Below are 51979 nucleotides of genomic sequence, written 5' to 3' on the forward strand. Positions count from 1 at the left end.
CCCTACCTCTCTTTCATCCTTACGGCTCCTCGTCCGTGCCAGTGTGAATCAGGATTGCAAAAATCAAGTAACTATTCTATCGAAGTGTTTAATTAAACTTCGAATATTCGTAAAGAATTTAAAAAATAAAAATGGATTTGATTGTAGTAATAACAAAAGAGGTTAATGCTCTAAAAGTGGTTTGAAAGAATTGAATGTCTTTGAAATGATTAATTCTCTATAATTATGTTCCCAAAAAATTCAAAACCTTTTTTGGGATCTAATACATTATTTGTAATGAATCTTAACAAAAGCTTTTTATTTGACTTTCTGTGATACCTTCAATTAATCCCAGTTCACTAATCAAAAATTCGTGTGCGTTATCTAACATTTTCTTTTCGCTTGCATTAAGTGCTTTTTCTTTCTGCATACGTAATAAATCACGTACAACTTCAGCACCTTCTTGTATTTTACCCGTCTTTATTTTATCAGTGTTCAATTTATACCTTTGTTTCCACGTAAGTAATCTATCAGATTCTCCATGTTGAAAAATATCCAATATGTGTGCTATTGCCGTTATATCCGTGACTGGTCGTATATTTGAGCTCAATATTCTCCCTGCCGGAATCATTACTTCCATATTACTACCCGACATTTTTATAACATAATATTGTTGTTTTTCTCCTGTGATTTCCTTCTCTTCTATGGCTTTAATTATACCTGCTCCCTGCATTGGATAAACAATGTTATCGCCAATTTGAAACAAATAATCCACCTCCATATATGGTAACCTTCTCAATCTTAACACACAATCAATTTTTTAGCAAAATTTTTATTTTATCATAAAATTATTTTTAATGTCAATCCTTTCGAACTAAGAAAATAATTTCGTAAAATATCATTAAAAACCCGCAATCTTATTAACTTTTCCTCACATATATACATTCTAATTTCACCTTCTCTTTTTACATAAAAACACATTACTACATATAAATAGTAATGTGTTTTTTATACGGAATCGTTAAACATTCCCTATTAATTTCACGCCTATACACTTACCTGCTTACGTACTGTCTCTCTCGCTAAAAGAAAACTCATAATCACTTGTGCAGCTACTCGACTCGTCATATCTCTGAAATCAAGGGTTGGATCAATTTCTACTATATCCATCCCTTGAACGAGCGGTTCTTTACCAAGAAATTCAATCGCATCAAGTAAAGTCGTACTATCCATACCGCCAGGACCAATTGCTGGACAACCTGGTGCAAATGCTTGATCTAGTACATCCATATCAAGAGAAATGTAAATAGAAGTCACGCCTTGCTTTCTTAATACTTCAATACTTTCTGTGATAATATCTTTGATTTGTCGCTCTCGTACATCTTTCATTGTATACACTGTCACGCCATGTTCTTTTGCATATTCATGGTACGCTCGTGCATTTGAAAAATTACGAATTCCGATTTGAACGAGTTGTTTTCCTGTAATGACATCATTTTCTAGTAAACTACGGAACGGTGTCCCATTTGATGGGCCACCATCATCTAAATTACGTAAATCATGATGGGCATCAAATTGAATAACGCCGACCTTCCCTTTACTATTTGCAAACCCTGTTATACTCGGAAAACTAATCGAATGGTCACCACCAAGAACGATTGGTATCATGTTCGGATTTACTTTCGTTACATGACCAACTGTTTTCGCAATTCGCTTATGACTTTCTTTTATATCCGTCACATGCATCGTAATATCGCCGCAATCATATAAGACACTTTCTTTCATATCATGTTCTTCTGTAATCGCGTACGTGCTATATGCATCTAACATTGAACGAATTGTTTTTGGTGCAAAACTTGCTCCTGAATGACTAATAGATGGTTTAGAAAGGGGTGCTCCAATTAAGGCAGCACCGAATATTTCCAAGCCTTCCTCCCAATCTTTAATCATCTCACTCCATTTCGTCACTTCACGATCGATAAACTTTGCATTTTTCTTTAAATAGTGGCCGTGCTCCACGATTGTTCACCTCTTGTATATGCGATATTACCATTTTTCCATACTGTATTTACATGACTTACGCCGTAATGATACGGTACGTAAGCATAATTGTAAGCATCCCATAGAACTAAATCTGCCTTGCGACCAACTCTAATTTTCCCAGCTACATCGCCACGATTAATTGCGTAAGAAGAGTTAACTGTTACTGCATTCCAAACTTCTTCTGGTGTCATTTTCAGCTTGAGCATTGCAATGCTCATAATAAGCTGAATGTTCTCAGTTGGACAACTACCTGGGTTAAAGTCTGTAGCCAAAGCAACCGCAACACCTTCATCAATCATTTTACGTCCACGAGCAAAGCTTTCTTTATTTAAATAGAAAGTTGTTCCTGGTAATAAAGTCGCTACTGTATTAGAGTTTGCAAGCATTTCAATTCCTTTATCAGAAGCGCCAACTAAATGGTCCGCTGATGCTGCACCAATTTCAGCCGCTGCTTCCGCGCCACCAAGAGGGTCAATTTCATCTGCATGAATTTTCACATCAAACCCAAGCTCTTTCGCTTTTAATAAAAACTCTTTTGACTCTTCAACAGAGAACACACCTGTTTCACAGAAAATATCAACGAATTCAGCTAATTGCTTCTCTTTCATTTCTGGTAGTAGGTCTAACATCCATTGTAAAAATTCTTTTGATCTACCTTTATACTCTTTCGGAACTGCATGAGCACCTAAAAATGTGGAAACTAAATCAATCGAGTGCTCTTTTTGTAATTGTGCAGTTGCCTCTAATTGTTTCCATTCCGTCTCATCATCTAATCCGTAACCACTCTTCGCTTCTACAGTTGTAACTCCGAAAGATAACATACGGTCTAAATGGAATTTCGCTTTTTGAACAAGTTCTTCTCTCGACGCCTGTTTCGTTGCATTTACAGTTGAAAGAATACCTCCGCCTTGTTCTAAAATTTCTAAGTACGGAACTCCTTGTAATTTTAGTGCGATTTCATTTTCACGAGATCCACCAAATACAAGGTGAGTATGCGGATCAACAAGACCAGGAGAAACCATTTTCCCGCCGCAATCAATAACTTCTTTCGCTTGTAATCCTTTAGCTTCTTCCGCTGTTCCAACGAAAGTAATTACGCCATTTTCAATTCCAACCGCACCGTTTTCGATAACAGGAAGCGTGTTCATCGCTTCCCGTCTTAACAAGCCATCTTCTTGATCCATTGTTAGTAATTGACCGATATTTATTAGTAAAGTGTCCAGCATGTTTTCTCCTCCTTATTTCATCATTGGAATGTTAACGCCTTTTTCTTTCGCAGTTTCCACAGCTAAGTCATATCCTGCATCAACGTGACGAACAACACCCATACCAGGATCAGAAGTTAATACGCGCTCAATACGTTTTGCTGCCGCTTCTGTTCCATCTGCAACGATAACCATTCCAGCGTGAAGTGAATAACCCATACCAACGCCACCACCGTGGTGAACAGACACCCAGCTCGCACCGTTTACACTATTAATTAATGCATTTAAAATTGGCCAATCGGCTACTGCGTCACTACCGTCTTTCATCGCTTCTGTTTCACGGTTTGGAGATGCTACTGATCCGCAATCTAAATGGTCACGGCCGATAACGATCGGTGCTGATAATTCACCATTTGCCACCATTTCATTAATGATGCGACCAAATTTCGCGCGCTCACCGTAACCTAACCAACAAATACGAGATGGAAGACCTTGGAACTCAACTTGCTGACGAGCCATACGAATCCAGTTACATAAATGCTCATTATCCGCAAACTCACGTAATATTACTTCGTCTGTTTTATAAATATCTTCTGGATCACCAGAAAGTGCTACCCAGCGGAATGGTCCTTTTCCTTCGCAGAATAATGGACGGATAAATGCTGGAACGAATCCTGGGAAATCGAATGCATTTTTCAAACCTTCATCGAAAGCAACTTGGCGAATGTTATTTCCATAATCAAATGTAATTGCGCCTTTTTCTTGCATAGCAAGCATTGCTTCTACATGTTTTGTCATGCTTTCTTTTGATAATTGTACGTAACGTTCTGGATCTTCTTCACGAAGTTTCGCTGCTTCTTCTAATGTGAAACCTACTGGAATATAACCGTTTAATGGATCATGAGCAGATGTTTGATCCGTAACTAAATCTGGCGTAATATTGCGCTTCACTAGTTCTGGTAAAATCTCTGCCGCATTTCCTAATAAACCAATTGAAATTGGTTCTTTCTTCTCTTTATACTCGTTCGCAACCGTTAATGCTTCTTCTAATGATTCTGTATACATATCACAGTATCTCTTTTCAATACGACGATCGATGCTGCGCTTATCAACATCAATAGCAATGACAACACCGCCGTTCATCGTTACAGCAAGAGGTTGTGCACCACCCATACCACCTAAGCCGGCAGTAAGTGTTAATGTACCTTTTAATGAACCATCGAAATGTTGACGTGCCGCTTCGCCAAACGTTTCATATGTTCCTTGTAAAATACCTTGTGTTCCAATGTAAATCCAGCTACCTGCTGTCATTTGTCCGTACATCATAAGACCTTTCTTCTCTAGTTCACGGAAGTGATCCCAGTTCGCCCATTTTGGTACTAAGTTTGAATTCGCTAAAAGAACGCGAGGTGCATCTTCATGCGATTTAAAGATTGCAACTGGTTTTCCTGATTGAACAAGTAATGTTTCATCGCTTTCTAACGTTTTTAATGAATCTACAATCGCATGGTAGCTTTCCCAGTTACGAGCTGCACGGCCAATTCCGCCATATACAACTAATTCTTCTGGTTTTTCAGCAACTTCAGGATCTAAATTGTTCATTAACATACGAAGTGCAGCTTCTTGAACCCACCCTTTCGTTTGTAATTCAGTACCTCTTGGCGCGCGAATTGTTTGTTTAACTTTTTCCATTTCAATCTCTCCCTTTTCTCATTTTATAGTGCCGCGTTTACATCTAATCTTTCTTTTATCGAATAATTCGTTTTTAACCAGTGCGTAATATTTTCAATATCCGTTGAGAATATGCGATCATTTGTAATAGAAGGTACTTGTTGACGGCCTTGATGGTAGAAGCTCTTCGTCACTGTACTCATGTTTTCAATACCGCGATATTCCGCTGCTTGCATCGCACAAATCATCTCAATTGAAAGAACACGTCTTACATTTTGAATAATTTGATGTGCATGGCGTGAAGCGATTGTTCCCATACTTACGTGATCTTCTTGGTTAGCTGATGACGGGATTGAATCAACACTCGCTGGATGTGCTAACGTTTTATTTTCAGAAACAAGTGACGCTGCAGCGTATTGCATAATCATTGCACCAGACTGAAGTCCTGGTTCTGGACTTAAAAATGGAGGTAAATCATTTAATTGCGGATTTACTAAACGCTCAATACGACGCTCTGAAATATTTGCAAGTTCCGCCATTCCTACTTTTAAGAAGTCCATCGCAAACGCAATCGGTTGACCATGGAAATTCCCACCCGAAATTACTTTTTCTCCGCCATCAAAGATTAGCGGATTATCTGTTGCTGCATTCATTTCAATTTCTAATTTTTCTTTCACATAATTTAAAACTTGCCAAGAAGCACCGTGTACTTGCGGGATACAGCGAAGTGAATATGCATCCTGTACTCGTAGTTCTCCTTGTTTTGTTGTTAATTTACTATCATGAAGGATGTTACGAATTCTGCTCGCTACTTCCACTTGCTCTTTATAACCACGCGCTTTATGAACATTTTCATCAAATGCATCAATAATGCCTTGTAATCCTTCAATTGTCATCGAAGCAATGAATTCAGCTTGATACGCCATTGCTTCTGCTTCTATATAAGAAAGAACTCCTTGCGCTGTCATCGCCTGCGTACCATTAATTAATGCAAGCCCTTCTTTCGCTTCAAGTTCAATCGGTTCAAGACCTTCTTCTGTAAGAGCAACCATCGCATGAACGCGTTTCCCCTTATAGAACACTTCACCTTCGCCTAATAATACAAGCGCAAGATGAGATAAAGGTGCTAAATCGCCACTCGCACCAAGTGACCCTTGTTGCGGAACGACTGGGTGAATTTTACGATTTACAAACTCAAGAAGCATATTTACAACAAGTGGTCTAACACCAGATACTCCTTTTAGCATCGTGTTCGCTCGTAAAATTAACATACCGCGTGATACTTCTTCAGGGAATGGATCACCTATACCACATGCATGTGACTGAATTAAATTGTGTTGAAGTGCCTTTACATCATCTTTTTGAATAAGCACATCACTGAACTTTCCAAATCCAGTTGTAATACCGTAAACGACTTTTCCGTCCTCTACAATTTTCTCAACAACTTCGCGGCACTCCGCCACCTTTTGCATACTATTTGGACAAGCTGTTACACCTTCCCCTTCAAGTAACAACCTCTTCATTTCTTCAATTGTCAATGTGTGTCCTGTTAACGTAATCATTCTTTTTCCTCCTTAAAAAGGCAAAAGGGGACCTTATCTTTTTAAGACAGACTTCTGTCCTAAAAAAGTAAGGCCCCCTTCTAACTAATAGACTATGGGCAAATCATATGTGATTAATTCCTAAACCAATCGCCTCATGCTCAGATCCTTTTACAGGTGCACCAATCGTTCCATATAATGCAACAGCAACCCATTCGCCTTCTTTTTTTCCGTCGTATGGTCTACCGCGCACAATCGCAAAGCGAAGTCCTACTGTACGAAGAACGTCTGCTAACTGAATTTGACCTCTCGTCACTCCGTACAAAGCTTCCATAATTGCATGATAAAGTGCATGTGTTTCTCTGTAAACATCTGTTTCAATAACTTGGGTGCTCTTAGCCGCTGTTTCCATTGCTGCTACAACTTTTTGCGAATTCATCGAACCCACTTTCCCCGTACAATACTTCCAACCTTTTGGAATAGATAATACAGGGCTTTCATTCTCATCCGCAAGTGCCAACAACATGGCCATACGACCAATTCGATGTGTTCCTTGAAGAAGCATGTGACTCTCTCATTTCTTTTAATTATTTGAATATTTCTTAATTTAAGAATATATGAAAACGGTTAAATCGTCAATAGTTTAAACTCACATTCGAACAATTTTTTCATCCCCTCCATTTGTGTACACAAATTATTTACACGAATTTTTCAGGCGTGCTATAGTCTCACTAACAGATGCAAAGGGGCGAGATTTCAATGAAGAAGCGAAAAGATATTCATTTTCGAATTGAAGAAAAATTACTTGAAAGGTTTGAAGCTGCACTCCATTACGAAGGTTTAAGGAAAACCGACGTATTAACACACGCGATTCAGCAATTTTGCACGAAGGTGGAATGTGAAAAAATGAATGATGTAAAACGCCAATATAACGTAAGCAACCATTTACAGACACGTATCGATACGCATAAACATTACGAAGAAAAACAAATGAATTTAGATGAACTCGTCATGGAACATTTACAACTTCAAGGAGAAGAAAAAATATTAGAGGTTGGGTGTGCTAATGGAAATTTTCTTTCCCTTTTACAAACTAACGGTCATAAAGGCCAACTAACCGGTTTTGATCAATCGAAAACGATGCTTTCTGAAGCTGCAATAAAGAATAGCATAATTGAATGGAGACTAGGTGATGCTGGTAAACTTCCTTTTGAAGCTAATTGCTATGACTGGGTCATCGCAAGACATATGTTATATCACATGAAAGATGTCGAAAAAACAGTTCAAGGATTCCATAAAGTAATTCGTCCCGGAGGCTCACTTTTAGCTACAACAAATTCTGACGTTACATTACCTCGTATAGTTGAAATGTGTAACCGCATGTTAGACGCATTTGATTTACCAAAAACAACATCATCAGTCACTCCATTTTGTTTAGAAAATGGTAAAGAGATATTACAGTCTGTTTTTCCAACTGTTGAAGAAACAGTTATTCATAATGCTCTCGTTTTTCATCATGCTACTCCGATTGTAAACTATATTTCTAGCATGTTTCCATCGCTAAATATACCTGATAATACATATCTTCACGCCGAAATGAAGGAATGGCTAAAAGAAGAAGTAGAAAATGAATTGTCACTTCATAACGGTATATGGCGCGACCCGAAAACGTTAGCCATTTATCGATGTAAAAAAGAAAAAAGCTAGCAAATGCTAGCTTTTATACATTCTCATGTAAAAGTTTCTCCAGCATCATATTGCCCTTACCACCGTAAAAATTTATATTATGTTCGTTCGCTACTCCAAAATAAGAAGCAACCGCTATTCCGAATGGTACAAATGCATGCCCCTGTGCTGTAATAATATTTGAGTGTCGCACAACTTCTTCATACACAAAATTTTCTACTGGAAAACAATCTAATTTTTTATAATCCATAGTCACTGTATACGAGATGTCTTTGAATAAGCCTGCTTTTGCTATCGCATACGGTCCAGCACAAATCGCAGCTACTAATTTTACTTTTTCAGAAAATTGGCGAATGACTGAAAAGAGAATATCTGCGTCTTTCATATGTACTGCGTCTCCCCCTGGAATCATAATCCCCTCATATTCATCTACACGCACTTCACTTAATTCTATATGCGGTTGTACTTGCAATCCTGTTTCACTTATAATCAACTCTTTTGTTAAGCCCGCAGTAATGATTTCATATTTCTTTTTCAACAATGCTGTTGCTACTGTAATTTCAAACTCCGCAAATGTTGGGTATACGAATAATAATATTTTTTTCATAGTCCTTTCTCCTTTAACCAGCCCATAAAATATGCTTCTAACTCATCCACTGTTAATGTATTCGTGTCCACATAAGTTACAGGAAATTGTTTATACCATTCTTTTTCAGTTTCTACTAATTTAAATAGTTCTTCAAATGTACTGCGGTTTCTTGTCCTATCATTATTTTTTCTATCATATACATTCTTTTTCGTAACATCTAAATAAAAAATTGCATCCGAACAGCATTCTCTTAATTTATACAATTCATCTTTTAATTCTGTTTCTATATCCCACTCTTTCCCTATCATTTTCGGATAAAAGAGTGTATAAAATTCAATATCTTCTGGTCCGCGATCAAAAATCACGACTGAATCTTTCACATTTTGAAACTCCTTTATTTTTGCTTCCATGAACATTTTTTGATTTATAATAAACCCTTCTTTTGAATTCATATCCAAATTTAATTGTTTTCTCTTTTCTACAATTGGATATGGATTTTCATATATAATTGAAAATCCACATCGCTCTAACCTTATAGCCAATGTTGTTTTCCCACTTGCCATCGGTCCTTGGAGTGAAATTACATATGCCATTCCTCTCATTCCCTTGCACTTTAGTACACCTATAATATACAGAATTTTGAAAACTATAAACAGAATATATATCATCTTGTTTCTTAATCTTATCTAACTTATAATAAAAATAGAGATTATGACGGACGCATCAATAATGTAAGCTTGGAAATCCAAGCTTACATTATTTTTTGCTTTCCCTTTTCTAATAAAAAGAGTATACTAATTTAGAACGTATGTTCTTAATGATTACATACAGTAAGGAGATAGAACAATGGTATACGATACAAAAGCAATTTCTTGGAATGAGTCTTTAAAACAACTTCAACGCCGCTATACAAACAAACAAGTTGATCGAAAAGAATTTGAAGATATTGAACTGATGGAATTCTTCCGCGATAACGACTACATTTCTTTACCTACACATATAAGCGGCCTATCAACAGCACGTTTTACTTCTTACTCTATTTTCACAACTGAAGATAAAGATCGTAAAGTTGGCACATTAATCATTGAATATGTAGAAGATGATAATAATAATTTATGTGTTGAACAACTATACTTTGTTTAAATGATAACGCTTGGTCAAATTGACCAGGCGTTCTTGCTTTCTATGAATATCACTGTTTATAATATGAATAAAAGAAAACCGCAATCATTAAGGGGGGATAAGCTTGCTCGAAGGATGGTTCAGTTGGTTCATAGTGCTATGGACTGTTATTTTATTAGGACTTATGTCTATCGGTGGATACTTTATGTTCAGAAAATTCCTAAAACGATTACCTAAAGAAGATGGTATGTCCATTTTAGATTGGGAAGAGCACTATATTAATAAAACTAGACATTTATGGGATGAAGAACAAAAACAATTGTTAGAAGAGCTCGTAAGTCCTGTTCCAGAACTATTTCGCGATGTTGCTAAATCAAAAATTGCTGGCAAAATCGGAGAACTGGCATTACAAGAAAAAGCCTCTCAAATTACACAAGATTTAATTATCAAAGGATATATTATTGCTACACCGAAGCGTGATCATAAATTTTTAGTAAAAAAACTACAAGAAAAAGAGATTGATTATTCAAACTATAAGTCTTTACTCGCAAAATAACTTCACATTATTTTCAATAAAAAAGACAGCGCCTTTGACGCTGTCTTTTTATTTTATACATATACAGTTTTTAAGTTAATTTCATATCTTTTTCATTATAAAAACCATCTTCTTTTTCCATTTCCTTCTGTAATTTCGTAAAGGAACGGTACATAGCAATTCTCCATGACACAATCATCGCGAACGCCAGTAAGAAGAACATGCCACTAAGTTGTCCTAAATCAAGAGATTGACTTAAGTATGTTTTAAATACAATCCGCACGACAAGTAATCCAATTAATATAAAAACAAATGCTTTTGAACGCTTCAAATAAATCTCTTGTCCTCTAATTTCAAATTTAGATGTTTTAATAAGAAAAATAGAGAAAAACAAACCGACGCCAATTGCTTCTAACATTTCTGCTGGAGTTAATCGAAATTCAGGAAAAACAAACATCAACGCTCCCGTGCTCATAAAAAATGGTGGGAGTATAATTTTTTTCAATGTTGCCGGTTTCTTAGCTGCTTTTAAACGAATAAACATCGCACCAACAGCCATACAAACAGCAACGATACTGGATAAAACAACTATGTTCATATTTTCTCATCCTTTTTTGTGGCTATATGCAAAATATACTTTCATTATATGCTTTTCCGTTAGTATTTCCAACATTTTCACAGAATAATACTAAAAACCGGTAAAACCACCAAATAAACTTGAGAAATATACGATAATTTTCGTCATCCAGTTGAAATATAGGAAGATACCCATGACAATCATAACATATCCTCCAATCTTCATGAATTTCATACTATTTCTTTTAATCCAAGACATTTTCGTAATAAAGAATGATAGTACGAAAAATGGGATAGCAAACCCAAGTATGTATGCTATCATATAAATCATTGCTGATTCTGGATTTGTTGCAGCTAATCCAATTACAGACACTAAAATAGGTCCAGTACATGGTGTCCATCCTGCAGCAAAGGCCAACCCAATTAGAACGGATCCCAAATAGCCACTCGGACGATTTTTAAACGTAAATTTACGGTCTTGCATTAAAAACTTTGGCTTAAACACACCGACAATAATAAGACCGAACACGATGATAAATATACCACCTAACTGTCTAATTAAATCTTTATAATTTGTAAAGATGCCTCCAATAAAACTTGTACCAAATCCAATTGCAATAAATATAATTGAAAATCCAAGTAAGAAAAACGCTGTATGTATCATACTTCTTTTGCGAAGCATTGCATTTTCTTCTTTCAACTCAGAAACCGACATACCTGTTATGTACGATAAAAATGCCGGATAAAGCGGTAAGCAACATGGGGAAATAAATGATAAAAATCCAGCGCCAAACGCTAAAAAAATACTAATATCTTGCATGATTCCACTCCTCTCCTTACATATTGTAGCAAAAACACATAAAAATACTATGAACAATTCGTGAACTCACTTTAACAACGTGATAATAAGAAAAACTACCCTTACAAACAGTTTCTAATAAAACGTTTTCATTTCCTTCTATTATATAGAACAATCTTAATTGGACTAAGAAACTTCTCTAATTGTTATTAACATAACAAAGGTAACATAGTTTCTCAAATGATTAGCACACTATAATGGACTACCCTTCTATATCCCTAAAAAATATTTTTTTCAAATGCTGTCTTTATACAATACGAAGCTGATTTTACAATACTTTTATTATTACTAATTTCAAGATTATGCATAAATATCATACTTTTATTATTATTCTATAAAATGTCACACTTTTCTTTTATTTGACCCTTTATTTTTAATTTTGTATACTTCCCTCTAGTTATATATGTCCGTTAGGAACAATTTCATATAGATGGGAGGAATTTTTCATGCTTCGTTATTCTCTTTTAGTTTTATTAGGAGCGTGTAGTTATGGGATTTTAGCTATTTTCGTTAAACTTGCCTATGCAGAAGGATTTTCACTTGGAGAGGTAATTGGCAGCCAATATTTGTTCGGTTGGATTATTTTGCTTGCTATTACTCTTCTATTTTCTAGACATCGTGTTCCATTAAAACAAGCGTTAATTTTATTCGTTGCAGGTACATCTGCAAGTTTTACTGGAATTTTTTATTATGCTTCATTAAAAACTGTACCAGCATCTATTGCAATTATACTTTTATTCCAATTCGTTTGGGTCGGAATTATTATTGAAGCAGTCGCAACAAAAACATTACCTTCAAGAGAAAAGGTTATTTCCGTTATTTTCTTACTTGCAGGTACATTTTTATCAAGTGGTTTACTAGAAAAATCAGCAGGTGATTTCGATATGACTGGAATCATACTAGGTTTATTATCTGCTGTTACATTCGCAACATACATTTTCGTGAGCGGAAAAGTTGCTGTTGAAGTACCTTCATTACCGCGCGGTGTTCTCTTAATGACTGGCGCTTTAACTTTAGTAATGATCGTATTCCCGCCAACATTTATTTTTAGCGGTGCAATTTCTGAAGGACTTTGGAAATACGGTTTAGGATTAGGAACATTTAGTATCGTCATTCCTTCTATCGCCTTTACAATCGGTATTCCAAAGATCGGTTCTGGCTTAGCGACTATTCTTGGTGCAGCAGAACTACCAGTTACAACAATTATGTCTGTATTCGTTTTAAAAGAAGCGGTGCTATCTTCACAATGGATCGGTGTATCACTTATTTTAATCGGTATTGCAATCCCGCAAATTGCCTATGCAATGCGTGGGCGTTATCATAAACATCATACACACAAAAAATTGGCAGCATAAAACGAGAGAGGATTTTCATTTGAGAATCCTCTCTTTTCTTATTGTATAATTAATGTAAATACATTAATTAAGAAAGAAGGCATTATACGTGGCAGCAAATCTAGAGCAATTAACTGAGATGCTAATTTCTATTCGTCGAAATTTACATGAGCATCCAGAATTATCATACGAAGAATTTGAAACGACGAAGACTATAAAAAATTGGTTAGAAGAGAAAAACATTACGATTATAAATTCTAGTTTAGAAACAGGCGTTATTGCTGAAATTTCAGGGAATAATAGCGGACCAATTATAGCAATCCGTGCTGATATTGATGCCCTTCCTATTCAAGAAGAAACACATTTACCGTACGCTTCAAAAATTCCCGGTAAAATGCATGCTTGTGGGCATGATTTTCATACAGCTGCTATTATAGGTGCCGCTTATTTATTAAAAGAAAAAGAATCTTCTCTTAGCGGAACTGTACGCTTTATATTCCAACCAGCTGAAGAAAGTAGCAATGGTGCTCGCAAAATAATTGAAGCCGGGCATTTACATGGCGTGCAAGCTATTTTCGGTATGCATAATAAACCTGATTTACCAGTAGGTACAATCGGTATTAAAGATGGTCCACTGATGGCCGGGGTCGATCGATTTGAAATTAAAATTCACGGAGTTGGTACACATGCAGCTGTACCTGATGCTGGGGTAGACCCTATTGTCGCGTCCTCTCAAATCGTGATGGCACTCCAAACAATTGTAAGCCGAAATATAAGCTCTTCACATAATGCCGTCGTCAGTGTCACAAACATCCATTCAGGAAATACGTGGAACGTAATTCCTGAAAAAGCAACGCTGGAAGGAACTGTACGTACATTCCAAACTGAAACACGTGAAAAGATTCCTGCACTAATGAAACGTATTATTCAAGGAGTTTCTGATGCATTAGGTGTAAAAACAGAATTTCGTTTTTATGCAGGTCCTCCTGCTGTTCATAACGATACATCTTTAACAAACTTATCCTCTCAAGTTGCTGAAAAAATGAATTTAAATATCATCTCTCCTACCCCGTCAATGGCCGGAGAAGATTTTTCTTTTTATCAACAAGAAATACCTGGTTCATTCGTTTTTATGGGAACGAGTGGTACACATGAATGGCATCATCCAGCTTTTACAGTAGATGAGCAAGCATTACCTATAAGTGCAGAATACTTCGCTTTGTTAGCTGAAAAAGCACTTAAACAATTTGCATAAAAAAGGAGCCGTTAAGAAATACTTAACGGCTCCTTTTTTAAGTTAAATCGCGTTTTAAAAATACTGTATAGGAAATGCTTAAAAATACAAATAAATATAGTAATAACATACATGAAGCAAACGGGAATGTTACTCCATCAATAAAACTTCCATTCTTTGAAATACTGTATAAATCTGTGTTTGCTGGCAATAAATATTTCGCCCAATCATATCTAGTCGCTGCTAATAATGCAATATTTCCTGATAAAGCAAGAAATAGTGAAATACCAATCGCGCCTCCACTAGATCTTGTTAATACAGAAATCATAAATGCAAACGCTGCGTACACAATCGTCGGCAACCACGATAAGATATAATACTTACTAGCTTCCACAAAAATATTTTGTTTTATAATATTTCCATCTTGGAAAATAAGCTCGCTCCATGCAGGCTGTTGGAATTTATAAATAACAAGTCCACATAAAGTGGAGAAAATCATATTAAATATAAACAATAACGCTGCAAATATCACAATTGCTAAAAATTTAGCTGTCAAAATTTTAAATCGACTCGCTGGTCGTATCGTTAAAAATTTATATGTTCCCCAGCTATATTCATTCGCAAAAATTGTACTTGCATACACGAGGATAAATGGGAGCAATATTGGAAATACGATAAAACCTGTATCTCTCATGAAAGAAAGCGGAGAACTGCTTGCCGGTGCTGTATCTGTATCTAAATGCTTCATCTTAAGCTGATATTCCTTTACAAGCTCGTCCCCAGATCGTTCTGCTAATATAGCTTCTTTTTTCATACCTAGCTTTTTCTCTATTTCTACAGTTCGTTCTGTATAATCGGCTTTCCATCCTTTTGTTTCCGGTTCTAAATACTTTACCGTAACCCACCCTAATCCAATTATTAATACTGCAATAACTGCAAAGGGAATAATCGTTCGCTTTCGCTTAAATATTTTATACAGTTCGTTATACACTAAATTAAACAATATCTTTTCCCCCTGTTAATTCTAAAAATTGCTCTTCTAACGTTTTTCTTTCTTCATATACACGATACACTTGAATATTTTTCTCAAGCAATATACGAATAACATTTGGGATTTCTTCATCTTTTACATGAATAAGTAGATCATTACCTTTTATTAAAACATCTTGGTCTAACATTTCTGCTGCTTTATTCGCATCATCTACACGTATACGGATTGTCTCCATCTCTTCTCTTTGATTATGCTGAATATTTTGCGTCGCCACATATTCTCCATGCTGAATAATGATAACTCTATCACACATTAATTCAACTTCTGAAAGTAAGTGACTAGATACAAGTACCGCTTTCCCTTGTTCATGTGCAATTTTCTTTATGTACATTCTCATTTCATGTATTCCACTAGGATCTAATCCATTCGTTGGTTCATCTAATATTAATACATCTGGATCGTGAATAAGCGCTTGAGCAATTCCTAAACGTTGTCTCATGCCGAGTGAATATGCTTTTACTTTTCGGTCAATTACTTGTCCCATCCCTAACAATTTCACTACTTCATCGATACGTTCTTCCGTCACGTTACCATTCATTCGTCCGAAATATGTTAAATTTTCATAGCCGCTCAAAAAAGGATAAAATTCCGGTGTCTCAATTACTGCTCCAATTTTCGCAGCAGTACTTTCAAATTGCTGTTTTACAGATTGACCGTCAATCCAAACTTCACCCTCTGTCATACGAATCATGCCGACCATCATTCTCATTAAAGTCGTTTTTCCAGCACCATTTGGTCCGAGCAAGCCAACTACTTCACCCTTTTTAACTTCGAAACTAATATTTTCTACAAGTGTCTTTGAACCGATTCGCTTCGTTAACCGCTCAACCTTTACAATTGATTGTTCATTTGTCATACTATACAACCTTTCCTTCCCATTCTTTGTCAGGTCTTTACACTGTAACATGATTATTTTTATGTGTAAAATAAGAAAAGGCATGATTTCTCATGCCTTTTCCTTAAATTAAAACGAATTTTAATCTTGTAAACTTTGAACAAATCGAAAACATTGCATCATCGATAATAGGACGACCACAATCATAATTATACTAACAACTACTATTGCATATATTGTAATCGGTGCACTATTTATCCCTTGTATTCCTGCTATTTTCATAAAGATAATCGTAAATAATTTCAAAAATAACATCCCATTCACTAATCCAAAAACAAACGCTGCTCCATAAATAAATAATTGCTCCTGACATAATAAACATAGTACGTCATTTCTCTTCCTACTCTCTGCTACATAAGATTTAATTTCCTCTTTCCTCACTTGCAGAAGAGAAAACGTTATTTTATATGTAGTAAAAATACAAATAAAAATGAATACAATAAACAGCATGTAAAAGCTCATTTGAAATAAAAGTGTAGTCTCTAATTTCCCAATAGCTCCTTCATTAAATTGGAGCGATATCATAAAAAATAAAATCATAGTACTCATAGCAACCCACATGAATTGCTTCATCCTTTTGGCAGCAAATGTTCTTATATTTTTTCTCACTAACTGACATAAAGACATATGTTCTTCCCCTACCTTACTTCATACCATACTCATTCTATACTACTAGTGTATAAAAATATGACATTTTAAACATCGCACTACAATCTGAATTTTTTCTAAGTCTTTAGTCCTAGAAAATAAAATGGAAAATAAATCATATTCAGAATATAATTGTAAAAAGGAGGGGGTTGCATGCGCATAAAATTACTATCAATCTTATTTTTATTATTTCTCACAAGTTGTAGCTCACTTAAAAACAATGAGATCGCCATTGTTGAGCCATACAAATTAACAGAAGAGCAATCTTCTATTTTACAAATGACTCCTTTTCAAGAAGGAGACAGCATGTTTTATAACGTTACCCTAAAAAATGAAAAAGATGAAATACATGCTACAATTGATTATTATCAAAATGGTAAAAAAACAAACGTAATTGCGAATATAGCTACCTCCCATTTTCAAAAAAAGAAAGTAAAGCTTTCTTTTTTACCACCTCAATCCCAACTCGATAAAGATGTACAAGTGCAAAAACATTGGTATGTTAATATTGAAGGTAGTTCCATGCTCGCTCCTGAAGAAGCACCTCCAATCATAAATAGCTCTACCTCTACTACTCTTCAATCTGCTATAAACTTAACATACAATCAAAAGACGACTTTAGCGGCTATAATAAAAACGAATAAAGAAACCGTAAGAATTCCAATGCTTGAGGAAAAAACTGCTATTGACCAACTATTACAAAAAAACGAACATGTTTATCTCTTTAGTATAGAACTAAAAAAAGAACACTAAAGCGGAAATGCAATTATATTGCATTTCCGCTTTAGTGTTTAACGAGGTGTACTTTTTAACAAATTAATTAATCTCATCCTCAACTTCTATTCTTTTCTTCTCTCTTGCAATTTTCAAAAACTCTAAAAGTTCTGGATTAGTATTCATTTTTTTGTACGCTACTGACATTTCTGCAACAAAATTAGAATCACATAACTCTTTATATACGACTTCGGTTTTATACAATTTATTCGCCGATACAGGTATTACCGTAATTCCGATTCCTGCCGCTACAAGTCCCATAACTGTTTGATATTCCGTTGCTTCTTGTACAATGTGTGGACTAAATCCTACGTCGCGGCAAAGTGATAAAATTGTATCGTATAACGCTGGCCATACCGGTCTCGTAATAAATACGAACGGTTCGTCTCTTAAATCTTCAATATGTATTTCATCCTTTTCAGCAAGTGGATGTGCCTTCGGTAAACATAACGTACAAGAAAGCTTTTGAATTGGTTCTAACTCTAGTAATTGCGTTGGAATTGGCGGACGCAAAAAGCCAATATCAATACGGTTATCGTGAAGTGCATGCACCTGATCCGGTGTTGACAGTTCATGTAATGCAACAGACACTCTCGGAAATTTCTTTCTATACTCCCTTACGATAGATGGTAAAATATCATATATCGCCGCACCTACAAAACCAATTGAAAGTGATCCCACTTCTCCCCTTTGGGCACTTTGTGCAACTTCTACTGCTTTATCAATTTGTTCGAACGCTTTTTTTACTTCTTTTAAAAACATTTCTCCAGCTTCTGTTAATTCAACTTTTCTCTTCGTTCTTGAAAATAACATAACTCCCATTTCTTTTTCTAATTGCTGAATTTGTTGACTAAGCGGTGGTTGTGTCATTTGTAAACGAGCAGCTGCTCGTCCAAAGTGTAACTCCTCTGCCACTACAACAAAATATTGCAAATGCCGTAATTCCATTTTGGACACCCTTTTCACTTTCAATTAATACATCTAATATATTAATAACATATAATTTATATATTAGACAAATTTTTCGAATGAACGTATAGTAGAAATTGTTAATTCTTTTTTACAATTTTTATGTAAAAAAAGAAAGAGGTGGGTACTGTATGAAATGGTGGAAATTAAGCGGACAAATTTTATTATTATTTTGTTTCGCTTGGACAGGTGAATGGATTGCAAAACAGGCACACCTCCCAGTTCCAGGAAGTATACTCGGTATTTTTTTATTGTTAATTTCATTAAAATTTAACCTAGTGAAAAAAGAGTGGGTACAGGACGGAGCAGACTTTTTATTAAAAGAACTTATTTTATTTTTCATTCCTTCTGCAGTCGCTGTCATACGCTACAAAGATACACTATCACAATATGGAATCGATCTCATTTTAATTATTATGATTAGTACACTTTGTGTCACTCTCGCTACAGGACTCCTAACAGAATTGCTACTAAAGCGGAAAGGATCAACACAATGATCGGCTTTCTTTGTTTACTATTAACACTATTCACATATTGGATATCGAAGAAAATGTATCAACGCTGGAATTGGAGCTTACTTTCTCCTCTTCTCGTCTGCCCTATTATTTTAATTGCTTTATTACTCGGACTAGACACAACTTATGAAACATATGAAACAGGTGGTCAATGGTTAACAGAATTATTAAAGCCTGCAACAGTTGCTTTCGCATGGCCAATCTATAAATACTTTGATTTACTCAAGAAACATGGAATAGCTATTTTACTTAATGTCATTGTCGGCTCATTTTTATCAGTTATTACTTCAGCACTACTAGCTAATTATTTTCAAATTGATTCATCGTTAGAACATAGTTTAGCGCCTCATATTGTAACGACACCAATTGCAATGGCCATTTCAGAAATGATCGGTGGTATGTCACAATTAACAGCTGTATTTGTTGTTTTAACTGCGTTAACAGGAGCATTGCTCGGACCTGCTCTCATACGTATATGCCGTATTAAAACAGCGCTCGCAAAAGGCATTATGTTAGGCACTAGCGCAAATGGAACCGGTACATCAAAAGCATTCGAAATCGGCCCTGTAGAAGGAACCATTGCAAGTTTATCTATGCTTTTAACAGCAGGAGCTAGTTTAGTTATCGTTCCGCTTTTCTTGTCGTGGATACATTGAAAAAGCAAGTGTTTAAACACTCGCTTTTTTATTTATATATTTATTTAAAACCTCATAATCCTCCGGGAAAGATAGCGTTAATTCCTTCATTTCATCTATCCTCTTCCAAGCAATTTCATGTATTAACTCATCAGGATCTTGGATTTTCATACTACCGCCTATTTTTTTAACGACATAATAATGAATGTATACAGGAACCCCGTATGTAATACCTTCTTTTTCGTATATTTTCTTTACAACTTCCACATTGTAACCTGTTTCTTCCCAAACTTCTCGAATACAACATTCTTCTAGTGTCTCTCCCTTTTCAAGCCCTCCACTTGGAACAGACCACCTTTTTTCTTCACCCTTTTGCCCTTGCAACACCATTAAAACTTCATTTTTTTCATTTATACATACTGCTGCACAACCTATCCATCTTTCCATATACATCCCTCCCCTACAAAAATTCACCTTTTTTATCATTTTCTCCTTGAAAAAAGAGGAAAAAAGTAAACTAATGACGAAAAATCACATTAACTTCATAGACAATCCCTTCTTAGAAATTAAAAACGGAAGGATGAAAATATGATTTCTAAATATGTTGTGGAATGTGTCTTTTGTGAAGAAAATCGAAAACCACGCCAAGCTATCGTAACAGTTCCCGCCACTACTCAGCTACTAGCCATTGAAAAAGTGCGTGCGGAATGTAAACGTCGTTTCGGAAAAGCTTTATTATTGCAAACAGAAATTAAAGAAGAAATAACTTTTGAACAAAAAGAAAGCCGACCATAAATTGGTCAGCTTTCTTATCCGATCATATTTTCACATGAAGATTAGGGGCATCCTCTTTAAGGATCGGGATTTTCCCATTATGTACGTTCCATAATGGTCATCGAACAATATATTTCTATGCAATTAATTATTGAATAGAATAGGGCAAAACTTGTTCGCATTTTTAGAAAAGGGATAGGGATATAATTCAAGTAGTACTTCGAATACTCGAACTTTACACTCATTATATTAAAGTAAATCCTTTTATATGGGAAATATGAATTACTTACATAATTCATTCGTAAAACATATTAGTTTGCTATATTATTTTTATTCCATCAATAACATACATCCAGCTACAACTGGTGTCATAATCATTGAAAGCTTCAAAAGCATACGTGGTGCATAATTTGTAAACTTCGCCCCGATATACGCTCCTAACATCGTGCCCATTAATACTTGCAATAACAGTATATAATCTAGGTAGCCTTCTGAACTATATCCTAGCCCACCTCCAATCGCAATCGGCAATATGACAAGCATTGTTGTTCCTACAGATTGCTGGATTGTTAATCCTAATAGAGCCATTAATCCAAGTTGAATAAATGGTGCAGAACCAATCCCAAATGAACCAGCCATCATTCCAGTGACTAATCCGAGACATATACATTTCATTATATTGTCTTTCGAAAAATCTTTAATTTCTGCTAAAAGTAGTTCTTCCCTATTTTGAAACTTAATTAATTTAACAAACATAAAAATTGCAGATAAAAATAACATCCCAGCTGTAAACCAATGAAGAAGATGCGGTGGTATAAGTGAACCAAGCTTTGCACCAATATAAGAACCAAGTGCTCCACATCCACCAACAATCCCTCCTATAGTAACTACAACATTTCCTTCACGATAATGACTTATAACCCCAGATAATGTCGTAAATGCCATTGCAGTTAAAGACGTTGCAAGCGCAACATGAATAGGAATGTGGAATACTAAAGTGAGTATTGCGATAATAAAACCAGCTCCCCCTGCTCCAACAAATCCTAATAAAACTCCCATTACTAACATCGTTATAATAATTGCCACAGACTTTCCCTCCAGTAAAGCAATTATCCATCATATTCTTCCTTGTATACAAATAAAAAGCATCCTAGATGGATGCTTTTTATTTCAATAATATGTACTTAATCTTGATTAATCAAAATAACTGCCGGACCAGCGACTACTACTCCAGCTACTTCTATCTTTTCAAATTCCTTTACTGTAATAGATATAACTCCTTCTCTTTCCATTAATTCTTTACTCAGGACATCAGTCGGGATTGCTTTCACCGTCTTACCTCCTTTTCATTTATACAATATGATAAAGTGAAACTTTGAAGTGGGAGTCTTATTGCCCGCAAATAGCGAGATAAAAACAACCCAATGCATCCATATATATGCATCACCTCCGCTTTCATTCCTTATTCCACTCAAAATCCTTCTCTCCCTTCCGTAACATATTGAAAAATAAAAAAGCACTCGCAAAAGCGAGTGCTTTTTTATTATTTACTTTCTATTACTTTTAACATTCTATTAATAAATGCTGCCGATTCTCCACGCGTTGCAGAACCTTTCGGCATAAATTCATTATTTTCATTTCCTTTTACAATACCTAATCCATAAACACGTTGTACAGCTTGTTTATCATATGCTAAATCTTGATCCGAGAATGGTAACGGAACTAAGTTACCTTTAATTTTTTTATATTGCAGTGCACGATCAATCATGATAACAGCTTCATCTCGTTTAATCGTATCATTTGGAGCAAACGTCCCATTTCCTCTACCACTTATTATCCCGGCAGTTGCTGCACGATTAATACCATCTATTAGCGATGGATGTGCTGTATTTAAATCATTAAAATTCGATGATCCTTCAGGTAACTGTAATGATCTTGAAATTAAATTCGCAAATTCGCCACGTGTGACAAGACGCTCTGGCCAATAAGAACCTTTCCCATCCCCAATCATAATGCCTCGTTTATCTAATTCACGAATGTCTGCTTCGTACCAACCACCTGTTATATCATCTTTATGGTTCGCATCATAATAAACCTTTGTTCCTTGTAAGAATGGTTCCCACGCATTATTTTTAATCATAATAGCCGGACAATTCTTTCCACTCCAGAATTGATGTTTCTTCACATTTTCTAAAGGAATATGTAATTCTCCCATTAAGTAAGCTGTTAATTTACGAGCATTTTCAACAGCTTTATTATAATCACCATCTTCGTTTACAGCAATTTCAATCGCAATTGATTCTCGATTTCCAGTTCCTTCTGCTCCATCTCCTGCATGCCAAGCATTTTCGTTTAATGGAAGATGTTGGTAAATTTCTTTATCGTCTACCGTAAAGTGCCATGACGCTGAACGATCTTCCGTTCCCGTTGCTTGGTTATATAAATATATTGCATGGTTTTTAGCATTTGCCCCAACACTGTAATTATCTGTCTCATGAATCGTAATATACTTCGGCTTCATCGCATAACCGGGACGGATATTTTCATTTCCTTTCGGTACAATCATTTCTTTTAAAGTTACACCATAAATATCCGTTGTTTTCTCTTCTATTGGTGCAGCATACATAACTGCTGCACGTTTTGTACGTGCTGGTGTTGCCTCTTGAATAATTGAAGCTTTTGTTCCTTCAAATTTTGCTGAAGGTGAATAAATCCATTTTATCTCATCATTTATTTTTACTTGGAACCATTCTCCGGCCTGTCCAATTGCTTGAATATTTTGTGGCTCCAATACATTTTCTTCTTTGTATGAAGTAAATGGTTCAGAGTAAGTAGAGGTTACTTCATTAATAACCAACTTTTCACTTAATAAAGGGTGAAATTCTTTAACCTCTACATTCCCCTCACTATTTTCTATCCATCCAGTTCCAGATGAAGTCCGAACATAGTAAGCGTTTCCTTTTCTCTTCTCAGCTTTTACAACTTGATTCGAAATGTGAACCCCTGTCTCTTTTTGAAAATTACTAGAATCATATAAAGGTACTTCTTTCACTATTTGTACAAGAAATTCGCCTTGCACTTCATTTTTTACTCCTTTATCTTCTCCTCGACCATCTTCCTCTTTCATATGGTTTTCAATACTTTTTAAAGCTTGTACATCAGGTGAAACCGCTACAGTTTTTTCCAACTCATTAGCATAGGAATAATTCGGAATCGTTACCACGCTAAATACAATCGATGCAGCTAAAACATTATAAAATCTTTTTTTCATCATAATACTTAACACGCCATAATTAAATTCGTGTTAATTTCCCCCTCCTCAACCAAAATATAGGACATCTAGTAAACTATTAAACTACATAACCATTTACAATATAACAGACTCATTCCGATTCGTATAGATAGGAATGACTACTATTTGCCTACATTTACTATATTGGAATATAAAAAGAAGCTATAATATATAGCTTCCCTCTACATTTCTTTAACCTCTATGCACCTTATATTCCATAACTCTACCATCTCTATCAAATTGTAAAACAAGCTGTTCACTATCTATTGAAATAAAGCCACGTTCATTTCCAAGATAGTACGAAGTGGTAATCCCTTCTTCTCCATTTCTCGTTTCAGTAGGCGTTCCTAATAATTTTGTGATTTCTTCATTTGACTTCCCTGTTAATTTATATTTTTGCATTAGATCATCTACCATATGTACCCGTTTCTCTTCAGCATGTAACCACCGATCTTGATTAAACTTAGAGGTGTATGTATTCATACTTAATTGCGCAGTGCACACTATCAATAGAATACAACCTACTATCATTACACCTAGCATTTGCTTTTTTTCTGTATTATGATTTACAGAAGTACGTAAGACGAACTTTTGAATTACGACTAATATAGCAAATGGCATGACTACTACAAACATACTTTTTACACTTACTGACATATGAACCACATCAATAACAAACATAAACGCAAGATACATTAGTATATACAAACAAACATAAACATACAAAATACCCCTTAATATAGCACTCAAAAAGCCCACCTCTTTTTAATTTATTTTATAATTCATCCGGCTAATGATTTCTCGAAGTTTTTCTAACTCTTGATCTGTATATATTACTTTCCCTGTTAAGATCTCATTTCTGAAGAACGTTACAATTTGCTCTCTATCTTTTAATCTCGGCGTTTTTTCTTCAGACAGATCTAGCACTTCTTTCCCACTCTCATTATAAAAATATACAATCGGTTTTACTTTTTCCTTTACAATATCAACTTGTATTTCTTTTAAACAATTGTATAGAATATGAGATAATTTCTTCGCTCTATATACTGGATTCCCTTCATTTTTCACTTGTATCGTTAATGAATCTTCACCTGTAACGCATTCAAATGTCTCTTCTTTCTCTACTTCTTGTTGATACTTGCCAATTTCATCAATCATAAATGAATATATACTAGCATTTTCTTTCGTTAAGCCATGAATTAATTTCCCTGTCCATTCTTTCGTCTCAAGTAGATACATACCCGTTTTACTTAAGACAAGATGATGAATGCGACAATCATTTCCTCCATGCTGATTTCTAATAAAAACATTTGGCATAATATGCAATTCAGTGTCTAGTATTATGCCTTGCTCTACGAAGCCACGCTTCATATAATGTAATGTTTCGTGTGTATTCACTTCAGCTCCATTTTTCGTATACTCTCGCAAATTTGCAATTAACTTTTGAAACATGTGTATTTCGTTACTATGTTTTTCTTGTATTTCACTTCGTTCTTTACTATGTTGCATAGCTAATTGATTTTTCATCATACGCATATTTTCAAGTTCTCTAGCTGCACTTATTTGTAAATCATTGTATTTCTTCTGTTCCATATTTTTCAATGTATTTTGTTGTTCTTTATGCTCTGTAACCGTAGCTGCAATTTCAGTTTCATACGTTTCAATTGCTTGTTTCTTTTCAAATTCTACTTGCTGACTCTCTGATTCTAGCTGTTTATTTTTATAGAACAGCACGAATACTACAGCTAATAATAATAAAATCACACCTATTAGCACATAATCCATATCTTTACTCCTTTATTCCATTTTCATTTATTTTTATAAACATCCATTATATTATACTATGCTTTCAATATACACTTTGTAAAAATCACATATTTTTAATGAAGAGAGACTTTAATAAGCGATTTTTCTCATTCCCTACTGATTGTTTCAGGTTGCTCGCAAATAGCAGAATAAAAGGAATCTCAGGCGAGATACCTTTTACGTGCATTTTATTGTACACCATACTGAATATAACTTGAATCATAGTATATCCAGCCATTTCCACCTAAACCAAGCCAGCCATCTTGCTTACACCATACTCTATAAGCCTCACCGCGATGTAACTGTCTTATAACATTTCCATTTAATGATGGAGCATCCCGCAGATTCACATTATCACCAGTAATAGTCGCCACATAATGTTTATACTGAATGTAACTTGGATCATAGTATATCCATTCGTTTCCACCTAAAGCAAGCCAACCATCTTGTTCATTCAAAACTTCATATGATTCTCCTCTATTTAGCTGGCGAATTACACTAGATTGTAAAGATGGTCCACTCCGTAAATTTACATTATCGCCTTTAATTACAGCAACGCCGTAGACTGCAGTAGCAGTACTAGGTGGAGAAACATTTCCACCACCATTTGTTCCATTTCCTTGCAAAGCTTCTAATGAAACCGCTGCTGATACGTCACAATTTCCTACTACACCTGAAATTTGACCAGAATCTGTGTATTGCCATGCTGTCCACTCTGTCCATCCACCAGCATCAGCAGGCGGCGTACTAGAGTATTTAGAAATCCAAAGTGGAATATCGCTTAATCCGTTAATTCCAAACTCATTAATATACCAAACTCCTGTATATAACATGACATCTTTTCCAGTAGCCTGTTTCACATAATTTATGAAACTTCTTGCCCAATTAGATATAGCAGTACCAGTTAAATTACTATTACTCGGATCTATCGGTGATTCTAAATCTAAAACTGGCATTAAGTCTGTCTAATTGCTTTGTAATATATTCACAAAATGTTTCGCTTCTGAAATTGCATCATTTAGTTCTGGATGTGCAAAATGGTATGCACCGATTAATACATTCGCATTTCGTGCTGCTTGTACATTTTGAACCAAAGTAGGATCAAGATTATTCACACCTTCTGTCGCTTTTGCATACGCCGCTGAAATACCCGATCCCTTCACTGCATTCCAATCAATGTTCCCTTCCCAATGAGACACATCGATAAACGTAATATTTGAACTAGATCTATCTTGCATATAAAAGCTCCTATCAATTTTTTTCATTTCGTATACATACAATATGTACAACTTTAATAAAGGGTCACGACGTTTATACTATAGAAATTGAGAGCAAACATATTTTATAAACAAAGTAAAAAGGCCTTATAATTACAAGGCCTTTTGTAAAATCCCTTTATTTTGTAGTAAATACATATTATAATACAACCCTTGCTCACTCAGTAATTCTTGATGTGTTCCTCTTTCTACTATTTCTCCATCATGCATAACAAAAATTTGATCTGCATCTTGAATTGTAGATAATCTGTGTGCAATTGCTATAGTCGTTCTCCCTTTTCGCATTTGCTGTAATGCTGTTTGGATCGCATCTTCTGTTTCTGTATCAATATTAGCTGTTGCTTCATCTAATACTAATACTTTCGGATTCGTTGCTATCGTTCTAGCAAAAGCAATTAATTGTCGTTGACCACTAGAAAATGCAGCTCCTCTTTCTACTACTTCTGTTTCATACTGCTCTGGTAATTTTTCAATAAACGTATTCGCTTGCACAAATTGTGCCGCTTCTTTTACTTCTTCATCCGTAATTTCTTCATTGTACATACGAATATTTTGTTTTACATTTCCCGCAAATAAAAATGCATCTTGCAATACGAGTCCTATTTTCTTTCTAATTTCTCTTTCTTCAAATCTCTCTAAATCTACACCATCTATTACAATATTTCCGGACTTAATATTATAAAATCGCATTAACAAATTCATAATAGTACTTTTTCCGCTACCAGTGTGCCCAACGAAAGCAACTGTTTGCCCTTGTTTCACGTGAAAAGATACATTTTTTAAAACATCACGTTTTCCATCATACGAAAAAGTAACATTTTTAAATTCAATTTCTCCATTAACAACTTGAGGATTTCCATCCCCTTTTTGAACTGGAGCTAAATCTTTCTCATCCATTAAATGAAATACACGTGATGATGAAACAAGTGCCTGTTGGAAAAATGATAATTTCATCATCATCTCATTTACAGGCTGGAAGAAACGATGTATATAGTTAACAAACGCATATAAGACACCTACTTCAACAGGACTCTTCAAAGCATCAATTCCAAATAAACCAAGTACTAACGCAATAGCCACAATATGAACTAAATCAGTTGCTGGACGTAAAAGTAACGCGTCTAACTTTAACGTCCGTCGCCCTGCACTATAATGTTTATTATTCACTTCTTCAAACTCTTTTCTCATACGCTTTTCTTGCCTGAACACTTGAACAATATTCATTCCTTGAATGGACTCATTCAACTTTGCATTTAACACGCTTAATTGATTACGTACTTCTAAATAAAAGGCTGCACTCTTCCGGCGATATAGCACCATAATTGCAAACATTATCGGAATTAATACGAGAGAAAATAGAGCTAGTTTTACATTTAATAAAAACATTGCTACTAAAATACCTATTAAAAAGACTACATTTTTGACAAATGTGGATAATACACTGACATAAAAATCTTTAATTGCTTCCGTATCATTCGTTATGCGCGATACAAGCGTACCAATCGGCGTACGATCAAAGAAACTTAATGACAACTTTTGAACATGATTATATACTTCAACACGCATATCTTGAACAATTTTAAAAGCGATATTTTGAAAATACAATAAGTCTAAATAAGTAAATAATACTTTTAATAAGTGAGCAATAAGATACACTACAAATAGAGTAACAAGTGCTGATTGATCAAAGTTACGTGGTACTAAATGTTCATCAAGAAATTGTTTAATTAAAAAAGGACCCATCATTTCAGTTACAGTTGCACCAACTAAAAAGATAAATGCTAAAGATAGTAACCTTTTATATGGCTTCATATAAGAAAGTAATCTACTTAAATCACTCCGCTTCTTCCCGGTCATCATACGCCTCCTTTCTCGACTAATGCTTCTAACTGCTGGCTCTCGTACATTTCTTTATACCAACCGTTTTCTTTCATTAATTGTTCATGTGTACCTCGTTGCACAATTCTGCCTTCATCCACAACAAGTATAAGATTGGCATGTTGAATTGCACTTAAACGATGAGCAGTAATAATCGTTGTTTTTCCTGCTCTTTCCCTCTTTAATGCATTTAAAATCGTTTCTTCTGTTTTTGCATCTACCGCTGATAAACAATCATCTAAAATTAAAATTTCCGCATTCGTTAATAAAGCACGTGCAATAGAGATTCTCTGTTTTTGACCTCCAGATAACGAAACGCCTCTTTCTCCTACTACCGTTTCATACCCTTCTGAAAATTGGAGGATGTCATTATGAATACAAGCAATCTCTGCAGCGCGGGTTATTTCATTATATGTAGCATCCGCCTTTCCGAAGGCAATATTCTCCCCAATACTCGCTGAAAATAAAAAATGATCTTGCGGCACGTATGAAATGGCAGAACGGACACCGTAAAGTGTTACATCGCGAATATCCCGCTCCCCAACTTTTAATTCACCACTAAAATGATCATACTCACGGATTAAACATTTTAATAAAGTCGTTTTCCCTGCTCCTGTACGTCCGACAACTCCTAGTGTTTCACCCTTCTTCAAATCAAAGTGAACATCTATTAGCTGTAACAGTTCATTTTTCTTATATGAAAATGAATCGACCGCAAATGTAACATCACCGCTTGCTACTTTATGTACAGCATCTTCTCTATTTACTACATCTGATTTTTGCGAGAGAATTTTTTCTACACGGTCATACGAAGCACGCCCACGCTCCATAATATTAAACAACCATCCAAAGGCTAACATTGGCCAAACGAGGGTACCTAAATACGTTGTAAATGTAACGAGATCACCTACAGTTAATTCACCCCTCACAACTAATACTGACCCGTAACACACTGCAATTAAAAAAGAAAATCCAACGATAAGAGAGATTGTTGGATCAAACAACGAATCAATACGTGCGACTAACATATTTTTATGTACAACATCTTCTGATTTTTTTCGAAATGCTTGTAAATCTTCTTTCTCTTGTCCAAGTGATCGAATTACCTTCATCCCACTCATACTCTCTTGCACTTTATCATTGATTTCTGAAAACGATTGCTGCGCTTTATGAAACCTTTTATGTAATAACGTTCCATAATAATTTGTCGAAATCGCTACAATCGGCATTGGAATTAAGCTTAACAATGTTAACTTCCAACTAATTGTAAAACCCATCGCTACGAGTACACATCCCCCAACCGCTAATGAGTCAACAAGTGTTAAAACGCCCGATCCAGCAGTTTGTTGAATCGCCTGAATATCATTAGTCGCATGCGCCATCAAATCACCCGTACGACGTGATTGATAGAAAGATGGGCTCATCCTTGTAAAATGTTCATATAAATTCTTTCGTAATTGACGGGCTAGTTTTAACGAAGATCCAAAAATCATAATACGCCATAAATAACGTAATATGTACATAGTAATCCCTACAACTACTAACAGAATAACCCACTTCAACAATTTTTCAGATGTTAATGTTCCATTATTAATTTCATCTACTACAATACCTAGTACTTTCGGAGCTACAAGTTCAAGAAGCGCGACACCAAATAACATAATAATTCCGATTATGTACGCTCGTTTTTCTTGTTTAAAAAACCACGCTAAATTAATAAATACCTTCATTTTTATCCTCCTCCCTTAAAATGAGCGATGTTTTCAGTTTACCAAAAATACTGAATTTTTAAAAGTTTTAAACTACATAACTAACAAAAAGAAAAGACACTCTTAGCGAGTGTCTTTTAGCGCTTATTTCGTTTGTTGCTTATTCATCGCGCTCATCATTTGATTGATTTTCTTTTGGGAAGGTTTTTGTCCCATTTGCATCATCATCATTTTTAACATTTGTTCATTAATTGGTGGATTTTTTTCTAAGTAGTTCATCATGTATTTGCGGGCAATGAAAAATCCTAACGCCACGCCTGCTACTAGTGCTACTACGCCCACTAGAATACCTAACCAAATTGGCATATATTTTCCTCCTTCATGTTGTCTACCTTACAGTGTACTAAAACCTTTTCAATAAGACAAGATACAATTCGACATTTTTTACACATATGTTCGTACTTGTTTTAGAGGATTCAGCCATCCGTACTTTGTATTTTCATAATCCATAGCTAAAAATGTTAATTCACACTTTCTTAACACCTCAAAGAAAGTCGTTTCCATAGAAACGTTTCCAGAGGTATTCATGCGAATATAGTGCGGTTTCACCATTATTTCGCCGTATTCCGCTCCTGTATAAAGTGTATGTGTATGATGTGTTCGATCATATTTACCAAGAACGCGCAAAGCTTGTTCTAATTTATGGTGAATTTTCATTACTTGTAATGGCATCGTTATATACATCATTTGTTTATATAACACTTTTCTCTCCGAAAGGGACCCAGATTCTGAAAATCTAGCAAATAAATCAAAAAACAAATATTCACGACCAAAGTAAGCTTTCGCAATATCCTCTTGAATTAAATACAATTCATACGTTTTCATCTTTCGCCTCCCAATCTGGACAACCTTTTCCCTTCATTATATAGAAGAAATTTTGCAATGATTGTCTGACTGCGGAGAGATAAAAAACTTTTTCTGTCGAAAAAACTCATTTACATAGAAAAATCTCTCCATGCCGGAGAGATTTTTCTAAAATCATTAAAGCATTTCTTTTACTTTACGAACAACGTTCTCTACAGTAAATCCATACTCTTCCATAATCTTCTCACCAGGAGCAGAAGCACCGAATGTATCGATACCTAACACATCTCCGTCAAGACCTACGTAACGGTGCCATCCGAATGTAGCACCCATTTCGATTGCGAAACGTTTTGTTACGGCTTTCGGTAATACAGATTCTTTGTACTCAGCTGTTTGAGCTTCAAAGCGATCCATAGATGGCATGCTGACAACAGCTGCGTTAACGCCGTCTACTGCTAACGCTTTTTGCGCTTCAACAGCTAGACTTACTTCAGATCCAGATGCAAGTAAGATTACATCAGCTGTTTCTTTCTTGCTTGCAGAAACTACATATGCACCTTTTGCTACTTTTTCATACGTATCTTCTTTTGCACCTTCTAATGTTGGAAGGTCTTGACGAGTTAATACTAAAGCAGTTGGTTTGTTTGTAGATTCTAGAGCTAGTCTCCAAGCTGCAACAGATTCGTTACCATCAGCTGGACGAATAACAGATACATTTGGCATTGCACGTAGCGCTGCTAATTGCTCGATTGGTTCATGTGTTGGACCATCTTCACCAACAGCGATACTGTCGTGTGTGAATACATACGTTACTGGCAATTGCATTAATGCTGCAAGACGAATTGCTGGACGTAAGTAGTCAGAGAATACGAAGAACGTACCACCGTAAGTTTTTAAACCGCCATGTAGTGCAATACCGTTCATTGCTGCACCCATTGCGAACTCACGTACACCGTACCAAATGTTTTTTCCGCTGTAATCATCTCTTGTAAAGTCTTTTTCGTTATTCATGTATGTTTTGTTAGAACCAGCAAGGTCAGCAGATCCACCGAAGAATGATGGTACAGACTCTGCAATTGCATTAATTACAGCACCTGAAGAATTACGAGTTGCTGCTTTTGATCCTAATTCATAAGTTGGTAAGTTTTGCTCCCAACCTTCTGGAAGAAGACCATTCATTGCCGCTTGTAATTCGTTTGCTAATTCTGGGTATGCTTGTGCATATTCACCTAGCATAGTGTTCCACGCTGCTTGCGCAGTTTCACCAACATCTTGTACAGTTTTACGGAAGTTGTCATATACTTCTTCTGCTACATGGAAGTCTTGCTCAGCAGTCCAAGCATATGCTTCTTTCGTTAATTTTGTTTCGTCTACACCAAGTGGAGAACCATGTGAAGCTGATTTTCCTGATTTGTTTGGAGAACCGAAACCAATTGTCGTTCTTACTTCAATTAGCGTTGGGCGTTTTTCGTCAGCTTTCGCTTCTTCGATTGCTTTCGCGATAGCTTCAATATCGTTTCCATCCTCAACACGGATTACTTGCCATCCGTATGCTTTGTAACGATCTTCTACACTTTCAGAGAATGAACGATTTAAATCGCCATCTAATGAAATATCGTTTGAATCATAAAGCACAACAAGACGACCTAATTGTAAATGAGCAGCTAATGAAGATGCTTCAGCAGAAACGCCTTCCATTAAATCTCCATCACCACAAATAGCGTATGTATGATGATCTACTACATTATACGCATCACGGTTATATTTAGCCGCTAAATGTCTTTCAGCCATTGCCATACCTACAGCAGTTGCAATACCTTGTCCAAGTGGACCAGTAGTTGCGTCTACACCTGCTGTATGACCGTACTCAGGATGTCCTGGAGTTTTGCTTCCCCATTGACGGAAGTTCTTTAAGTCATCCATTGTTACATCATAACCAGATAGGTGAAGTAGGCTGTATAGTAACATTGAACCATGACCTGCAGATAATACGAAACGATCACGGTTAAACCACGTTGGGTTATTTGGATTGTGTTTCATAAATTGAGTCCATAATGTATAAGCCATTGGTGCTGCACCCATTGGCATTCCTGGGTGACCAGAGTTTGCTTTTTCAATCGCATCGATGGATAATGTGCGAATCGTGTTGATAGAAAGTTGTTCGATTGAATGTGACATGCTATTCTTCCCTTCGCTTATATTAGTAAACGTTTTATACATTTATATGATAGCTTCCCACGCAAGATTATACAACATGTATCGACAAATATGTTGATATTTTTTTGGCTTTTCATAAAAAAATCAATGATTTCGGGAATGTATGGGTATTCAATATGACATACTTTTTCATTATTTTTATTTTAAAAAGAAAGGGAATTATCTGTATATTTATTCATCATTTTCAAATTCCATAATGCAAAATATATCCTTCCCCATTTTTCACTCTGCAAAGCAAACGAATAAAAGAATTTAAATCTTGGCATAATTTATCTCGATCAAATACGTATCTTTCATATCCTCCATCAGTATTATTATCATTTTCCCATTGAAACTGCCCTGTCAGTTCGATTGTTTCTGGCGCTAGAGAAAACATGTTAACTAGCGAACAAAATAACTGTTCTGCTATCACTGCCCCTTGCTGTTCTATTTTCGTAATACCATAATAGTGAATTCCAAACCCTTCTGCTCTTTTCGCTGGATAATAGGTCGGAATCCAATGGGTAAAATCTAATAGATATACGATTAGCTCATCACTTAATACAACACACTCATCTATCGTTGCCTCTTCTTTATATAGAAAACAAAGTTCAATCCAATCTATACCTATAAAATCCAACCCTTTTTTTTCATTCGAAACAAATACAAACTCGTGCTGTAAAGCCAAATTATCCCCCCTATTGCTCACATTTATTATTCTTATTATATAAAAAAGCACCTTTTATAGGTGCTTAAAATAAATTATACAATTTTCTTCCGTATCGAACTTGAAATAAAATCAATGATAATTACCATTAAAATAATACCCAATAAAATAATACCCACACGAGACCAATTGCGTGAACTCAGTGCAAAAATTAGAGGCGTACCAATCCCACCTGCTCCAATAACACCTAAAATGGCAGCGGATCGTACATTAATTTCGAACCTGTATAACGTATACGATAGAAAATCCGGTAATACTTGTGGCAATACTGCATACCAAAGTATTTGAAAGCGATTCGCACCTGTAGCTATTAACGCTTCCGTCGGTCCTTTATCTATATTTTCAATTCCTTCTGAATATAATTTCCCTAACATTCCGATAGAGTGTAATCCTAAAGCTAGAACTCCGGCAAAGGAGCCTGGTCCAACAGCTTTTATAAATAAAAGAGCCATAACTAATTCAGGAAATGTACGAACAAAACTAAGTACAAATTTCCCAGTTCCTGCCGTTAATTTTCCACTGCTCATATTCGTTGCCGCCCAAAAAGCGAATGGAACAGATAAAAAGGCAGAAATAAATGTACCTAATATCGCAATTGCCAACGTATCAATTAAGCCATGTAATAAATCTTCACCATCTGGCAAAGATACATACGACCAATCTGGATTCAATACACCTGTCATAATTGCTTTTGTAATTTCTCCTGCCGTATCCTTTATTCCCTCTAGCGGGACTCCTGAAAAAGCCCATACATAAACAAATGCAAGTGCTATAAAAATAAACCAGCGATACACACTCGGTTTCTTCGGTTTTGGTACAATTATCGTCGTTTTACTCATTATAATTTCTCCCGCAACAATGTACTTACATAATCAATTAACAATACAACAACAAGAGTATAAATAATAATAGATGCAGTTTGTTGATATTGTAAAAATCCAAGTGTACGGTCATAATACAACCCAATACCACCCGCTCCTACTAAACCTAAAACAGCTGCTGCACGTACATTCACCTCAAATGTATAAAGAACATAGGAGACAAAATGTGCTTTCACTTGCGGAATTACCCCATACACAATCCATTGCACTTTATTTGCTCCTACTGCTGTCATCGCCTCTAATGGACCTGGATCAATCGATTCCATTGACTCATACAACAATTTCGCCACGAGCCCAATTGAGAAAAAAGTAAGAGCTAAAATACCTGGAAGTGGTCCTATTCCAAAAATAGCTACGAAAATTGCTGCTAATAATAAATCTGGTATCGTTCGGATAAAATTTAAAACCAATCGAGCTGGACCGTACAAAAATGTACTAGTAAACACATTACTTGCCGCAAATAGTGCCAGTGGAATAGCTAAAATCGCTCCTAAAGTCGTCCCAATAATCGCCATACGTATTGTATCTAACATCGCTGTTGTAATAACTTGAAAATAACTCCAATCAGGCGGCACCATCTCTTTTAACAAATCAATCATATTGGGAAAACCAACTACTAGTTTTGAAAATGATGCGTCAACCTGTACACTACTTCCCCACAACAGTAAAATGACTAGAATAGCCGTTAACATATGTTTCAACTTACTCGGCGGCTTCGGTATCGATTTCGAATATATCGTCGCGTCATTCATTTAACTGCCACCTCTAATAATTCACTTTTCTGCGCTACGTCTCCATAAATTTCAGCAAATTTTTCATCCGTTGCCTCTTCTACTGAACCATCAAAAACAATTTCGCCTGCATGTAATCCAATAATGCGTGTCGCATATTGCCTAGCTAAATCAATAGAATGTAAGTTTACAATTGTTGTAATCCCAAAATCTTCATTAATTTTTTTCAAATCATCTAATACTTGCTTTGTTGTTAGCGGATCTAACGACGCAACAGGTTCATCTGCCAATATGATTTTTGCTTCTTGTGCCAACGCTCTAGCAATCGATACACGTTGCTGTTGTCCTCCTGATAATTCATCAGCTCGCGCATATGTTTTTTCTAAAATATTCACCCTTTTTAACGATTGAAAGGCAAGCTCCAAATCTTCTTTTGGAAATAGACCTAACGTTGTACGAAAAGTCGAATGGTATCCAACACGCCCAGCTAATACATTCTTCAAAACTGTTGATCGTTTTACAAGGTTAAAACTTTGAAAAATCATACCAATATCCCGGCGCATGCGTCGTAATTCTTTTCCTTTCGCAGCAGTAATAGACTCACCTTCAATCAAGATTTCTCCTTCTGTAATCTCATGAAGGCGATTTACCGATCTAAGAAGTGTAGACTTTCCAGCCCCCGACAGCCCTACCATTACAACAAACTCACCTTTTTGAATGTTCAAGTTTATATTATTCAATCCTTTTGTACCATTCGGATACATTTTGGAAACATTTCGAAATTCTATCACACATCTTACCTACCTTCTATGTATTCAAAATGGCAAACTAACTGGAAACATACACCTTCCAGTTAGCTGCCATTTCCATATGTATTATTGCGCTTTTACTTTCTTTCCATATTCACGAACGATATCAAATTTACTATCATCAGATTTAACATATCCTTCATGTGAATATACTTCTTTAATGATTTTGTGACCTTCCTCATTCTTTCCTATTTCAATGAAAGCGTCCTGTAATTTCTTACTCCACTCTGCATCTAAATCAGAACGTACCGAAATCGTATCGTTAGGAATTTTTTCCGTAAATTTCACTATTTTCGTTTGATCGAATATATTCGGATAATCTTTTTTCACAATATTACGAGCATCTTGGAATACAACAGATACATCTACATCACCATTTAAAAGAGCAATCAGCGACTGATCGTGACCTTTTAATGTAACAGGTTTCACATCCTTTAGCGGATCAATTCCCTCTTTTAACAATACAGCCGCAGGCCATACATACCCCGCTGATGACGTTACATCTTGATAACCAATTTTTTTACCTTTTAAATCTTTTACACTGTTAATATTTGAATCTTTCTTAACTACAAACTCAGATTTATAAAAGTCTACTAAATCCTTTGTAGGAGCTCCCGTTTCATCATCTACTCCAAAACGTTGTGCTTGTAAAATTACGTTTGCAGCCTTTTTCTCATGCGCTAGCACATACGCTGTTGGAGGTAAAAACCCTACATCTACTTGCTTAGACGCCATCGCTTCTACAATTGTATTGTAATTCGTTGAAATACTAACTTTTACCGGAACATTTAATTTATCACTTAATAACTTTTCCAATGGTTTTGCCTTTGCCTCTAACGTATCTGCATTTTGAGAAGGAACAAATTGAACATTTAAAGTCTTCGGTACATAACCTTTTTTCGTATCTTCAGTTTTACTTGCACTTGATTCTTTCGTTCCACAACCACTTAATAATCCCGCCGCTAGTACAACTGTCGTACTCATTGCAAAAACTTTTTTCAACATATTAATGCCTCCAATTTTGTTGTTATAAAATTGCCTTCCGTAAACATGAAGAAATATATCACACATTTTCACGTATATTTTCTTATTTACAGAATCTTTACACATTCTATACATTCTCATTAAAATTCTCTTCATATATTTGATATGCTTAATTAGTAGATAACAATAGAAAAGGTGAATGATATTGAATCCAAATCAAATTGTAACTTTAAACATTTTATTAACAAGTGATATACATGGCACTGTTTATCCAATTCACTACCAAGATAACTCCCAAGCTGAAATTGGTTTAGCCAAAATTTCTACTCTTATAAAAAAAGAACGTTCCCAAAATAGAAACGTTCTTTTAATTGATAACGGTGACTTCATACAAGGAACACCCTTTACTTATCATTACGCTACATATGAAGAAGATAAGAAAAATCCAATGTCTTTATTAGCGAACTATTTACGTTATGATGCTGCAGTTATTGGGAATCATGAATTTAATTATGGAATGGACATATTAAATAATGCTATTTCTACTGCAAACTTTCCGTATCTATCAGCAAATATTTTAGATAAAAACAGAAAAGAACCTTATTTCAGGAAACCATATATAATAAAACATATTGAATCAAATATAAAAATTGCTATTTTAGGGATGACAACGCATTACATTCCCAATTGGGAACAACCCCATCACATTCAAGATTTACAATTTGAAGATGCATTAGAAACAACAAAAAGATGGGTTTCTTACATTCACGAACACGAGAAACCCGATTTATTAGTCGTAGCCTACCATGGGGGATTTGAACGCGATTTACAAACTGGGGTACCGACTGAAGTTTTAACAGGTGAAAACCAAGGATATGCAATGTGCCATGAAATTGAAGGCATAGACATTTTACTAACAGGCCACCAACACCGGGAAATCGCTCACACCGTAATGAATGGTGTAACAATTTTACAGACTGGATGCAATGGACACTCCGTTGGAAAAGTAACAGTAACATTCGAAAAAACAGAAAAAAAATGGGTAAAAAAAGAGAGTGATTCACAATTATTGCCCGTACAAGGAATTGAGGCTGACCAACATATTCTTTCCTTGGTTGCCGATTATGAAGAAAAAACACAAAATTGGCTCGATCAACCTATTGGAGTAATCTATGGGAACATGCAAATTTCAGATGCTATGCAAACTCGTTTGCAAGACCATCCTTTTATTGAATTCATAAATAAAATACAGATGGATATAGCTAATGTTTCCATTTCTTGTACAAGCTTATTCCATAATACATCTCCAGGTTTCCCGAAATATGTAACAATGCGTGACATCGTTTCTAATTATATTTATCCAAATACATTAAAAGTAATTAGAATAACTGGAGCGGATATAAAAGATGCCCTTGAACTCTCTGCTTCTTATTTCATATTAAAAGCAGATGGAACTATCATCGTAAACCCCACCTACATAGAACCAAAGCCGCAACACTATAATTACGATATGTGGGAAGGAATTTCGTACGTATTAAACATTTCCAAACCAATTGGCGAGAGAGTAGAATCCTTACAGTATAAAGGCGCTCCACTTCATATGAATGAAGAATATGACGTCGTTATGAATAATTATCGCGCAAGTGGCGGAGGGAACTTCTTTATGTTTCAAAATAAGCCCGTAATAAAAGACATACCAACAGATATGTCTGAACTTATCGCTAACTATATATTGAAGCACAAAAAGATAGAAGCAACAGTCAATAACAACTGGAAAGTTATTAAATAACGGATATAATAAATAAAAAAGATGGGCTTCGCCCATCTTTTAGTTTAATTTTGCATTATCTTGCTTTTTTAAAGCTTTTAATTTCGCCGGTGTAACATCAGTACCTTCTTCGTTAACAACTTTAATTCCTTTAAGTTCGTTTAACATATTTTGACGAAATCCTTTTAAATATTGTTCACGTAGCGATTGGCGCTCACGTTGTTCTTCTTCAGTTAAACCTTCAGCTTTTGCTTTTTTCGCTAAGAAGTTAATGCGTTCAATGAGTTCGTGACTTTGCATCTCGAATCCCCCTTTTACTCAAAACTGATTATTATCATACAATAGTTAGTCCTCTTTATCAAGCAATTGCTTTGTATATTCTACATATCTTCGATGTACAGTTGCTTTTGAAACATCATGACCAAAACCACGAAGTGTTGCTGCAATTTCTTCAAAAGTTAATTCATTCCGGCGTAAACGTACAATTTCCTCAATTGGCACTTCTTTTTTCTCACGTCCTATACTTAAATGACGATTTTTCAAATTATTCTCTGGACGAAATCCTTTCTCTACCGCTCTTTGCATGCCACGTTTAATTTTTAAATTGTGGATCTTTCTTTGATACTCTTCAACAATCCCAATTATATCTAGTACCATCGAATCAGAGTCAGAGAGTTCTAATTCTCCATTATGCGTATGCGTATATACTTTTATTCCCTCTTTATGTAAACAGTGCATTAATGCAATCTTTGCATTCCCTCTACCAAGGCGCGTTTCATCTTGTATGAGAAGTACATCAACTTGTTCATCGCGAATTGTATCTAGCACTTCTAATATGCCATCACGTTCAATTGTATAACCACTAGCCTGCTCCTCAATCACCTTTACAACATTCATTTGATAGCGCTCAGCTAAATGCAATAATTCATCTTTTTGACGCAATAATGATGTTTCCTGTTCTTCTTTTGTTGTGCTCACACGTGCATAAATAATTGCATTCATATTGAACCCTTCTTTCTCACTATATTTTCCTTATAGTGTATCATAAATTCGTCTTTCGTTCGAACTTATGTTTGTAGAATGTTTTTTCGCATGTTATACTTATTAATAAGAAAAATGAAAGAAAACGAGGTGTTAGAAAACATGGAAAAGTTAACGAAACGCCAGCAAGACATTCTCGACTTTATTAAGCTAAAAGTACAAGAAAAAGGATATCCACCTTCCGTACGTGAAATCGGTCAAGCAGTCGGCCTCGCTTCTAGTTCTACAGTGCACGGACATTTATCACGACTAGAAGAAAAAGGATATATTCGACGCGATCCAACAAAACCACGAGCAATTGAAATTTTAGGTGACAACCGAATGGATACAGAGACACAATCTGTTATTCAAGTTCCAATTGTCGGAAAAGTTACTGCTGGATTACCTATTACAGCAGTTGAAAGTGTAGAAGATCATTTCCCACTTCCAGCTAGCATTGTTGCTGGAGCAGACCAAGTATTTATGTTACGTATTTCCGGAGATAGTATGATTGAAGCTGGTATTTTCGATGGAGATTTAGTTGTTGTTCGCCAACAACAGTCTGCATACAACGGTGAAATTGTAGTCGCTTTAACAGAAGATAACGAAGCAACTGTAAAACGTTTCTATAAAGAAAAAGACCATTTCCGTCTACAACCGGAAAACTCTTCATTAGAACCTATCATTTTAAAACAAGTGTCAGTTATTGGAAAAGTAATTGGCGTATATCGTGATTTACATTAAGAATAATAAAAGAAGATAATTACCTTATTTATATACGGTAATTATCTTCTTTTTTTGTATTTTGATAGATTTCCATACATTTTATTTCTTATGAACGAGTTTCAATCGTCACATCGCCAGCAGCTGTTTTACCACTAATCTTTTTACTACCATTGCCAATTGTTATATTTTTATTTTCTTCATTAAAAATCATTACTTCGCCAGCAGCACTTTGCCCAGTTATAACTGCATCTTGTGGTTTTTCTAATAAAGTAATATCTACATCCCCAGCGGTTGAACTTGCCTCTACATCATATTTAGGATCATGATCCATAATATGCACTTCCCCGCTAGCCGACTTCGCAGTTACTTTTCCTATTACCTTCTTAAAGCTCACCTCACCAGCTTTTGAAGATCCTTCCACACTTTTTGCTGTGACATTTTTCAAATCTACTTCTCCAGCGAGTGTCCCAACACTTACACAATCACTTTTCACATCACTTATTTCTATTTGTCCAGCTGATGAATTTATTTTTATCTCTTGGTATGAACGTTCAGGCACAAGGAGAGTTATTGTAGACGTTTGAAATCTAAAATCGTAAAAAGAAAAATCAAATGAAGCACCTTTTTCTCTTTCCCCAATAATTTTTAATGTGTCACCATCTTCGGCAATACGAACCTCGTGTTTACGTACATCTCCTGATTGCTTTACATAAAAAGAAGAGTCGGGAGATTTTTGGACAACAATATCCCCAGCATCTAACTTAACTTCTATATTTTTTAGTGTTTCGTTTTTAATTACGTCTTCTTTATTTCCTTCTTCTGCAGTTTGCACTGCTTTTTCATATGTTTGTGAAATCCCTATTACTCCAATAATGATACAAGCGATAGCTACTAACAATATTTTCTTCATCATCTACTCCCCTTTTATCATTTTGAAGTTCCATATTACATAACGTACGCATAACTTTTTAAACCACTTCGTACTATAATAAGCGATAATACATAACAACAAACCTACTCCAACAAACGTTATACTAACGAATAAATCCAACCATATAAAAGTACCCATAAATACTTTTCCAATAACGAAAAATGGTGTCACTACACTAGCAATTCCACCGAGCCAGAAGGAAAATATAAAAGCAATAATTGCAACTAACGGGCCTAACACAATAATAAAATTAAACAAACTAAGTCCAATCGCTGCCATAACAGCCCTTGTTATATTGGTAGTTGATGGGTCCTTTTTCATTTCGTCAAAGCGATACAAAGCAAGTAAGTCTTTTGCAATTACTTTCGGAGAGCCAAGGCCCTTTATTATTTCCGATTCAGTTTTTCCTTTTTCTATTCCAAACTGAAAATGCTCTTCATAATCAAATAAAATATCTTTCCTCTCTTCTTCCGGTAACTTTCTAAGATGACTTGATAATTCTTTAAGAAACTGTTCTTTACTCATCCCATTCCACCCCTTCAATAATTTCTTGTACGCCTTTTGCAAAATCACGCCACTCCGTTACTAACAAATTCAGTTGCGTTTCCCCTTGCTCAGTTAGTTGATAATATTTACGAGGCGGTCCCTCTGTAGATTCTTTTAAATACGTTTGAAAATATCCTTCTTTCGTTAAACGACGTAATAAAGGATACACTGACCCTTCCGATATTAAAAATTTATTTGAGATTTGCTGAACAAGTTCATAGCCGTAACAATCTTTACGTTTCACAAGTGCTAAAACACACAGTTCTAACACGCCTTTTTTAAACTGAACGTTCAAGGTCAATCCCCCTTTCTCATTTCAGTACTATTCAATACACGGTACCCGTTATATCCATAATATACCACTTAGTATTATTCATTGCAAGGTACTATATTTTTCAATACTTAATTTTCGAATTAAATACATCCACACCATATTTCAACTTCCACATTTTCATTCATAGCTAGCACGCATTTTAAATAATCCACATGACTTTTTTCGAGCACTTTGCGGGCACCCATCTAATTCATTTCACAAGCCTTTATATTTGCCCACAAATAAAAAAAAGCCCTGATACCGTAGTATCAAGGCTTTTTTCTCTCTTAGTATAGAGACATATATTGATCGCGTTCCCATTGGTGAACTTGCGTGCGGAAGATGTCCCACTCAATCTCTTTTGCTTCGATGAAGTGCTCAAGTAAATGTTCTCCTAGTGCACCGCATACTACTTCATTAGATTGTAATGTAACTAATGCTTGCGCTAATGTTGCTGGTAAGTCAACGATACCTGCTTCTTCGCGCTCTTCTTTTGTCATTACATAGATGTTACGGTCTACTGCAGCTGGTGGAGTTAATTTGTTTTTAATTCCATCAAGACCTGCTGCTAATAATGTAGCCATTACTAAATATGGGTTTGCAGCTGGGTCAACACTACGTACTTCTACGCGTGTACTAATACCACGAGATGCAGGGATACGTACTAATGGGCTACGGTTTTGTGCAGACCATGCTACGTAACAAGGAGCTTCGTATCCAGGTACTAAACGCTTGTAAGAGTTTACAGTTGGATTTGCTACCGCTGTAAATGCTGGTGCATGTTTTAAAATACCTGCGATGAAGTGACGAGCATCATCACTTAATTGTAAGTCACCGTTTTGATCGAAGAATACGTTCTCACCATTTTTGAATAGTGATAAGTTACAGTGCATACCTGAACCGTTCACACCATATAATGGTTTTGGCATAAATGTTGCGTGTAAACCGTGTTTACGAGCAATTGTTTTTACAACAAGTTTGAATGTTTGAATGTCATCACATGAGCGAATTGCATTTGCATATTTAAAGTCAATTTCGTGTTGCCCTGGAGCAACCTCATGGTGAGACGCTTCAATTTCAAAGCCCATTTCTTCAAGTTCAAGAACGATATCACGACGACAGTTTTCCCCTAGATCCATCGGCGCAAGGTCGAAGTATCCACCGTTATCGTTTAATTCTAATGTTGGATTTCCTTTTTCATCTACTTTAAATAGGAAGAATTCTGGCTCTGGTCCAAGATTGAAATCTGAGAATCCCAATGCTTCCATTTCTTTTAATACACGCTTTAAGTTGTTACGTGGATCGCCATCAAATGGAGTGCCATCTGCATTGTAAATATCACAGATTAATCGAGCTACTTTTCCTTTTTCAGCTGTCCAAGGGAAAATTACCCAAGTATCTAAATCTGGATATAAGTACATATCAGATTCTTCAATACGTACGAAACCTTCAATAGAAGATCCATCAAACATCATTTTGTTATCAAGAGCTTTTGTTAATTGGCTCACTGGAATTTCTACGTTTTTAATTACTCCTAAAAGGTCCGTAAATTGTAAGCGGATATACTTTACATTCTCTTCTTTCGCCAAACGGAAAATATCTTCTCTTGTGTACCTAGCCATTATAAATTCCTCCTTAGTCCCTCTAAACACCTTCAGAATCAGTTATCTTTAGTGAAAAAACCTTGAAATGTCACCTTGTCGCAATGAAGTCCGATTAAATCTACCTGTATGTTGTAGTTCATCTCGAAGTATTTTGCGAAGCTCAGTTTTTGAAATTTCTTTCGTTTCTTCTTTTACTTTCACTGTTTCTGTTTGATTTACTTTCATTAGTAACACTTGTTTAATACCAGCCATATTCAAGCCTTGATCTAATAAATCTTTAATCTCTAACAACTTATCTACATCGTTAAATGAAAATAATCTACGATTCCCCTTTGTACGGGTTGGAGAAACAAGATTATGCTCTTCATAGTAGCGAATTTGACGTGCAGATAATTGTGTTAAATCCATAACAATACCAATAGGAAACAGCGGGGCAGAACGTCTATCTTCTTTCATTGTTTCAGTTCCTCCTTCGCCTTAACTGCTTCTCATTTTATACCATGTTATGTTTAGTGTCAATAGATGTTAGCTTTTCTTACATGATTTTTTTATAAATTTTTTCATTCTTTTTTCTAATGAGATTAATCATTACTTTCACACGAAAAAAGCTGTCGAAATCGACAGCTTCCCCTTAAGAAATTGTTAATAATTCTTTTTCAATTAACGCATCAATTGCAGAACAAATCGCAATCTTCACATGTGAATAAGTTAATCCACCTTGCACGTAAGCAACATAAGGCGGACGAATTGGACCATCAGCTGACAATTCAATACTTGCACCTTGAATAAACGTTCCCGCAGCCATAATTACATCATCTTCATAACCCGGCATATAGTTGGCATATGGAGTGAAGTGAGAATTAATTGGAGATGCATATTGAATCGCTTGGCAGAATGCAATCATACGATCTTTATCATCAAATTGAACAGACTGAATTAAATCTGTTCTTGGTGCATTCCATGCTGGTGATGTATTCATTCCTAACTTCTCTAAAAATGCAGCTGTAAAAATCGCACCTTTTAGCGCTTGTCCCGCTACATGCGGCGCTAAGAAGAAACCTTGATACATTTCTTGCAGACTGTATAAAGATGCCCCTGCTTCCGCACCGATTCCCGGAGATGTTAAACGATATGCACACGCTTCAACATACTGTTCTTTACCAACAATGTAACCACCAGTTTTAACAATTCCACCACCAGGGTTTTTAATAAGCGAACCTGCCATTAAATCTGCACCTACATGACATGGTTCTTGCTCTTCAATAAACTCACCATAACAGTTATCTACAAACACAACAACATCAGGTTTAATTTCTTTAACGAATGCTATCATCTCTTTAATTTGAGAAATAGTAAACGATGGACGAGTAGCATAACCTTTTGAGCGCTGAATCCCAATCATCTTCGTATTACTATGAATTGCAGTCGCAACAGCTCCAAAATCAACAAGCCCCTCTTCAGTAAGCGGAACTGCATTATAACCAATATTATATTCTTTAAATGAACCTACACCTTTTCCGCGTACACCAACGATTTCTTCTAATGTATCATACGGTTTGCCAGTGATGTACAATAACTCATCTCCCGGACGTAAAACACCGAATAACGCTGTAGAAATAGCATGAGTACCTGAAATAATTTGCGGACGAACAAGACCCGCTTCCGCTCCAAATACATCCGCATACACTTTTTCTAACGTATCACGGCCAATATCATCATAACCGTAACCTGTCGTCGGAATAAAATGCGAGTCACTAATTTTATGTTTACGGAAACTTTCTAACACTCGAAACTGATTGCTTTCAATTACTTCATCCGCGCGTTTATGTACTTCTGTAATCTGGCTCTCTACTTCTTTTACGATTGGAGCAATTTTTTCTCCATTTTTCAAACGATCAAACATTTTTATTTTCTCCTTCTTCCACTAAAAATCTCTTTAATTGCACATTAAGCGATGAATGAGCAAAAATATACCCCACGCAATTATATACAAATTTATCTTCCAGAAACTCCATCTTTGTTAATAGCGTCTCCGTCTTTAATAGCGTTAACAACTTACCTTCACTCGGTGGAATTTCCACTTGATAACGATTCATTTCTTCCTTCATTTTCGTTTCTATCGCTTCTTTTATATGCAATAAATCACTTTGTTCAAAGGCACTAGTCATTAAGAAGTCACTTTTCGGAAACGGAATAAAGTTTTGATGTAATTCATCTTTTTTATTATATAACGTAATAATAGGAATATGATTAATTTCAAGTTCTGACAATAATTGTTTTACTGTTTTCTCATGCCCTACATAATTAGGATCCGCTGAATCAACTACATGTAAAATAACATCCGCTTCACCAGCTTCTTCTAATGTCGAACGAAAAGCAGCAATTAATGACGTAGGTAAATCTTGTATAAAGCCCACCGTATCAGTTAGTAATACTGTATAACCTGAAGGTAACGGCATCTTCCTTGTCGTCGGGTCTAGCGTTGCAAACAACAAGTTTTCTTCAAACGTATCTGCTTCCGTCAATCTATTAAACAGTGTAGATTTTCCCGCATTCGTATACCCTATTAATGAAACTTGAAATACTTTATTATCTTTTCTTCTCTCACGATATCTTTTTCGATGCTCCACAACAACTGCAAGTTGTTTCTTTATTTCATCAACGCGTGATCGAATATGACGACGATCCGTCTCAAGTTTCGTCTCACCCGGCCCTCTCGTTCCAATACCACCACCAAGACGTGATAAAGACAATCCTTGCCCCATAAGACGTGGCATTGTATATTGCAACTGAGCTAATTCTACTTGAAGCTTACCTTCCCTCGACTTCGCACGTTGCGCAAAAATATCTAATATTAGTTGCGTTCGATCAATCACCCTCGCATCTAATACTGAGGATAAATTCCGAATTTGACTCGGCGTTAATTCGTTATTAAATACGATAACATCCGGTTCTAATTCTTCCGTTAACATTGTAAGCTCTTCTAATTTACCTTTACCTATATAGGTCGCCGGATGAAACTTCGGTCGTTTTTGCGTTGTAGACACTAACAATTCTGCTCGTGCAGTCTTCGCTAGCGATGCAAGCTCTTTCATGGAATGCATAAACTTTTCATCATCATCTTGTGGCAATTGACAGCCTACTAATATGACTTTTTCTTTTTCTTCCATCAAATATGTTCACTCATCCTTTTCGAAATTTAAACCTTCTAATATAATAGCAGAGGAAGCACATTTCATCTAGTTAGCGGGGGAGAAAATTCATGGCATGGGAGATTTTTAGCATCATAGGCACAATCGCTTTCGCACTAAGCGGAGCCATTGTTGCAATGGAAGAGGATTATGATATTTTCGGGGTGTATATTTTAGGAATGGCAACCGCATTTGGGGGAGGTGCCCTTCGTAATTTATTAATCGGTTATCCGATTGTCGCGTTTTGGCAACAAGACATGTTATTCCAAATCGCACTACTATCAATGACGATTATTTTTCTTTTTCCTAATAAATTAATTAGACATTGGAAAAAGTGGGAAAATATCACTGATGCTATTGGCTTATCAGCATTCGCCGTACAAGGAGCATTATATGCTCAAAAATTAAATTTACCAATTAGCGCTACAATCGTAGCAGCTGTTTTAACTGGTATTGGCGGTGGTATTATCCGCGATCTTTTAGCCCGCAGAAAACCTCTCGTCCTTCGAGCTGAAGTATATGCCTTTTGGACGATTCTAGCAGGTTTCTTAATCGGCGCTCAAATTATTGTTAGCGATTGGGCTCTATATACCTTATTCATTTTAATTGTTTGCTTCCGCATGGTTTCTATTCATTACAAATGGCATTTACCGCATAGACGTATCGATACAAAAGAACGTTCAATGCATAAATAGCAATCTAACCTCTTTACATATCGTAAAGAGGTTTTTCTTTTCTAATGAGTTTTTCTTTACATAATGTTTATACTAATCCTCAAAGCGAGGTGAATACAAATGACAAACCATGTTAATAAAGGCGCTCAAAAAAGCTCAGTAGGTCAAATTGGACACGATCCTAATTCTGCACACGAAAAAAGCGCTAAAATGGAACACTTCCATAAATCTTATCAAGAAAAAGCAAAAAAAGAGTAAAAGCACTTATACAAAAAACAGACGCACAGTTTACGTACTGTGCGTCTCCTCTTCAAGCATCAAATCACAACTTGATATCCCAATTAAATCATATTTATCATACGTATCCTCTTGCAACAACCGCATAGCCTGTGTACGAATCGATTTTTCAACAATATTCCGTACATATCTTCCATTACTAAACGATGTAATTTGCGATGAGTACTTTACGGCATGTAAATGATCTCTAAATTTCCATTCAGCCTCTTTCGATAACTGGTATTCACGTTCTTCATACATCCTCTTCCCTATTTCTAACAGCTGATTTACTGAGTAATCCGCAAATTCAATTATAAACGGAAAACGTGATTGCAGACCTGGATTTAATGAAAGAAAGTGATTCATTTCTCTTGAATATCCGGCTAATATCAATACAAAACCGTGTTGTTTATCCTCCATATGCTTTACGAGTGTATCAATTGCTTCTTTCCCAAAATCTTTTTCTCCCCCTCGGGCTAATGAATACGCCTCATCAATAAACAAAATACCTCCCATTGCTTTTTTTATTAAATCTCTTGTTTTTTGAGCTGTATGACCGATGTACTCTCCTACAAGATCCGCACGTTCAGCTTCAACTAAGTGCCCTTTTGATAGAATATTCATCTCAAACAACAATTTCCCTATCATTCTAGCAACAGTTGTCTTCCCTGTACCTGGATTCCCTTTAAACAACATATGGAGTACTTGCTTCTCAGACTTTAACCCTATTTCTTGTCTTTTTTTATTTACATAAATCCAAGCATATATTTCTTTTATTATCTTTTTTATATCATCCATCCCAATAAGCTTTCCCATTTCTTCTTCAATTCTTTGCAGCATCTCATGTTTCGTAGTAGTTTCATTTGAAATTACTGTTTTATTTTCTGCGGCTGGTAAAGAAATTTTCTTTCGATGATTTAACACAATATTAATTTGATTATTATTTTTCTTTCGCATCGATTGTTCCATACAATCACCTCATTTTATCCCGCTATTTGCGAGCAGTAAGACTCCCACCTCAAAATTCAGCAAATATTAGGAAGTTAGGCGGCAGATAATTGCCCGTAAATGCCCGATTGGTGCAGGCTAATGATCAGCGATGGATTAACAAAATCCCACTGATTAAAATTTCGCTTTATCCACTCACCAAATATTATTATTCCTGTCTCCCTTGCAAATGACTATTTTCAGAAAAGTTTGCTATAATATAAGAAATAATGAAGGTGGTGGGACTATGGAGACAACGGAATTCCATGATACAATACAAGCCTTTTCTATTTTTTTATTGAATAAAGGCCGAAAACCTTCAACCATTAAACGTTATGTTTATGACATTGAAGATTTCGGACATTGGTTAAAAAAAAACAAAAAGCTCCCTTCCAGTAATATATGGGCTACACTTTGTACAAAAGACTATGAAGATTATTTTTTCGACTTAAAAAAGAATCGACATTACTCAGAGAAAACGATGCACCGTGTATTTATTGTATTAAATAGAATGCATCACTTTCTAAACATCCCTAATCCATTAAAGAATATGGAAATTTCTATCCAACCAGACCGCAGGCTTCGCGATGAAGATTTCATTTCATCTGATGAGGAAAAAAGATTAAAACATATAGTCTCTTCATTGGAAGGACTTTCAGAAAAACAACGTCCTGTGCGCCCTTTATTGATAGATCGTAATATCGTTATTTTAAACTTATTAATCGACTATGGATTATCCTTACAGGAACTTACAGCATTAACTCTGCATCACGTCCACTTTGAAACTAACACATTATCTATCCCAGCAACCGCAGGGGTAGAAAGAACAATTACATTAACTAACGAAGACAAAAAACAACTATATGCTTATTACAAAAGCATCCCTGAACCCGTTCGTCCAAAATATCATAGCCATGACCCATTATTTATCGCATTTGATTTTAATCGTGGAACATACAGATGGGTATACGAAAATGATGCACCGAAGGGATTAACAGAAATCGCTATCCAAAAAATGATTCGCCTTGAAGTATCTAGAGCTAATTTACGCAAAGGAATCTCAGGACAACACTTTCGTAACACCTATATTTTAAACTTAATAAAAAAAGAAACTCCGGAGTCAGAAATTATAAAACTAGCTGGATTCAAATCAAAAGTTTCACTAAAACGATATTATCAATACGCAGAAAATAGAAAAAACGCCTTATGATAAGGCGTTTTTTCTATTTTTTCTTTAAACAAACGATTTTACTATGACCATTTAACTAATTTTTGCATCTACTATGATGAGTTTCGTTCATATCCTCATGAGAAAGGAGAGATTTAATGTCTCATTTTAACGACAGTCAGAACAAATTCTCCAAACCATGCTTTCCAAGTAGCGCCGGACGAATCCCAAATACCCCATCAATCCCAGTTACTAAGGTACAACTTAGAACATTCCGTGCAATCATTATTGATTTAACAAAAATAATCCCAAAACTTTTCGCAAATCCATCTCCTCAAAACATTGAAGATCTAATCGATACATTGAACCTACTAAGTAAATTTATTTGTTCACTAGACGCTACTTCCTCCCTGAAAGCACAAGGGTTAGCTATTATTAAAAACTTAATAACTATATTAAAAAATCCAACCTTCGTAGCAAGCGCTGTATTTATCGAGCTTCAAAATCTAATTAATTATTTACTATACATTACAAAACTATTCCGAATCGACCCTTGCACACTTCAAGAGCTTCTTAAATTAATAGCAGCATTACAAACCGCTCTAGTTAATTCTGCTTCATTCATTAAAGGACCTACCGGGCCTACTGGGCCAGCAGGCGCTACTGGCGCTACCGGACCTCGAGGTAATACGGGCGCACGGGTGCTACCGGTGCCACTGGGCCTCAGGGTAACACGGGCGCTACTGGTGCCACTGGACCTCGGGGTAACACGGGTGCTACCGGTGCCACTGGGCCTCAAGGTAACACGGGCGCTACTGGTGCCACTGGGCCTCGAGGTAACACAGGCGCTACTGGTGCTACCGGACCTCGAGGTAACACGGGCGCTACTGGTGCTACCGGACCTCAAGGTAACACGGGTGCTACTGGTGCAACTGGGCCTCGAGGTAACACGGGTGCTACGGGTGCTACCGGTGCCACTGGGCCTC

Annotated in this window: 55 protein-coding genes and 2 pseudogenes; 15 read left to right on the forward strand and 42 right to left on the reverse strand. The window is 35.8% G+C overall.

What is annotated here, in order from left to right:
* Window positions 1-283: 283 nt before the first annotated feature.
* The 6 genes from GFJ36_RS19020 to hutP form a co-directional block, all read right to left on the reverse strand.
* A complete protein-coding gene (locus GFJ36_RS19020; protein WP_170771247.1) occupies window positions 284-745 on the reverse strand; it encodes a CarD family transcriptional regulator in 462 nt (153 codons plus the stop codon).
* Window positions 746-1026: 281 nt separating this feature from the next.
* On the reverse strand, window positions 1027-1998 hold the full coding sequence (gene hutG / locus GFJ36_RS19025) for a formimidoylglutamase (protein WP_097889928.1): 972 nt from the start codon (window positions 1996-1998) through the stop codon (window positions 1027-1029).
* Window positions 1977-3248, reverse strand: a complete 1272-nt coding sequence (gene hutI / locus GFJ36_RS19030) for an imidazolonepropionase (protein WP_097889929.1) — start codon at window positions 3246-3248, stop codon at window positions 1977-1979. The genes hutG and hutI overlap by 22 nt, the downstream gene beginning before the upstream one ends.
* Before the next feature lie 12 nt (window positions 3249-3260).
* Window positions 3261-4919: a urocanate hydratase gene (gene hutU, locus GFJ36_RS19035; protein WP_000416700.1), complete on the reverse strand. Its 1659-nt coding sequence runs from the start codon at window positions 4917-4919 to the stop codon at window positions 3261-3263.
* 23 nt (window positions 4920-4942) lie between these two features.
* On the reverse strand, window positions 4943-6460 hold the full coding sequence (gene hutH / locus GFJ36_RS19040; protein WP_000631836.1) for a histidine ammonia-lyase: 1518 nt from the start codon (window positions 6458-6460) through the stop codon (window positions 4943-4945).
* A gap of 103 nt (window positions 6461-6563) precedes the next feature.
* Window positions 6564-7004, reverse strand: coding sequence for a hut operon transcriptional regulator HutP (hutP, locus tag GFJ36_RS19045; RefSeq protein ID WP_000926520.1), 441 nt, complete (start codon window positions 7002-7004; stop codon window positions 6564-6566).
* A 194-nt stretch (window positions 7005-7198) separates the two neighbouring features.
* Between hutP and GFJ36_RS19050 the strand changes: the two genes are divergently transcribed.
* Window positions 7199-8146, forward strand: a complete 948-nt coding sequence (locus GFJ36_RS19050; RefSeq protein ID WP_141542802.1) for a class I SAM-dependent methyltransferase — start codon at window positions 7199-7201, stop codon at window positions 8144-8146.
* A gap of 13 nt (window positions 8147-8159) precedes the next feature.
* On the opposite strand, the gene GFJ36_RS19055 is transcribed toward GFJ36_RS19050, so the two are convergent.
* Entirely contained in the window at window positions 8160-8732 is a 573-nt protein-coding gene (locus GFJ36_RS19055; protein ID WP_088608927.1) for a DJ-1/PfpI family protein, read from the reverse strand.
* Window positions 8729-9307 carry an AAA family ATPase gene (locus tag GFJ36_RS19060; RefSeq protein ID WP_097889932.1) on the reverse strand — a complete coding sequence of 193 codons (579 nt, stop codon included), beginning with the start codon at window positions 9305-9307 and terminating at the stop codon, window positions 8729-8731. The genes GFJ36_RS19055 and GFJ36_RS19060 overlap by 4 nt, the downstream gene beginning before the upstream one ends.
* A gap of 253 nt (window positions 9308-9560) precedes the next feature.
* Here GFJ36_RS19060 and GFJ36_RS19065 point away from each other — a divergent pair, with 253 nt between their 5' ends.
* Together GFJ36_RS19065 and GFJ36_RS19070 are read left to right on the forward strand one after the other, a co-directional pair.
* A complete protein-coding gene (locus GFJ36_RS19065; protein WP_000262403.1) occupies window positions 9561-9857 on the forward strand; it encodes a hypothetical protein in 297 nt (98 codons plus the stop codon).
* A gap of 103 nt (window positions 9858-9960) precedes the next feature.
* Window positions 9961-10392, forward strand: coding sequence for a DUF2621 domain-containing protein (locus GFJ36_RS19070; protein ID WP_000889390.1), 432 nt, complete (start codon window positions 9961-9963; stop codon window positions 10390-10392).
* A 70-nt stretch (window positions 10393-10462) separates the two neighbouring features.
* Here GFJ36_RS19070 and GFJ36_RS19075 read toward each other — a convergent pair whose 3' ends face one another.
* The 3 genes from GFJ36_RS19075 to GFJ36_RS30135 form a co-directional block, all read right to left on the reverse strand.
* Entirely contained in the window at window positions 10463-10969 is a 507-nt protein-coding gene (locus GFJ36_RS19075; protein ID WP_001028637.1) for a CcdC family protein, read from the reverse strand.
* Between the two features lie 90 nt (window positions 10970-11059).
* Window positions 11060-11767, reverse strand: coding sequence for a cytochrome c-type biogenesis protein CcdA (gene ccdA / locus GFJ36_RS19080; protein WP_001152685.1), 708 nt, complete (start codon window positions 11765-11767; stop codon window positions 11060-11062).
* A 16-nt stretch (window positions 11768-11783) separates the two neighbouring features.
* Window positions 11784-11921 (reverse strand): peptidase T, encoded by a 138-nt coding sequence (locus tag GFJ36_RS30135; protein ID WP_079999649.1) that lies wholly within the window; start codon window positions 11919-11921, stop codon window positions 11784-11786.
* A 331-nt stretch (window positions 11922-12252) separates the two neighbouring features.
* Here GFJ36_RS30135 and GFJ36_RS19085 point away from each other — a divergent pair, with 331 nt between their 5' ends.
* The gene (locus GFJ36_RS19085; protein ID WP_087982059.1) at window positions 12253-13161 is read left to right on the forward strand and encodes an EamA family transporter; all 909 of its coding nucleotides are present in this window, start codon (window positions 12253-12255) and stop codon (window positions 13159-13161) included.
* 88 nt (window positions 13162-13249) lie between these two features.
* Window positions 13250-14395, forward strand: a complete 1146-nt coding sequence (locus GFJ36_RS19090; RefSeq protein WP_097889933.1) for a M20 peptidase aminoacylase family protein — start codon at window positions 13250-13252, stop codon at window positions 14393-14395.
* A 37-nt stretch (window positions 14396-14432) separates the two neighbouring features.
* Here the strand turns inward: GFJ36_RS19090 and GFJ36_RS19095 are convergent, their stop codons facing one another.
* From GFJ36_RS19095 to GFJ36_RS19105, 3 genes are all read right to left on the reverse strand, one after another.
* Complete coding sequence (locus tag GFJ36_RS19095; RefSeq protein ID WP_000482782.1) at window positions 14433-15377, reverse strand: ABC transporter permease; 945 nt, start codon at window positions 15375-15377, stop codon at window positions 14433-14435.
* Window positions 15370-16281 carry an ABC transporter ATP-binding protein gene (locus GFJ36_RS19100; protein WP_000180637.1) on the reverse strand — a complete coding sequence of 304 codons (912 nt, stop codon included), beginning with the start codon at window positions 16279-16281 and terminating at the stop codon, window positions 15370-15372. Before GFJ36_RS19100 ends, GFJ36_RS19095 begins: the two co-directional genes overlap by 8 nt.
* A gap of 120 nt (window positions 16282-16401) precedes the next feature.
* Window positions 16402-16947 (reverse strand): ABC transporter permease, encoded by a 546-nt coding sequence (locus tag GFJ36_RS19105; RefSeq protein ID WP_097889936.1) that lies wholly within the window; start codon window positions 16945-16947, stop codon window positions 16402-16404.
* Between the two features lie 174 nt (window positions 16948-17121).
* On the opposite strand from GFJ36_RS19105, the gene GFJ36_RS19110 reads away from it, so the two are divergent.
* Complete coding sequence (locus GFJ36_RS19110; protein ID WP_098082516.1) at window positions 17122-17721, forward strand: histidine kinase; 600 nt, start codon at window positions 17122-17124, stop codon at window positions 17719-17721.
* 63 nt (window positions 17722-17784) lie between these two features.
* On the opposite strand, the gene alsR is transcribed toward GFJ36_RS19110, so the two are convergent.
* On the reverse strand, window positions 17785-18690 hold the full coding sequence (gene alsR / locus GFJ36_RS19115) for an acetoin biosynthesis transcriptional regulator AlsR (RefSeq protein ID WP_000423221.1): 906 nt from the start codon (window positions 18688-18690) through the stop codon (window positions 17785-17787).
* Window positions 18691-18842: 152 nt separating this feature from the next.
* Here alsR and GFJ36_RS19120 point away from each other — a divergent pair, with 152 nt between their 5' ends.
* A complete protein-coding gene (locus GFJ36_RS19120) occupies window positions 18843-19208 on the forward strand; it encodes a CidA/LrgA family holin-like protein (protein WP_088608932.1) in 366 nt (121 codons plus the stop codon).
* A complete protein-coding gene (locus tag GFJ36_RS19125) occupies window positions 19205-19882 on the forward strand; it encodes an LrgB family protein (protein ID WP_088064223.1) in 678 nt (225 codons plus the stop codon). Before GFJ36_RS19120 ends, GFJ36_RS19125 begins: the two co-directional genes overlap by 4 nt.
* Before the next feature lie 12 nt (window positions 19883-19894).
* On the opposite strand, the gene GFJ36_RS19130 is transcribed toward GFJ36_RS19125, so the two are convergent.
* Window positions 19895-20308, reverse strand: coding sequence for an NUDIX hydrolase (locus tag GFJ36_RS19130; RefSeq protein ID WP_088064224.1), 414 nt, complete (start codon window positions 20306-20308; stop codon window positions 19895-19897).
* Window positions 20309-20449: 141 nt separating this feature from the next.
* Between GFJ36_RS19130 and GFJ36_RS19135 the strand changes: the two genes are divergently transcribed.
* Window positions 20450-20656 carry a DUF3903 domain-containing protein gene (locus GFJ36_RS19135; protein ID WP_000624203.1) on the forward strand — a complete coding sequence of 69 codons (207 nt, stop codon included), beginning with the start codon at window positions 20450-20452 and terminating at the stop codon, window positions 20654-20656.
* A gap of 309 nt (window positions 20657-20965) precedes the next feature.
* Here GFJ36_RS19135 and GFJ36_RS19140 read toward each other — a convergent pair whose 3' ends face one another.
* The 16 genes and pseudogenes from GFJ36_RS19140 to GFJ36_RS19215 all read right to left on the reverse strand — a co-directional run bounded on the left by GFJ36_RS19140 (window position 20966) and on the right by GFJ36_RS19215 (window position 37810).
* The gene (locus GFJ36_RS19140) at window positions 20966-21721 is read right to left on the reverse strand and encodes a sulfite exporter TauE/SafE family protein (RefSeq protein WP_088064225.1); all 756 of its coding nucleotides are present in this window, start codon (window positions 21719-21721) and stop codon (window positions 20966-20968) included.
* A gap of 98 nt (window positions 21722-21819) precedes the next feature.
* Complete coding sequence (locus GFJ36_RS19145; protein WP_000644411.1) at window positions 21820-21966, reverse strand: BC1881 family protein; 147 nt, start codon at window positions 21964-21966, stop codon at window positions 21820-21822.
* 212 nt (window positions 21967-22178) lie between these two features.
* Window positions 22179-23906 (reverse strand): S-layer homology domain-containing protein, encoded by a 1728-nt coding sequence (locus tag GFJ36_RS19150; protein ID WP_157349720.1) that lies wholly within the window; start codon window positions 23904-23906, stop codon window positions 22179-22181.
* Between the two features lie 213 nt (window positions 23907-24119).
* A complete protein-coding gene (locus tag GFJ36_RS19155; RefSeq protein WP_088064226.1) occupies window positions 24120-24686 on the reverse strand; it encodes a hypothetical protein in 567 nt (188 codons plus the stop codon).
* A 6-nt stretch (window positions 24687-24692) separates the two neighbouring features.
* Complete coding sequence (locus GFJ36_RS19160) at window positions 24693-25712, reverse strand: nuclease-related domain-containing protein (protein WP_088064227.1); 1020 nt, start codon at window positions 25710-25712, stop codon at window positions 24693-24695.
* A gap of 209 nt (window positions 25713-25921) precedes the next feature.
* Window positions 25922-26971 (reverse strand): annotated as a pseudogene (locus tag GFJ36_RS19165) (GH25 family lysozyme).
* Window positions 26972-27103: 132 nt separating this feature from the next.
* On the reverse strand, window positions 27104-28867 hold the full coding sequence (locus tag GFJ36_RS19170) for an ABC transporter ATP-binding protein (RefSeq protein ID WP_060487428.1): 1764 nt from the start codon (window positions 28865-28867) through the stop codon (window positions 27104-27106).
* Complete coding sequence (locus GFJ36_RS19175) at window positions 28867-30618, reverse strand: ABC transporter ATP-binding protein (RefSeq protein ID WP_048544175.1); 1752 nt, start codon at window positions 30616-30618, stop codon at window positions 28867-28869. The genes GFJ36_RS19170 and GFJ36_RS19175 overlap by 1 nt, the downstream gene beginning before the upstream one ends.
* A gap of 123 nt (window positions 30619-30741) precedes the next feature.
* Entirely contained in the window at window positions 30742-30963 is a 222-nt protein-coding gene (locus GFJ36_RS19180) for a YneF family protein (RefSeq protein WP_001123315.1), read from the reverse strand.
* Between the two features lie 78 nt (window positions 30964-31041).
* Window positions 31042-31482: a sporulation inhibitor of replication protein SirA gene (gene sirA / locus GFJ36_RS19185; protein WP_048527522.1), complete on the reverse strand. Its 441-nt coding sequence runs from the start codon at window positions 31480-31482 to the stop codon at window positions 31042-31044.
* Between the two features lie 156 nt (window positions 31483-31638).
* The gene (tkt, locus tag GFJ36_RS19190) at window positions 31639-33639 is read right to left on the reverse strand and encodes a transketolase (protein ID WP_097889937.1); all 2001 of its coding nucleotides are present in this window, start codon (window positions 33637-33639) and stop codon (window positions 31639-31641) included.
* Window positions 33640-33862: 223 nt separating this feature from the next.
* Window positions 33863-34345 (reverse strand): coproporphyrinogen III oxidase, encoded by a 483-nt coding sequence (locus tag GFJ36_RS19195; protein WP_088608934.1) that lies wholly within the window; start codon window positions 34343-34345, stop codon window positions 33863-33865.
* A gap of 74 nt (window positions 34346-34419) precedes the next feature.
* Window positions 34420-35223 carry a phosphonate ABC transporter, permease protein PhnE gene (gene phnE / locus GFJ36_RS19200; RefSeq protein WP_048565869.1) on the reverse strand — a complete coding sequence of 268 codons (804 nt, stop codon included), beginning with the start codon at window positions 35221-35223 and terminating at the stop codon, window positions 34420-34422.
* A complete protein-coding gene (gene phnE / locus GFJ36_RS19205; RefSeq protein ID WP_000996079.1) occupies window positions 35223-36017 on the reverse strand; it encodes a phosphonate ABC transporter, permease protein PhnE in 795 nt (264 codons plus the stop codon). The genes phnE (GFJ36_RS19200) and phnE (GFJ36_RS19205) overlap by 1 nt, the downstream gene beginning before the upstream one ends.
* Window positions 36014-36787, reverse strand: a complete 774-nt coding sequence (phnC, locus tag GFJ36_RS19210; protein WP_087982021.1) for a phosphonate ABC transporter ATP-binding protein — start codon at window positions 36785-36787, stop codon at window positions 36014-36016. Before phnC ends, phnE (GFJ36_RS19205) begins: the two co-directional genes overlap by 4 nt.
* A gap of 84 nt (window positions 36788-36871) precedes the next feature.
* Window positions 36872-37810 (reverse strand): phosphate/phosphite/phosphonate ABC transporter substrate-binding protein, encoded by a 939-nt coding sequence (locus tag GFJ36_RS19215; RefSeq protein ID WP_141542801.1) that lies wholly within the window; start codon window positions 37808-37810, stop codon window positions 36872-36874.
* 184 nt (window positions 37811-37994) lie between these two features.
* On the opposite strand from GFJ36_RS19215, the gene GFJ36_RS19220 reads away from it, so the two are divergent.
* Window positions 37995-39578 (forward strand): bifunctional metallophosphatase/5'-nucleotidase, encoded by a 1584-nt coding sequence (locus GFJ36_RS19220; protein ID WP_098230160.1) that lies wholly within the window; start codon window positions 37995-37997, stop codon window positions 39576-39578.
* A 39-nt stretch (window positions 39579-39617) separates the two neighbouring features.
* On the opposite strand, the gene GFJ36_RS19225 is transcribed toward GFJ36_RS19220, so the two are convergent.
* On the reverse strand, window positions 39618-39857 hold the full coding sequence (locus GFJ36_RS19225; RefSeq protein ID WP_001190582.1) for a DUF896 domain-containing protein: 240 nt from the start codon (window positions 39855-39857) through the stop codon (window positions 39618-39620).
* A gap of 45 nt (window positions 39858-39902) precedes the next feature.
* Window positions 39903-40559: a YneB family resolvase-like protein gene (locus GFJ36_RS19230; RefSeq protein WP_046956545.1), complete on the reverse strand. Its 657-nt coding sequence runs from the start codon at window positions 40557-40559 to the stop codon at window positions 39903-39905.
* 141 nt (window positions 40560-40700) lie between these two features.
* Between GFJ36_RS19230 and lexA the strand changes: the two genes are divergently transcribed.
* Window positions 40701-41321 carry a transcriptional repressor LexA gene (gene lexA / locus GFJ36_RS19235; protein ID WP_000413737.1) on the forward strand — a complete coding sequence of 207 codons (621 nt, stop codon included), beginning with the start codon at window positions 40701-40703 and terminating at the stop codon, window positions 41319-41321.
* Window positions 41322-41409: 88 nt separating this feature from the next.
* Here lexA and GFJ36_RS19240 read toward each other — a convergent pair whose 3' ends face one another.
* From GFJ36_RS19240 to hflX, 7 genes are all read right to left on the reverse strand, one after another.
* Window positions 41410-42216: a DUF4097 family beta strand repeat-containing protein gene (locus GFJ36_RS19240; RefSeq protein ID WP_088064234.1), complete on the reverse strand. Its 807-nt coding sequence runs from the start codon at window positions 42214-42216 to the stop codon at window positions 41410-41412.
* Window positions 42217-42759, reverse strand: coding sequence for a DUF1700 domain-containing protein (locus GFJ36_RS19245; protein ID WP_097889939.1), 543 nt, complete (start codon window positions 42757-42759; stop codon window positions 42217-42219).
* Window positions 42752-43075, reverse strand: a complete 324-nt coding sequence (locus GFJ36_RS19250) for a PadR family transcriptional regulator (RefSeq protein ID WP_001102620.1) — start codon at window positions 43073-43075, stop codon at window positions 42752-42754. The genes GFJ36_RS19245 and GFJ36_RS19250 overlap by 8 nt, the downstream gene beginning before the upstream one ends.
* Window positions 43076-43380: 305 nt before the next feature.
* Complete coding sequence (gene glnA / locus GFJ36_RS19255) at window positions 43381-44715, reverse strand: type I glutamate--ammonia ligase (RefSeq protein WP_000135338.1); 1335 nt, start codon at window positions 44713-44715, stop codon at window positions 43381-43383.
* A gap of 48 nt (window positions 44716-44763) precedes the next feature.
* Window positions 44764-45153: a transcriptional repressor GlnR gene (glnR, locus tag GFJ36_RS19260; RefSeq protein ID WP_000656785.1), complete on the reverse strand. Its 390-nt coding sequence runs from the start codon at window positions 45151-45153 to the stop codon at window positions 44764-44766.
* Window positions 45154-45328: 175 nt separating this feature from the next.
* A complete protein-coding gene (locus tag GFJ36_RS19265) occupies window positions 45329-46600 on the reverse strand; it encodes a methionine gamma-lyase family protein (RefSeq protein WP_000460307.1) in 1272 nt (423 codons plus the stop codon).
* Entirely contained in the window at window positions 46593-47867 is a 1275-nt protein-coding gene (gene hflX / locus GFJ36_RS19270; RefSeq protein ID WP_141555657.1) for a GTPase HflX, read from the reverse strand. The genes GFJ36_RS19265 and hflX overlap by 8 nt, the downstream gene beginning before the upstream one ends.
* Before the next feature lie 92 nt (window positions 47868-47959).
* Here hflX and GFJ36_RS19275 point away from each other — a divergent pair, with 92 nt between their 5' ends.
* Window positions 47960-48583, forward strand: a complete 624-nt coding sequence (locus GFJ36_RS19275) for a trimeric intracellular cation channel family protein (RefSeq protein ID WP_000312270.1) — start codon at window positions 47960-47962, stop codon at window positions 48581-48583.
* Between the two features lie 99 nt (window positions 48584-48682).
* Window positions 48683-48820, forward strand: coding sequence for a hypothetical protein (locus GFJ36_RS29205; RefSeq protein ID WP_165775587.1), 138 nt, complete (start codon window positions 48683-48685; stop codon window positions 48818-48820).
* Window positions 48821-48850: 30 nt separating this feature from the next.
* Here GFJ36_RS29205 and spoVK read toward each other — a convergent pair whose 3' ends face one another.
* A complete protein-coding gene (gene spoVK / locus GFJ36_RS19280) occupies window positions 48851-49807 on the reverse strand; it encodes a stage V sporulation protein K (RefSeq protein WP_087982006.1) in 957 nt (318 codons plus the stop codon).
* Window positions 49808-50072: 265 nt separating this feature from the next.
* Here spoVK and GFJ36_RS19285 point away from each other — a divergent pair, with 265 nt between their 5' ends.
* On the forward strand, window positions 50073-51035 hold the full coding sequence (locus GFJ36_RS19285) for a tyrosine-type recombinase/integrase (protein WP_088064237.1): 963 nt from the start codon (window positions 50073-50075) through the stop codon (window positions 51033-51035).
* Between the two features lie 116 nt (window positions 51036-51151).
* Window positions 51152-51979, forward strand: a pseudogene (locus GFJ36_RS19290) (collagen-like repeat preface domain-containing protein); the annotation flags it as partial.

Source organism: Bacillus sp. EE-W1 (genome assembly GCF_009760835.1).
Taxonomy (GTDB): domain Bacteria; phylum Bacillota; class Bacilli; order Bacillales; family Bacillaceae_G; genus Bacillus_A; species Bacillus_A wiedmannii.

Excerpts from the sequence above, each read along its gene's own strand:
- hutI (WP_097889929.1), bottom strand. The coding sequence starts at position 3,248 with ATGCTGGACACTTTACTAATAAATATCGGTCAATTACTAACAATGGAT.
- hutU (WP_000416700.1), bottom strand. The coding sequence starts at position 4,919 with ATGGAAAAAGTTAAACAAACAATTCGCGCGCCAAGAGGTACTGAATTA.
- hutH (WP_000631836.1), bottom strand. The coding sequence starts at position 6,460 with ATGATTACGTTAACAGGACACACATTGACAATTGAAGAAATGAAGAGG.
- hutP (WP_000926520.1), bottom strand. The coding sequence starts at position 7,004 with ATGCTTCTTCAAGGAACACATCGAATTGGTCGTATGGCCATGTTGTTG.
- GFJ36_RS19050 (WP_141542802.1), top strand. The coding sequence starts at position 7,199 with ATGAAGAAGCGAAAAGATATTCATTTTCGAATTGAAGAAAAATTACTT.
- GFJ36_RS19055 (WP_088608927.1), bottom strand. The coding sequence starts at position 8,732 with ATGAAAAAAATATTATTATTCGTATACCCAACATTTGCGGAGTTTGAA.
- GFJ36_RS19060 (WP_097889932.1), bottom strand. The coding sequence starts at position 9,307 with ATGGCATATGTAATTTCACTCCAAGGACCGATGGCAAGTGGGAAAACA.
- GFJ36_RS19065 (WP_000262403.1), top strand. The coding sequence starts at position 9,561 with ATGGTATACGATACAAAAGCAATTTCTTGGAATGAGTCTTTAAAACAA.
- GFJ36_RS19075 (WP_001028637.1), bottom strand. The coding sequence starts at position 10,969 with ATGAACATAGTTGTTTTATCCAGTATCGTTGCTGTTTGTATGGCTGTT.
- ccdA (WP_001152685.1), bottom strand. The coding sequence starts at position 11,767 with ATGCAAGATATTAGTATTTTTTTAGCGTTTGGCGCTGGATTTTTATCA.
- GFJ36_RS19085 (WP_087982059.1), top strand. The coding sequence starts at position 12,253 with ATGCTTCGTTATTCTCTTTTAGTTTTATTAGGAGCGTGTAGTTATGGG.
- GFJ36_RS19100 (WP_000180637.1), bottom strand. The coding sequence starts at position 16,281 with ATGACAAATGAACAATCAATTGTAAAGGTTGAGCGGTTAACGAAGCGA.
- GFJ36_RS19105 (WP_097889936.1), bottom strand. The coding sequence starts at position 16,947 with ATGTCTTTATGTCAGTTAGTGAGAAAAAATATAAGAACATTTGCTGCC.
- GFJ36_RS19110 (WP_098082516.1), top strand. The coding sequence starts at position 17,122 with ATGCGCATAAAATTACTATCAATCTTATTTTTATTATTTCTCACAAGT.
- alsR (WP_000423221.1), bottom strand. The coding sequence starts at position 18,690 with ATGGAATTACGGCATTTGCAATATTTTGTTGTAGTGGCAGAGGAGTTA.
- GFJ36_RS19120 (WP_088608932.1), top strand. The coding sequence starts at position 18,843 with ATGAAATGGTGGAAATTAAGCGGACAAATTTTATTATTATTTTGTTTC.
- GFJ36_RS19125 (WP_088064223.1), top strand. The coding sequence starts at position 19,205 with ATGATCGGCTTTCTTTGTTTACTATTAACACTATTCACATATTGGATA.
- GFJ36_RS19130 (WP_088064224.1), bottom strand. The coding sequence starts at position 20,308 with ATGGAAAGATGGATAGGTTGTGCAGCAGTATGTATAAATGAAAAAAAT.
- GFJ36_RS19135 (WP_000624203.1), top strand. The coding sequence starts at position 20,450 with ATGATTTCTAAATATGTTGTGGAATGTGTCTTTTGTGAAGAAAATCGA.
- GFJ36_RS19150 (WP_157349720.1), bottom strand. The coding sequence starts at position 23,906 with ATGAAAAAAAGATTTTATAATGTTTTAGCTGCATCGATTGTATTTAGC.
- GFJ36_RS19160 (WP_088064227.1), bottom strand. The coding sequence starts at position 25,712 with ATGGATTATGTGCTAATAGGTGTGATTTTATTATTATTAGCTGTAGTA.
- GFJ36_RS19170 (WP_060487428.1), bottom strand. The coding sequence starts at position 28,867 with ATGACCGGGAAGAAGCGGAGTGATTTAAGTAGATTACTTTCTTATATG.
- GFJ36_RS19175 (WP_048544175.1), bottom strand. The coding sequence starts at position 30,618 with ATGAAGGTATTTATTAATTTAGCGTGGTTTTTTAAACAAGAAAAACGA.
- GFJ36_RS19180 (WP_001123315.1), bottom strand. The coding sequence starts at position 30,963 with ATGCCAATTTGGTTAGGTATTCTAGTGGGCGTAGTAGCACTAGTAGCA.
- sirA (WP_048527522.1), bottom strand. The coding sequence starts at position 31,482 with ATGAAAACGTATGAATTGTATTTAATTCAAGAGGATATTGCGAAAGCT.
- tkt (WP_097889937.1), bottom strand. The coding sequence starts at position 33,639 with ATGTCACATTCAATCGAACAACTTTCTATCAACACGATTCGCACATTA.
- phnE (WP_048565869.1), bottom strand. The coding sequence starts at position 35,223 with ATGAGTAAAACGACGATAATTGTACCAAAACCGAAGAAACCGAGTGTG.
- phnE (WP_000996079.1), bottom strand. The coding sequence starts at position 36,017 with ATGAATGACGCGACGATATATTCGAAATCGATACCGAAGCCGCCGAGT.
- GFJ36_RS19215 (WP_141542801.1), bottom strand. The coding sequence starts at position 37,810 with ATGTTGAAAAAAGTTTTTGCAATGAGTACGACAGTTGTACTAGCGGCG.
- GFJ36_RS19225 (WP_001190582.1), bottom strand. The coding sequence starts at position 39,857 with ATGCAAAGTCACGAACTCATTGAACGCATTAACTTCTTAGCGAAAAAA.
- GFJ36_RS19230 (WP_046956545.1), bottom strand. The coding sequence starts at position 40,559 with ATGAATGCAATTATTTATGCACGTGTGAGCACAACAAAAGAAGAACAG.
- lexA (WP_000413737.1), top strand. The coding sequence starts at position 40,701 with ATGGAAAAGTTAACGAAACGCCAGCAAGACATTCTCGACTTTATTAAG.
- GFJ36_RS19240 (WP_088064234.1), bottom strand. The coding sequence starts at position 42,216 with ATGATGAAGAAAATATTGTTAGTAGCTATCGCTTGTATCATTATTGGA.
- GFJ36_RS19245 (WP_097889939.1), bottom strand. The coding sequence starts at position 42,759 with ATGAGTAAAGAACAGTTTCTTAAAGAATTATCAAGTCATCTTAGAAAG.
- glnA (WP_000135338.1), bottom strand. The coding sequence starts at position 44,715 with ATGGCTAGGTACACAAGAGAAGATATTTTCCGTTTGGCGAAAGAAGAG.
- glnR (WP_000656785.1), bottom strand. The coding sequence starts at position 45,153 with ATGAAAGAAGATAGACGTTCTGCCCCGCTGTTTCCTATTGGTATTGTT.
- GFJ36_RS19265 (WP_000460307.1), bottom strand. The coding sequence starts at position 46,600 with ATGTTTGATCGTTTGAAAAATGGAGAAAAAATTGCTCCAATCGTAAAA.
- hflX (WP_141555657.1), bottom strand. The coding sequence starts at position 47,867 with ATGGAAGAAAAAGAAAAAGTCATATTAGTAGGCTGTCAATTGCCACAA.
- GFJ36_RS19275 (WP_000312270.1), top strand. The coding sequence starts at position 47,960 with ATGGCATGGGAGATTTTTAGCATCATAGGCACAATCGCTTTCGCACTA.
- GFJ36_RS29205 (WP_165775587.1), top strand. The coding sequence starts at position 48,683 with ATGACAAACCATGTTAATAAAGGCGCTCAAAAAAGCTCAGTAGGTCAA.
- spoVK (WP_087982006.1), bottom strand. The coding sequence starts at position 49,807 with ATGGAACAATCGATGCGAAAGAAAAATAATAATCAAATTAATATTGTG.
- GFJ36_RS19285 (WP_088064237.1), top strand. The coding sequence starts at position 50,073 with ATGGAGACAACGGAATTCCATGATACAATACAAGCCTTTTCTATTTTT.